Origin of the sequence: Streptantibioticus parmotrematis (assembly GCF_019890615.1) — a bacterium.
GTDB classification, from domain to species: domain Bacteria; phylum Actinomycetota; class Actinomycetes; order Streptomycetales; family Streptomycetaceae; genus Streptantibioticus_D; species Streptantibioticus_D parmotrematis.
The window spans coordinates 228,505-281,535 of record NZ_JAINVZ010000001.1; the positions used below are offsets into that span (position 1 = coordinate 228,505).

Here is a 53,031-nt window from a genome sequence, read left to right on the forward strand (position 1 = left end):
CCTGCGCGAGGGCTGAGAGCCTTCGCCAGCCGGGCCGCGTGCCCTCCACGAAGACCCGCACGCTCTCCAGCCCCTCCACCCGCTCCCGCACCGACCCGCCAGTCGGATCGCCGCGCCCGGCAGTTCGCGGCCCTGCTCGACCGTCTGCCGCCGCCAGCCGGCCATCGGTACGGGAGCTTGCGAGTTCGTCGTGTCCAACGGGCGCCGCCTGCATGCCCGTTGACGGCCGGGGTAGGCGCAGCCGCGTGACCGAAGCACCAACCAGCTACGGAGGCGAGCACGATGGGCATCGGAGGATGCATCGGCCTGATCGGTCTGGGGGCGATACTGACGTTCGCCGTCGACCTGCACGTCAAGGGCGTCAACGTGGCGCTGGTGGGTCTGATCATGATGGCGGTCGGCATCATCGGCCTCGCCGTCTACGTCAGCATCTTCAAGCGGCGCAGGATGCAGCCGCCCAGCCCGGCGGCCCCGATCGTGGACGTCGAGGAGCACCGCTACTGAGCCACGGACGAGCCACGAATCCGCTCGAACGGCACCCGTGAAGAACGCACGGCAGGAGAAGAACGCACGCCAGGAGGGGCACCGCTACTTCGCGGCGCGGTTGCCCCGCCCCGAGAACCGTCCGCCGAGCACGTCGGCCAGGGAGACCAGCAACGCCACCACCACGAAGGCGGTGGCCACCAGCACGCCGGTCTGGAAGGCGCCCGCCCAGTCCGTGGGATGCGCGGCCACCCGGGCGAAGAACACCGAGCCGACCGCCGCGATCCCCACCGCGGACCCGATCCGCTGCGCCGTCTGAAGCATTCCCCCCGCGCTGCCCGCTCGCCGCACCGGCACCTCGCCCAGGGTGAGCGTCTGGTTGGGGGAGATCACCAGTCCACTGCCGAGTCCGGCGAACAGCAGCGGAGCGGCCGTCTCCCAGCCCACGTTCCGCCCCGACGCCACGTGCACCGCGATCGTCGCGCCGACCAGGCCGACGACCACCATCAGCAGCCCGGCGGTCACCAGTGGCCTGCCGAACCGGTGCACCACCCGGCCGCCGACCGCCGCGGCCGCACCCGACCCCAGCGCGAACGGCGTGATCGCCAGTCCCGCGTCGAGCGCCGTGTAGCGCAGCCCGCTCTGCAGGTAGAGCGTGAAGATGAAGAAGATCGCGGTGAACCCGGCGAAGTACAGCAGCGACAGCAGCGTCCCCAGGGAGAACGAGCGGGCCCGGAACAGGCTCATGTTGACCACCGGTTCCCCGCGCCGGGCGTAGCGCAGCTCCCAGCCCACGAACGCGGCCAGCAGCACCGCCGCGACCAGCACCAGCCACCACTTGGCGGGGCTGTGCCACTGCTGCTCCTGGACGAACGGCAGCAGCAGCGACACGGTGCCGGCGCCCAGCAGGCACACACCGAGCGGGTCGAACCGGCCGCGCCGCGACCCCTTGCCGCCCTCGGTGGCCTCGCCTCGCGGCGTGTCGCCGTCCGGCGCGGTCGGCGCGGGCAGGAGCCGGTAGGCCACCGGCAGAGCGATCACACCGATCGGCAGGTTGACGTAGAAGACCCAGCGCCAGCCCTCGGTGACGCCGAACGCCTGGATCAGCAGGCCGCCGAGCAGCGGGCCGATGGCGGTCGATATGCCGATCGTCGCACCGAGCAGCCCGAAGGCCTTGCCGCGTTCGGCGCCCCGGAAGAGCTGCTGGATGAAGCCGGAGACCTGCGGGACCAGGATGCCGCCGGCCATGCCCTGCGCCAGCCGGGCCAGCACCAGCCACTCCTGGCTCTGCGCGGCGCCCGCGAGCGCGCTGGTCGCCGTGAACAGCGCGAGTCCCGCCATGAAGACCGCCCGGCGGCTGCGGGCGTCCCCGAAGCGTCCGGCCGGGACCAGTGCGAGCCCGAAGGTGAGCGCGTACCCGGACAGCACCCATTGCAGCGCGCTGTCGGAGGTGTGCAGCCCGACCTTGATGGTGGGCAGGGCGACGTTGACGATGCTGACGTCCAGGAGCGTCATGAACCCGGCGACCAGGCAGACCGCCAGCGCCGACCAGCGGTGGTCGCGTCCCGGCGTCTCGCGGCCGGTGGCGGATGCCGTGGTGCCGGATGCGGTGTCGCGTGCTGTCACGTTGCGGGCCCTTCGGCGTCGTGCGTGCCGCCCGCCTGCGCGGCGGCCCACGCCATTCTCGCGCGGTCACCTCACGGGTGCCCCACGGGACGATGGTGATTCACCGGGCCGGACACCCGAGGTCAGGCGACGCCGCGTGGCCGGAACTGGATGCTGACGCGCGGGCCCACCGACTGCGCGGTCTTGGGCACCGCGTGGTCCCACGTGCGCTGGCAGGAGCCGCCCATCACGATCAGGTCCCCGTGGCCCAGCCGCTGCCTGACACCGGTGCCGCCGTCCCTGGGCCGCAGCGCCAGGACGCGCGGTTCGCCCACCGAGACGATGGCGACCATGGTGTCGTGCCGGGCGCCCCGCCCGATGCGGTCGCCGTGCCAGGCGACGCTGTCGCGGCCGTCCCGGTAGTAGCACAGACCCGCCGTGCGGAAGGGTTCGCCCAGCTCGTCCGCGTAGTGCTCGCCGAGCGCCCGGCGGGCCCGGTCGAGCACGGGGTGCGGCAGCGGGTCGTCCTCGCCGTAGTGCGCCAGAAGGCGGGGCACGGCGACCCGCCGCTCGTACATCTGCCGCCGCTCCGCCTGCCAGGGCACGTCCGAGGCCAGCACGTCGAAGAGCTGGTCGGCGCCGGTCAGCCAGCCCGGCAGCACGTCGATCCAGGCGCCGTGCGCGAGCGGTGTACGGGACAGGCCGTCCAGCGGACGCAGGCCGATCTCCTCGGTGACACCGAAGAGCGAGCCTTGGAACGGGACGGACATGCGGCCAGTCTAGGCCGAACCGAACATACGAGCGAACATATCCGGGTGGGGCGCGTCGCCGCCCCCGTGCGCCGCCCGGCCGGGTTCCCCACCGCCCCCTGACCGGACGCTCAGTCCTCGCCGAGGATGATGTGCGACTCGCGGTCGTCGTCCGCCTCGGACAGCCGGGACCAGTCGACGGCCGGGATCCCGGCGACCTTCGTGCGCGAGCGGTGCGCCTGGTCCGCCTCGGCGTCCTCCACGTCCCGGTGTCCCGCCGGCTTCGTCTGCATCGCGTTCTCCTTCGTCGTCCGTCGTCCGTCGCCCGCTGCTCCGTCTGGGGAGAGGGCACCCTTCACGATGGCACTGAGCAGGCACGGCCGCGCGCGAAACGTAGCCACTCGGGCGAAATGACACTCGATGCCTCAACAGGGCACTCAATGCCCCAAGAAGGCGCGCCGGATGCCCCGCGGAGCGCGCCGGGGTTGAAGCCCGTGGCACGGGTACCCGGGGAGCGGCAGCACGCCGGGCGGCCCCGGAGCGTACGGGCCGCAGGACGTCAGGAGGCCGTTGATGACATCGTTCGGACCGCACGGGGACGGCTCGCCGCTGCGCGGGCACACCGCGCTGGTCACCGGTTCCTCGCGGGGACTCGGCCTGCTGATCGCCCGCGAACTGGCCGACCGGGGCTGCCGGGTGATGCTCTGCGCCCGGGGCGAGCGGCAGCTCGTCGCCGCGGAGGCGGCCCTGCGGGCCCGGGGCGCCGACGTCGCCTCGCTGGCCTGCGACGTGAACGCCCCCGAGACGCCGCAGCGGCTGCTGGACGCGGTGACGGAGCGTCTCGGCAGCCTCGACGTGCTGGTCAACAACGCGGGCGTGATCCAGGTCGGCGCGCTGGAGGCGATGGGGGAGCAGCAGTACCGGGACGCCATGGAAACCATGTTCTTCGCGCCGCTGCGGCTGACCCTGGCCGCGCTGCCGGGACTGCGTGAGCGGCCCGGCGCCCGCGTCGTGAACATCGGCTCCATCGGCGGCCGGGTCGCCCCGCCGCACCTGCTGCCGTACGCCGCCGCCAAGTTCGCCGTCACCGGTTGGTCGGAGGGGCTGCGCACGGAGCTGGCGGCGCAGGGGATCAGCGTGACCACCGTCCTGCCGGGGCTGATGCGCACCGGTTCGCACACCGCCGCGCTCTTCCACGGTGACGCCGCGCACGAGTACGCGTGGTTCGCGCCGGGCGCGTCGCTGCCGCTGGTGTCGATGAACGCCGAGCGCGCCGCCCGCGCCATCGTCCGTGCCGCCGAGCGCCGGCGGCCCGAGCTGGTGTTGACCCCGCTGGCCAAGACGGCCGTACGGGCGCACGGGATCGCCCCGGCGACGACGACCCGGCTGATGTCGGTCGCGGCGCGGATGCTGCCGGGGGCCGGGACGGACGCGGAACGCGAAGGCGTGACCGGCGCCGGAGCGCGCGAACGGCTCGGCTCCAGGGTCGTCGACCGGCTGACCACCCTGGGCGACCGGGCGGCGGACCACTTCAACCAGCGCACCCACCCGGGCTGACACCCGCTCCCTCGGGCCCGCCGCGCGAACCCGATGACGCCTCAGCCTCGGCCCCGCCGCCCCCGGCGCCGCACGAGCCCGGTGACAAGTCTGGCCACGCCCGCCGCGGCCGCCGTGCACGGGCTGGAGATCTCCGGCCACTGCGCCCCGCACGCGCACGCCCACGTCGCCGCGAGCGTGCCGAACGTCCGCCACCTGGAGTGGTTCCACGACCACGTCCGCATCGAGTCGCTGCTGTTCGAGGGGGTGCTCGACCCGGCGGGCGGTGCGATACGGCCCGGTGCGAACGGCGCCGCGGGCCATGGGCTCACCCTGCGTCCCGACGTGACGCGCGCGTTTCCCTGAGCCCGGCGCGGGCACGCGAACCGTCCGGGGCCGGGGCACGAGGTGCCCCGGACGACCGACACGAGGAGGCAACCGATGACCGGCATTCCCGCCCTCGAAATGGACGCCCTGTGGGAAGAGTTCCACACGGTGGTGAACATGACCTCCGCCGAACTGAGCGCCTGGCTGCGCACCGACGCCTCCGGGGAACGGACCGAGCCGCCCCCCGAGGACCTGAGGCCCGAGCTGGGCGAGCGCGTCGTGGAGATCCTCGCCAAGCGCCGCACCGACCTGACCGACGCCGACGTGGCCACCATGTACGAGGTGGTGGACACCGTACGGCGCGAGCGGGGCGACGACGCCGAGCTGGAACCGCGCGCGGGCGACCCCGCCTGGCGGCACCGGCTGATGAGCGTCGGCCACGACCCGCTGGTCTCGGAGCGGAAGGTGACCTGACCATGGTCGCGACGACACGGAACGACCGGGAGACAGCCAGGACGCTGCTGTCCACCGAGGGCCGCACCTACGCGCAGGACGCCGGCATACGGCTGCGCGACACCCCGCAGCCGCTCTACCAGGTCCTCGTCATGGCCTGCCTGCTCAGCGCCCGCATCAAGGCCTCGGTCGCGACCGACTCGGCCCGCGCGCTGTTCGAGCACGGCATGCGCAGCCCGCGCGGGATGCGCGACGCGACCTGGCAGCAGCGGGTGGACGCCCTCGGCGAGGGCCACTACCGCCGCTACGACGAGCGCACCGCCACCCAGCTGGGCGAAGGCGCGCAGCTCGTGCTGGACGTCTGGGGCGGCGACCTGCGGCGGGTACGCGAGGAGGCGGACGGCGACCCGGACCACCTGCGCGGGGAACTGCGCCGGGTCCCCGGGCTCGGGCCGGTCGGCGCCGACATCTTCCTGCGCGAGGTGCAGTCGCTGTGGCCCGAGGTCGGACCGCTCTTCGACGGCAAGGCGGTCCAGGGCGCGAAGCGGCTCGGGCTGCCGGAAACGCCGGAGAAGCTGGCCGGACTCGTCAGCCGCGGGGAGCGGGCGGTGTTCGCGGCGGCGCTGGTGCGTGCCGCGCTGGACAAGGGGGTCGTGGACGAGGTGCGCGAGGCGGCGGCGTAGTCGGCCGAGCCGTACCCGTTAGGCCGAATGGGCGAATCCGGGGCCGCCCGGCGGACGCCGTCCGGGCCGTGCCGGAAGCGTCCGCACGCAGGAGTCCGGGTCCGGTTCCACGGTGAAGACCGACCGCAGCCGGGTGAACCTCAGGACCTTCTCCACCGACGGCGACAGCCCGCGCAGCCGCAGGCCCACGCCCGCGAGCGCCGCCCTGCGCCGCGCCGCCATCAGCACGCGCAGCCCCGAGCAGTCGAAGAAGGTCACGCCGGACAGGTCCACCACGAGGTCGCGCCGGTGCGCCAGCACCTGGGCCAGGCGGCGGTGGAGCAGCTCGCCGGTCGCCACGTCGACCTCGCCGGAGACCGCGAGGACCGTCTCGCCGCCGGCATCGCACACCGAGGTGATGTCGAACTCGTCGTCCATCGCGCGTGCCTCCTTCCCGCCCGGCCCCGCCGACCGGCCCGATGGGCCCGTCCGCCGGGAGCGGTGTGGGAAGAACAGCAAAACCCCGCGCCGACCGTCCTGTCCACCGGGTTCGGTGAACGAGTTGCAACCGGCCGGTAACCAGCGCTTCGGCAGCCGGAGTTGTCGCGCCCCGGAGGCAAATCGGCACCGGGTGCCAAAAGGACCGGTCGACCGGTTGCGTCCGGCTCTCCGGGCCGTCAACTCACGGCCGCAGCAGGAACTTGATCGCGCCGTCCTCCTTGCGCTGGTAGGTCCGGTAGGCCTCCGCCGCGTTCTCCAGCGGCACCCGGTGCGTCGCGAAGTCGTCCACGCCCAGCGGGTCCACCTCCGTCGGCAGCGGCAGGACGTCGTCCAACCAGCGCCGCACGTTCGCCTGCCCCATGCGGAACCGGATCTGCGCCAGCACCTCGTACAGATGCAGGTCGGAACCGCACAGCCCGGAGGACGTCATCCGCACGACGGCGTCGGTCGGTTCCTTGATCACCGGATCGGGCACGTCCTCGACCCGCACGTCCCGCTTTCCGTGCCACACGACCGCTCGCATCGCCAGCCTCCTCCTGCCGGTACCGGGTGTCAGCCGTTGCCCCGAGTACCCCGCGTGGAACCCCTGAACGGCCCACGCATAGGTGCCCGGGGGAGGGGAAGACGCAGCGCGTACCTCCCAGAACCGGAAGAGGTGAACGCCATGCCGGCCGGATCGAACCGCAAGCGGGAACGGCAGTACGAGCACATCAAGGCCAGTGCGAGGGACCGCGGGGAGAGCGAGGGCAGGGCCGAGGAGATCGCGGCCCGCACCGTCAACAAGGAACGGGCCCGCTCCGGCGAGTCGCGCACGGCCAGCCGTCAGTCGCTTCAGGACAAGTCGCCGGGCGAGCGCGGCGGTCAGCGCTCGGGACACGGCCCGGGGGGTCAGACCAGGGACCAGCTCTACGCGGAGGCGCAGCGGCGCAACGTGGACGGCCGCTCCTCGATGAACAAGGACGAGCTGAAGAAGGCGCTCGGCTACTAGCGGCCGCCGGCGGAGGCCTTCGTACTGATTGCGCTGTCCGAATGACGGTCGGGCGGCGTGGGGGAGTGCACCGGCGTGCGCCCGGGCGCACGGCACCGGGTCGGCGGTAGACGTAGCTCCCGGGGGTTGCCGGGCCATGCCGGGTCGCGTGGGCGGGACCACACCGTTGAGGAGGGGCGATGGCACGTGCCGGGGCGGCGGCGGTCCGCGAGGTGCTGGCGTGGTGGGCGGCACTGGTCGTGCTGTACCTGATGTTCATCAGCACGATCTCGGTGCTGGAATGCGTGGTGGGAGTGGCCGGAGCCGCGCTGGTCGCGCTCGTCGCCCGGCAGGTCAGGCTCGCCGCCGGAGGCCGCCCGGGCGCGAAGGGGCGGCTCGGACCCGCCCTGCTCGCGTTCCCCGCCGCCGTGTGCACCGACACCGGGCAACTGGCCTCGGCGATCGCGCGGTCCCTCCTGCGCCGCCCCGACGAGGGCGCCTTCCACACCCTGCGCCTGCGCGACGACGCGGGCCCGGCCTGGGCCTGCGCCCTGCTGTCGGCGACGCCCGGCGCGTACGTGGTCGACGTGCGCCACGACTCGGGGGAACAGCTGATCCAGGTCCACACCCTGGGCGACCCCAACCGCCTGGAACGCGCGCTGACCCACGGGGGCCGCCGGTGAACGCCTGGCTGGTGGCGACGGCGGTCCTGCTGACGTTCGCGCTGCCGCCGTGCGTGTGGGTGGCCTGCCGCGACTCGCCGCAGGAACGGCTCGCCGGGCTCAACCTCGCCACCACGGTGGCCGCGGTCGCCTTCCTGCTCATCGCCCAGGGCTTCCAACGGTCCTCCTACGGCGACCTGGGCCTGGTGCTCGCCGTGCTCGGCCCGGCGGGCACCCTCGTCTTCGCGCGCCTGCTCGGCGGTTCCGCGTACGACGTGCCCGCGCGCCGGGCGGGGGACGAGCAACGATGACGCCCCGTCATGTCTGCGCGCTGGCACTGCTGGTGGCCGGGATCGCCGTCCTGCTGCTGTCGGCGTTGGGCCTGGTCGTGCTGAGCCGTCCGTACGGAAGGCTGCACGCGCTGACCCCCGCGACCACCCTGGGCGCGCCACTGGTCTGCCTGGCGCTCGCCGTGGAGACCGGTGCCGGGCGCGCGGCGGTGAAACTGCTGATCATCGGCGTGCTGATCGCCGCGGGCGGCTCCGTGACCACGATGGCGGTCGGACGGGCCACCGCGCAGGCCGACGACCTGGTCGAGAGGGACTCCCCGGAATGAACGGCATCGCCCAGTACCTCGTCGTGGTGGCCCTGCTGCTGGTCGCCGCGAGCGCCACGGCCGCCGCCCTCGCCCGCGACCCGGTCACCCAGTCGACCCTGCTGGCGATGCTCGGGATCGCGCTGGCCGTGCTGTTCACCGTGTTGCAGGCGCCGGACGTCGCTCTGTCGCAGCTGGCCGTCGGCACCGCCGTCACCCCGCTGCTCATCCTGCTGACGGTGCGCAAGGTGCGCCGCGGCACCGGCGACGGCGCAGACGGGAAGCGCGGCGAGAGCACGGACCCGGACACCCCCAGCCGGGACGCGCGCGGGCGGCGCCGATGAGCCGACGCCTTCGCACCTGCCTCTTCCTCGCCGCCGCCGTCGTCCTCGCCGCCTTCTACGCCGCCGCCTGCACCGGCCTGCCGCACTTCGCCGGACTCGTCCACCCCTACGGCACCCGGGCGGTCGCGGCGGCCTTCCGGCAGCGCACCGCCAACGTCATCTCCTCCATCAACTTCGACCAGCGGGCCTTCGACACCCTCGGCGAGGAGTCCATCCTGTTCGCCGCGGTGCTGGGCGCCATCGTGCTGCTGCGGCGGGCCCGCGACGAACGCGAGGCGGCGCCCGCGCCCGGCCGCGTGATGCCCTCCACCCGGCTGTTCGGCACCGTGATGCTGCCCATCACCCTGCTCACCGGCTTCTACATCGTCGCCCACGGGCAACTCTCGCCCGGCGGCGGCTTCCAGGGCGGCGTCATCCTCGCCACCGGACTCCACCTCGCGTACATCGCCGCCGACTACCGGGCGCTGGAACGCATCCGGCCGCTGGCCTCGCTGGACGTCGCCGACGCGCTCGCCGCCGGGGCCTTCGCCGCGCTGGGCTTCGTGGGAATCGCCAAGGGCGCCGCGTACCTCCAGAACGTCCTGCCGCTCGGCACCTTCGGGCAGTTGTCCTCGGGCGGCCTGGTGCCCGTCATCAACGCCGCCGTGGGCGTCGAGGTCGGCTCCGGCATCGTCGTGCTGATCGCCCACTTCATCGACCAGGCCGTCGAGATCGAGTCGCCCTCGACCCAGGACGGCCAACGGCCGGACGACGCGTCCGGCGCGGACGGAGGGAACCGGTGAGCGTCTTCCCCTACCTGGTGGCCGGCTGGATCCTCTTGATCGGCCTGTACGGCATGGTGCGCAGCCGCGACGCCATCCACACCATCGGCTGCCTGGCCGTCGCGCAGTCGTCCACCTACGTGCTGCTGCTCGCGGTGGGATACCGGCGCGGCGGCACCTCGCCGTACTTCTCCGACACCCCGAAGTCCACCACCGTGGTCGACCCCGTGGTGCAGGCGCTCGCGCTGACCGACGTGGTGGTCGGCGCGACCGTCACCGCCCTGCTGCTGGCGCTCGCCATCCAGTTGCGCAAACGCCACGGCACCATCGACCCCGACTCGCTCACCGGGCTGAAGGGCTGACCGCGCACGTGCCCACCCAGGACCTGCTGCCCCTCGCCGTCGCCGTGCCCCTGCTGGGCGCGGTGCTGCTCGTCGTCGCCGGACGCCGGCTGCCGCGTGTCGCCATCGACGGCCTGGTGACCGCCCTGGCCGCGGCCGACGTCGCCGACCTGGCCCTGCTGTGGGCCCGTACCGGCGACGGCCGCAGCGTCGCCTGGCTGGGCGGCTGGCGCCCGGTGCACGGCGAGGGCGTGGGCATCGTGATGGTCGGCGACCGCATCGGCATCGGACTCGCCCTGCTCACCGCCGTCCTGATCCTGGCCGTCGTCGGCTACTCCTGGCGCTACTTCGAGCAGCCGCCCACCGAGCACCCGGGGACGTTCCCCGCGCTCATCCTCGTCTTCGAGGCCGGGATGTGCGGATTCGCGCTCACCGGCGACCTGTTCAACGCCTTCGTCTTCTTCGAGCTGATGGGCGCCGTCGCCTACGCGCTCACCGGCTTCCGCATCGAGGACCCGCGCCCGCTCCAGGGCGCGTTGACCTTCGGCATCGTCAACTCCCTCGCCGCGTACGCCTCGTTGCTGGGCATCGGGCTGCTGTACGCGCGCACCGGCGAACTCGGCTTCGCCCAGATCGGGCAGCACCTCGCCCACCACCGCGTGGACGCCCTGCTGGTCGCCGCCTTCGTGCTGGTGCTCACCGGGCCGCTGGTCAAGGCGGCGGTGGCGCCCTTCCACTTCTGGCTGCCGGACGCGCACGCGGTCGCGCCCACCCCGGTGTGCATGCTGCTGTCCGGCGTCATGGTCGAACTCGGGATCTACGGCATCGCGCGGATCTACTGGACGGTCTTCTCCGGCCCGCACGGCATTCCCATGGCGTGCTTCCGTGACACCTTCGTGGCGTTCGGCGCGCTGACCGCCGTGGTGGGCGCGGTGATGTGCTGGCAGCAACGCCACCTCAAGCGCATGCTCGCCTTCTCCACCGTCGGACACGTGGGACTGTTCCTGATCGGCGTGGCCCTGGTGACCCCGGAGGGTGTCGCCGGGACCGCGCTGTACGTCGCGGGACACGCGGGTGTGAAGGCGGCGTTGTTCGCCGTCACCGGCGTGCTGCTCGACCGGCACGGCTCGGTGGACGAGTACGGACTGTACGGCCGGGGCCGCGAACTGCGGCTGGGCGGCGTGCTGTTCACCGTGGGCGGCCTCGCGCTCGCCGGGCTGCCGCCGTTCGGCACCGGCCTGGGCAAGGCGGTCCTGGAGCACGCGGCGCTCTCCCGCTTCCCCTGGCTGCTCGTGGTCTTCGTCGGCGTCTCGGCACTCACCGCCGGCGCGGTGCTGCGCGCGGCGGCGCGGGTGTTCGCCGGGGCGGGACCGCGACCGCGGGAGCGCTACGCGGGCCCCGAGACGACCGGCGGCGGCGAGGAACCGGAGATCCGCGACCCCTCGCGAGCGGTTCCGCCGCCGATGCTGGCGGTGCCCGCCGTCCTGCTGCTCGGCGCCCTCGCGGTCGGCGTACTGCCCGGCATCGGACGGCAACTCGCGCTGGCGGCACGCCTGTTCACCGACCGCGCGGGCTACGTGGCGGCGCTGTACGGGCCCGCCCCCGCGCCCTCCGGTGCGTCACCGGCCACCGGCTGGACCGCCGAGGGCGTCAGCCTCGGACTGCTGTCCACCCTGCTGGCGTTGGTCGTCGCCGCGCTGGCGGTGTGGGGCCCCGCGGTGCCCTCGGGCGCCGTACACCGGGCACGCGAGACGCTCAGCGCGACCGGGCGGCGCGTGGTGCTGCCGCTGCGGCGCCTGCACTCCGGCCACATCGGCGACTACGTGAGCTGGCTGGCCGTCGGGCTGGCCGTGCTGCTGGTGGTGACGGCGGCCCAGGTGTGAGCGTCTCGCGTCGGGTTTGTCCTACGTGAGCCGGGGGATCCGGAGAGAACGGCGAGGAGGACCATGGCCACCACGACGAAGGACCGGGTACGCGTCGGCGGGCGCACCGTCGAGCTGACCCACCCGGACAAGGAACTCTTCCCCGACGACGGCATCACCAAGGCGGAGCTGGCCGACCACTACCGCCGGGTCGCCCGCCGCATGCTGCCCCACCTGCGGGACCGCGCGCTGGTGATGGAGCGCTACCCGGACGGCTACCGGGGCAGGTCCTTCTACCACAAGGACGTTCCCGACTACTTCCCCGACTGGATCCGCACCTGCGAGGTCCCCAAGGAGGGCGGCACGGTCACCATGGTGGTCTGCGACGCCGCCGCCACCCTGGTCTACCTCGCCAACCAGGCGTGCCTGACACCGCATCCCTGGCTGAGCAGGACCGAGAAACTCGACTGCCCGGACCGTCTGGTCTTCGACCTCGACCCGCCCGGCGAGGGCGACTTCGCCACGGTGCGCTGGGCCGCGCGGCAGCTGGGCGACCTGCTCACCGGGCTCGGGCTGCGGCCCGCCCTGATGACCACCGGCTCACGTGGCCTGCACGTCGTCGTGCCGCTGGTGCGCGGGACCGACTTCGACACGGCCCGCGGCTTCGCCCGCGCCGCCGCCGACACCCTCGCCTCCCGCCACCCCGACCGGCTCACCACGCAGGTGCGCAAGGACAAGCGCGAGGGCCGTCTCTATCTCGACATCCAGCGCAACGCCTACGCCCAGACCTCCGTCGCCCCCTACGCGGTGCGCGCCAGGCCGCACGCCCCGGTCGCCACGCCGATCGGCTGGGACGAGCTGGACGATCCCGGACTCGGGCCGCAGCGGTGGACGTTGCGCACGATCGGCGACCGGCTGGAGAAGCACGGCGACCCGTGGCGCGGCCTGAACCGCTGCGCCCGCTCCCTGGGCCCGGCGATGCGACGGCTGGAGCAGTAGGCCCTGGCCCTCGCGGCAGCAGGCCCCGGCCCTCGCGCTCGGTGGGCTCGTCTCACAACTCGCGCAGCGCGGGCAGCAGTTCCTTCTCCGCCCAGTCGAAGAAGGGCAGTTGGTGGTCGCCGCCGATCTGCACCAGGGCCACCTCGGTGAACCCGGCCTCCGCGTAGGGGCGCACCGCGTCCACGAACGCGTTCACGTCGTTGCCGCACGGGATGGACGCGGCGACGTCCTCCTTGCGTACGAACTGCGTGGCGGAGGCGAAGCCACTGGTCCCCGGCAGCTCGGAGTTGACCTTCCAGCCGCCGCCGAACCAGCGGAACTGGTCGTGGGCGCGGTCGATCGCCGCGTCGCGGTCGGTGTCGTAGCAGACCGGCAGCTGTCCCACCCGGGGCTTTCCCCTGCCGCCGTGCCGGTCGAAGGAGGTCAGCAGCTCAGCCTTCGGTTCGACGGCGATGACCAGATCGCCCAGCCGGCCCGCGAGTTCGCAGGACTGCTCGCCGGAGACCGCGATGCCGATGGGCGGCGGCTGGTCCGGCCGGTCCCACACCTTGGCCGACTCCACGTCGTAGTGCGTGCCGTGGTGGTCGACGTACCCGCCCGCGAAGAGCGAGCGGATGATCTCGACGGCTTCGGCCAGCATCTCGTGCCGCACGTCCACGGCGGGCCAACCACCGCCGATCACATGCTCGTTGAGGTTCTCACCCGCCCCGAGACCCAGCCGGAACCGCCCCTGCGACAGCAGTTGAACGGTCGCCGCCTTCTGGGCGACCACGGCCGGGTGGTAGCGCATCGTCGGACAGGTCACGTAGGTCATCAGCGGAATGCGGGAGGTGGCCTGAGCGGCGGCGCCCAGCACGCTCCAGGCGTAGGGGGCGTGCCCCTGCGAGTCGAGCCACGGCGAGTAGTGGTCGGATATGACGGAGAAGTCGAAACCGGTCTCCTCCGCCCGCACCACGTGCTCGACCAGCTCCCGGGGGCCGGCCTGCTCGGTCATCATCGTGTATCCGATTCGCACCATATTGAGGCGGATTCCCGGTGGTGTGCTCGGGAAAACGTGCGACGGCCCCGCGCCCGCGTACGACGACGGCCGCCACGCGACTCGGCGCGGCGGCCGTGGGCGGCCCGGTGGGGAAGCGGCTCAGTACGGCAGCTGTCGGCCGGACGGGGTGCGCAGGTCGAGGGGCGGGGGCTGCTTGGGGCGCTGGGCCCTCGGGACGAGGATGCGTGTCATGGCCGATCGCCTCCTGGTGCGGACTGCCGGTTCTTCCCGTTGTCGCGCTCCCAGTCTGCTCCGGGGCGCTCGCGCGTCGCCGGAGGCTCCGGAACCGCCGGGACGGCGACCCGTGGTGGCGTCGTTCCCGTGAAAGGTGTCTGCTCACCGGCCGTCCTTCTCAACCGCACTCGTGGGCGTCAATTGATCTCGCCCGTCGATCTCGCCCGAAAAGTCGTGAATGACGTTTGAAGACGTGAGACAGGGACAGGCGTGATCTCGTGCTACGGGTGGCGGCAGCCGCCGGCAGGGCGTGGAACCGCCTGTCGCGTGCGCACGGGGTGGGGGTCGCGGCGCCGGAGGACCCATCGTGGATATTCCTGTCCCTGGAGACGCCATGCGTGAATTCGCGCGTCCCGCCCGTGCGGGTCGTTCCCTACGACACCACGACACCCCGGACACCGACGAGGCGTTCGAACGACTCACCCGAATGGCCGAAGGTCCGGAGCGCGAGGCGTTGCGGCAGGAGGTCATCACCGCCTGGATGCCGATGGCCGAACGGCTGGCGACCCGGTTTCGCAACCGTGGCGAGGACGACGACGACCTGCGTCAGGTCGCCGCGCTGGGGCTGGTGAAGGCGGTCGACCGCTACGACCCGGGACGCGGCACGGCGTTCGCCAGTTTCGCCGTGCCCACGGTGGTCGGCGAGATCAAGCGGCACTTCAGGGACCACCTGTGGAGCCTGCACGTGCCGCGCAGGGTGCAGGAACTGCGCAACCGGGTGCGGCGGGCCCGCGTGGAGCTCTCGCAGGGGGTGGACGCCCGCTCGCCCAGCGTGCGGGAGGTGGCCGCGCACACCGGGCTGACCGAGGAGGAGGTCCTGCTGGGTCTCGAGGCCATCGACAGCTTCTCCACCCTCTCCCTCGACGCCGAACTGCCCGGCTCCGACGGCTACGCGCTGAAGGACACCATCGGCGCGGGCGACGGTGCGATGGACCTGGTGGTCGACCGAGAGTCGGCCAAGCCGTGCCTGCGTCAACTCCCGGACCGCGAAAGGGACATCCTCTACCTCCGGTTCTTCCGGGGCATGACGCAGAGCCAGATCGCCAGGAACATGGGGATATCCCAGATGCACGTCTCCCGGCTGCTGAGCCGCACCTGTACGCGGCTGAGGACGCAGATCCTGGCCGACGCCTGACCTCACCCCGTCCTGCCGAGGCCTGACCTCTCCACGTCCTCCGGCAGGCCACGCGGAGTGGCGCGGGCGGGTTGCGGGTAAAGTTACCGACGCCCTGTCGGCAACTCGCTAGTTAGGCTAGCCTAACTCGTGTCGGTGCGAGCGCGCCGCCCGTTGTCCCTCCTGGAGGACCGCCCCATGACCGAGACGGTGTCCACCGGCTCCACCGGATTCGCCGCCCTGCTGCGCGACGCGAGCGCGCAGGAGCACCAGCGGGCGGAGCAGTCCCGCTTCATGGGCAACCTGCTCGGCGGCCGCCTCGGCGTCGACGCGTACGCCGAACTGGCCGGGCAACTGTGGTTCGTCTACCGGGAGCTGGAACAGGCGGGCGAACGGCTCGCCGCCGACCCGGTGGTCGGCCCCTTCGTCGACCCGGCGCTCGAGCGCACCGGCGCCCTGGAGCGGGACCTGCTCCACCTGCGCGGCGAGGACTGGCGCGATTCGCTGTCCGCGCTGCCGGCGACCGAGGCGTACACGGCCCGGCTGCGCGAGGTGGCCCGGGGCTGGGCCCCCGGCTATCTCGCGCACCACTACACCCGCTACCTGGGCGACCTGTCCGGTGGCCAGATCATCCGCGGCATCGCGGAGAAGACCTGGGGTTTCGAGCGCAAGGGCGACGGCGTGCGGTTCTACGTCTTCGAGGGCGTCGCCAACCCGGCCGCCTTCAAGCGCGAGTACCGCGCCAAGCTGGACGCCGCCGCGGTGGACGAGGTCGAGCGGCACCGGATCGCGGAGGAGTGCAAGCGCGCCTTCCGGCTCAACACCGCCCTCTTCCAGGACCTCGACGGGCGCTTCCCGCTGAGCGCCTGAACGGCCCGCCGCGCGCGCCTCGCCCCGCCCACCCGGCGCCCTGCCCGGTCCGCCGGGCGAACCGGCGGCCGCCCCAAAGGGTTTGACCACCTCGCTCGCGGGTTACCCGCGCAGCGAGGACAGACCCGTGGAGGGCGCCGATGGACTACCGCTTCTATCACTACACGACCGGAGTCCTGCGGCTGCCCGCCTCGGGAGGCCCGGTCCACGTGCCCACCGAACTCCGCTACAGCGACGCGGACTGTCTCGCGGTGCACATGACGTTCCACGTGCCCGGCAACCCGGCTGTCACCTGGGTGTTCGGCTGGGAACTGCTGGGTGAGGGAACGATTCACCCCGCGGGGGAGGGTGACGTACGGGTGGCACCCGCCGTGGACGCGCCGCGCGACGTCGAGTTGCTGCTGCGGGCGCCGGAGGGCGAGGTGCGCGTGCGGTACTCGGCGCGGGACCTGCGGGACTTCGTCGGCCGGGTCCGGGTGATGTCGGCCCGGAGCCTGACGCGGATGTCGCAGGATGCGGACCGCGAGTTGCTGGACATCCTGGAAGGCGCGTGAGGCCGGAAGGCACCTTCGCCTGAGGCCGGAAGGCACCTTCGTGCGGGCCGACGGTCCGGCGGGCGGGAGAGCCGCCGCCGGACCGTCGGCCCGCACGCGTGTTGCCTACCCCTCTTCCACGCCCGCCTCCGGGTCGTCCACCGTGTGCACCGCCGCCTCCTCCGCCGAGGCCGCGCCGCCCGCGATCCCGGCGTCGGACGCGGCGGTGTCGTCCACCTCGTCGGAGTGCCCGGGCACGCCCTCGTCGTCGGCGACCAGGCGCCCGGAGCGGTCCTCGCCCGCCTCCGGGTCCACCGGCTCACCCGTGGCCCCGGGCGCGTCGCCGATGCCGTTGCCCGGCGGGGCCTCGACGTCCGGTTCCTCCTCCGACAGCCGCTGGTCCAGGCTCTCGCCGGAGCGCTGCTCGTTCGCCGTGGTGCCGTAGTGCTCGGCCTCGCGCGGCCGCTCCGGCGGCGAGTACCCCTCGTCCAGCGCCGGGTCGACACCCCGGTCGTCCAGGGTGTCGAGCGGATCCATCAATCCCGCGTCGTCCTGCACCTCGGCGTCGTCCGGCTGGTAGACCTCGTCACCGCGTGCCTCGTCGTCCGACATGGTTCGCCCCTCCTCGATCGAGCTCGTGCTTCGCCGTGCGTGCCGCTCACGGGCGCAGGACGACCTTCGTCCAGCCGTCGTCGCGGTCGTCGAAGTGCCGGTACGCCTCGGGCGCGTCGTCCAGGTCGACGTGGTGCGAGACCAGGAACGACGGCTTGGCGCGATCCGCCGCGATCAGGTCGCGCAGCTGCCGGTTGTAGCGCTTGACGTGTGCCTGGCCGGAGCCCATCCGCAGGCCCTTCTGGAAGAAGACGCCCAGGTCGAACGCGACCTGTCCCTCGCGGCCGAGTGCGTCGGGCGAGCCGGGGTCCTCGGGGACGAAGACGCCGACCACGCCGATGCCGCCGGTGGCCCGGACAGAGGCGACCAGGTTGTTCATGGTCGCGTTGGGGTGCTCGGTGCCGGACGGGTCGTGCGCCTGCCAGCCCACGCACTCGCAGCCCCTGTCGGCGCCCTCTCCGCCGGTCAGGTCCAGGACCTGCTCCACCGCGTCACCCGCGCTGTCGTCCACCGGGATCGCGCCGATCTTGTCGACCAGCCTCAGCCGGTCCGGCTGCCGGTCGACCACCATGACCTTGCTCGCGCCGAACAGTGTCGCCGAGTACGCGGCCATCAGCCCTACCGGCCCGGCGCCGTAGATCACCACGGAGTCGCCGGGTTCCATCCCGGCCAGCTGGGTGGCGTGGTGCCCGGTGGGCCAGATGTCGGCCAGCATCACGTAGTCGTCCTCGCGCTCCCGCGCGTCCGGCGGCAGCCGCAGGCAGTTGAAGTCGCCGAACGGCACCCGCAGCAGTTCCGCCTGCCCACCGCTGTACGGCCCCATGTCGGCGAACCCGTAGGCGCCCCCGGCGAACCCGGGGTTGACGGTCAGGCAGGCGCCCGTGAAGCCGCGTTCGCAGTTCTTGCAGAAGCCGCACGCGACGTTGAACGGCACGCACACCCGGTCGCCGACCCGCACCCGGGTCACCGCGGGGCCGACCTCGATGACCTCGCCGAGGTTCTCGTGGCCCAGCACCCGGCCTTCCTCCAGGTCGGTGCGGCCTTCGTACATGTGCAGGTCGGATCCGCAGATGTTGGTCGAGGTGATCTTCACCAGGACGTCGGTCGGCTCCTCGACGCGGGCGTCCGGCACGTCCTTGACGGCCACCTGCCGGGGGCCCTCGTAGACCAGTGCCTTCATGACGGCCTCCTCTCGGTGAATGCGGTGAATGCGGTGTATTCGACGATTCGGGGATCTGGAGGATCCGGGGACGCGGAATCGGTGCGTCCGTGCACGGGCCGGGTTCCCCGAGGCGGCTGCCTCAATCGCCCGTCGCGCCCGGAAACGACCCATTGACGCGTGTGCCTCGTGTGCCTCGTGTGATCGAGGAGAGCGTGGGGGCGACCCATGGCCTGGTTGTCCTTCTGTGGCTGTGGTTACCCATGAGGCGAAAACGCTGCCGCTCGTGTCCGGGGCCCGGCAGCCGACGCCGCCAACGCGAGGGAAGTGGCCGATGGTGTTCGGGAAGCGCAAGCGCCGGACGGCACAGCGGGCCGAGCGGGCCGGGCGGGCCGCCGAGACCGGCTTCGCCGTGCTGGACCGGCGGCTTCCGATGGCGGAGGGCGCCCGCGCGCTGCTGCGCAAGGCCTTTCCCGACCACTGGTCGTTCCTGCTGGGCGAACTCGCCCTGTACAGCTTCGTGGTGCTGGTGCTGACCGGCGTCTACCTGACGCTCTTCTTCGACCCGAGCATGACGCTGTCGACCTACCACGGCACGTACACGCCGCTGCGCGGCCTGCCGATGACCCAGGCGTACTCCTCGACCCTCCACATCAGCTTCGACGTGCGCGGCGGGCTGCTGATCCGGCAGGTCCACCACTGGGCCGCGCTGCTGTTCATCTCCGCCATCGGCGTGCACATGCTGCGGATCTTCTTCACCGGCGCGTTCCGCCGACCGCGTGAGGGCAACTGGATCATCGGGGTGATCCTGCTGATCCTCGCCATGCTGGAGGGCTTCTGCGGCTACTCGCTCCCCGACGACCTGCTCTCCGGCACCGGTCTGCGCACCGCGGGGACCATCGCCGGCTCGATCCCGGTCGTCGGCACCTACCTGGAGTTCTTCGCCTTCGGCGGGCCCTACCCGGGGCACGACATCATCCCCAGGCTCTACGCCGTGCACATCCTGCTGGTGCCGGGACTGCTGGTCGCGCTCATCACCGTCCACCTGATCCTGGTGGTCTACCTCAAACACACCCAGTTCAGCGGCCTGGGCAGGACCAACCGCAACGTCGTCGGCCAGCCGATGGTCCCGCAGTTCGCCGCCAAGTCGACCGGGCTGTCGCTCATGGTCTTCGGCAGCCTGTCCGCGCTCGCCGCCTCGGCGCAGATCAACCCCATCTGGATCTACGGTCCCTACCGCCCCGACATCGTCATCACCGACGCGCAGCCGGACTGGTACGTGGGGTTCCTGGAGGGCGCGCTGCGCCTGATGCCCCCGGCCGAGACCACCGTCGCCGGCCACACCCTGATGTGGAACGTGCTGGTGCCCGCGCTGCTGATGCCCGGGGTGCTGTTCACGCTGCTGATCCTCTACCCGTTCTGCGAGCGCTGGGTGACCGGCGACGCGGGCGAGCACCATCTGCTGGACCGCCCGCGCGACCACCCGGCCCGCACCGCCTTCGGCGTCGCCGGGGTGGTCTTCTACGGCGTCCTGCTGCTGGCGGGCGGCAACGACGTGGTCGCGTACGCGATGCGCTGGTCGGTGAACGCGTTGACCTGGATCTTCCGTGTCGCCGTCATCGTCGGCCCGCCGCTGGCCTTCATGCTGACCAAGCGACTGTGCCTGGCGTTGCAGGACCACGAACGCGAGACGCTGACCGAGGGCACCGAGACCGGCCGGGTCAGCCAGGCGGTGCACGGCGAGATCTCCGAGGCCCACCGCCCGGTCCCGGCCGAGGCCCGCTACCGGGCGCTGGTCCGCGCGACCCCGCGCCCCCTGAGCGTCGACGAGGGCGCCGAGGAGGGGGAGGGGGCGCGCGTCCGCCGGGTGCGGCGCCTGCGGGTCGCGCTGGGCTCCTGGTACTACGGCGACCGTGTCGAGATGCCCGCGACGCCCCGTCAGCGTGCCGAGATCGAGGCCCGCACGGCGCCGCCCGCGCACCCCGGCGACTCCGACGACGCCCCCGAGCGCCAGGCGACCGCGCCGAGCGAGTGACGACCACGCCGAGCGATGACCGAGCCGCTCACTCCCCGCGGTGCGCGTACTGGAAGGCGAACCCGCCCACCCCGGCCCCCAGCACGCCGAAGCCGATCAGGAACAGCCACAGCCCGTAGACGACGCCCAGCGCGCACAGCACGGACCCCAGCGCCGTCATCGGTGGCCAGGCGCTGCGCGCCGGGAAGAAGTCCACCGGCCCGGAGCGCTCCAGGATCTCGGCGTCGCCGCGGTCCTCCGGACGGGTGCCCTTGCGGCGGTACTGCGTGTAGAGGAAGAACGAGATCAACGAGGCCATCAGGAACGACACCGCGAGCGCGGCCTTGCCGGCCGGGTCCGTGGCGTACACCGCGTAGACGACGAAGGCCGCCAGGAAGAACAGCGCCACTCCGGCGAACAGCCGGGCCTCGGTCCTCACCGGGTCACTCTCCCTTGGTGTCGGGCGTGGGTTGGCCGCTCCCGTCGGACTCCGGCAGCTCCCGGGTCACCGGAGCCTGCGGATGCCGCAGGTCGAAGGCGGGGGAGTCGGAGCGGATGCGCGGCAGCGCCGTGAAGTTGTGCCGCGGCGGCGGGCAGGAGGTCGCCCACTCCAGCGAACGCCCGAAACCCCACGGGTCGTCCACCTCGACCCTGGGCGCGTACCGGGCCGTGTGCCACACGTTGTACAGGAACGGCAGCGTGGACGCGCCCAGCAGGAACGCGCCGACCGAGGAGATGGTGTTCAGCGTGGTGAAGCCGTCGGACGGCAGGTAGTCCGCGTACCGCCGGGGCATGCCTTCCTCGCCCAGCCAGTGCTGCACCAGGAACGTGGTCTGGAATCCCACGAACAACGTCCAGAAGTGCACCCGGCCCCACCGCTCGTCCAGCATCCGGCCGGTCCACTTCGGCCACCAGAAGTAGAACCCGCCGAACATCGCGAACACCACCGTCCCGAACAGCACGTAGTGCAGGTGCGCCACGATGAAGTACGAGTCGCTGACGTGGAAGTCCAGCGGCGGCGAGGCGATCAGCACCCCGCTCAGTCCGCCCAGCAGGAAGGTCACCAGGAAGCCGGTCGCCCACAGCATCGGCGTCTCGAACGACACCGAACCGTGCCACATCGTGCCGATCCAGTTGAAGAACTTCACCCCGGTCGGCACGGCGATCAGGAACGACATCAGCGAGAAGAACGGCAGCAGCACCTCGCCCGTGACGAACATGTGGTGTGCCCACACCGTCGCCGACAGCATCGTGATGGCGATCGTCGCGCCCACCATGCCCATGTAGCCGAAGACCGGCTTGCGGCTGAAGACCGGGATGATCTCGGTGATCACCCCGAAGAACGGCAACGCCACGATGTAGACCTCGGGATGGCCGAAGAACCAGAACAGGTGCTGCCACAGGATCGCCCCGCCGTTGGCCGGGTCGTAGACGTGCGCGCCGAACTTGCGGTCCGCCTCCAGCGCCAGCAGCGCGGCGGTCAGCACCGGGAACGCCAGCAACGCCAGGATCGAGGTGAACAGGATGTTCCAGGTGAAGATCGGCATCCGGAACATCGTCATCCCCGGCGCCCGCAGGCACACGATGGTGGTGACGAAGTTGACCGAGCCCAGTACGGTGCTCAGCCCCGCCACCACCAGGCCCATGCACCACAGGTCGCCGCCGTGTCCGGGTGAGAAGACCGCGCTGTTGAGCGGCGCGTACGCGAACCACCCGAACGCCGCGGCGCCACCGGGGATCAGGAAGCCGGAGACGACCATCAGCGCGCCGAACAGGTACAGCCAGTAGGTGAGGGCGTTGAGCCGGGGGAACGCCACGTCCGGGGCGCCGATCTGAAGGGGCATCACGGCGTTGGCGAAACCCGCGAACAGCGGGGTGGCGAACAGCAGCATCATGATGGTGCCGTGCACGGTGAACAGCTGGTTGTACTGCTCGTTGCTGACGAACTGGAGCCCCGGGCGGGCCAGTTCGGCCCGCATCAGCATCGCCAGCACACCGCCGAGCAGGAAGAAGCAGAAGGACGTGACCAGATAGAGGTTGCCGATCACCTTGTGGTCGGTGGTGGTGAACCAGCGCAGCATCGCGCGGCCATCGCGCAGCCGCCGCTGAGCCGCCGCGTCGTCCTGTCGCGCCGCCTGCTCCAGCCGCACCATCGGCCCCTCCGCTTGTTCGCCGGGTGTCACAGTCCAGGTGCCTGCTCCCTAGCCGGTGCCGCCCCACCCGAACCCCGCGGGCACCGGGTTCCACCGTTCGGCGCAGCGCGTAGCCGGTGCTTCCTGCCCTCGTGCTGTCCTCGCGCGCCGGGTGCGAGGGGCGGTGCGCGCCCGGGTGGGGGAGAATGGCGCCATGCCCCAGGTGAGTTTCGCCGTCCGACGAGGCGGCGGGGGAGCGGGACCCGTCGTCCTCGTGCTGACCGGCGACATCGACCGCGACGAGTCGGTGGTGCTCGCCGAGGCCGCGGCGAGCGTCGAGGCGTGCGGGGCGGACCTGCGGGTGGACCTCAGCGGCGTGCGCTTCATGGACTCCAGCGGCCTGCACTTCCTCGTCGCGCTGCGCAACGAGGCCGAGGCGCGCGGTGCCCGTTTCGTCCTCAGCGGGGTACGGCCGCAGGCAGCCCGGCTGGTGCGGCTCGTGGGCCTGGAGGATTTCCTCGGCCTGCCGCCCGAGACCCGGTCAGCCTGAGGCCCCCGCCGGGCCCACCCGCAGCGCCGCCCGCACCACCTTGCCGCCGGGCGCGGGGCGCACCTCGACGCCCTCCGACAGCCGCGACACGATGCGCAGCCCGTACCCGGCCGGTCCCGGCGCGGCCTGGGGGAACGCGCCGGGCGGATCGCTGTCCGCCACCGCCACGTCCACGTACGGCGGCTCGACCGTCACCCTCAGCGTGCACGGACCCGGGGCGTGGCGGCAGGCGTTGGAGGTCAGCTCGGTCACGATCAGGACGACGTCCTCGGCCACCCGCTCGTCCATCTCCCCCTCGTACGCCGCCGGGAGCGCGTCGAGGAAGGCCCGGGCGGCCCGCCCGGCGCGGTGGACCGAGCCGGCTCGTCCGTCCATCCGGACGACGAGGACCGGCGGGTCGTCCACGGCCACCACCTCGCGCCTGTTGCCCAATCGCTGCCCACAGGTCTGCCCCCGGGGGCGGGCGGTATGCGCGGACGGACGCAGGCATCGGGCGGGGGACTCAGCCCGCGCGGCCCGGGTCGTCCTCCTCCTGCCAGCGGGCCCGCAGCTCCCGCAGGGTGCCCGACAGCAGCCGGGAGACGTGCATCTGCGAGACGCCGATCCGCTCGGCGATCTCGACCTGCGTCAGGTTCCCCCAGAAGCGCAGCAGCACGATGGTCCGCTCCCGCGGCGGCAGGTCGTTCAGCAGCACCCCGAGCGTCTCGCGGACCTCGGTGAGCTCCAGCTCGTTGTCGTCCTGGCCCAGGCGCTCCGACAGCGGAGTGCCGGGCTGGTCGTCGCCCGGATCGCTCAGGGCGTCGAGGCGGTCGATCCGGTACGCGCGCGCCGCCCGGATCCCGTCGTCCACGTCGCAGGCCCGCACGTGCAGGTACGCGGCGATCTCGTCGGTACTGGGGGCGCGGCCGAGGTCTTGCTCCAGCCGGTCGGAGCCGCGGGCCACGGCCAGATAGAGCTCCTGCACCCGCCGGGGCACGTGCACCGGCCATGAGGTGTCCCGGAAGTAGCGCTTGATCTCGCCGGAGATGGTGGGGATCGCGAACGTGGAGAACTCCACGCCGCGGTCGACGTCGTAGGCGTCGACCGCCTTGATCAGGCCGACGACGCCCACCTGCACGATGTCGTCCATCGACTCGTGCCGGTGGCGGTAGGAGGCGGCGACGTAGCGCACCAGCGGGAGGCTGAGTTCGATGAGGGTGCCGCGCACGTAGCCGTAGGCGGGGTCCGCGGGGTCCAGCGCGGCCAGCCGGCGCAGCAGCACGTCGGTCAGCGCACGTGCCTCCGTCTTGCCCATGGCACGCATCTGCTCGGGTTCAAGTCGCGGCAGACGGTCCCCGCCGGGGGCGGGGCGCGTCCCGGCCGCGCGGGTCGTCCGGGTCGACGTGGGCATGAGAGGTCATCCCCTAGCGCCGGAGCTGGTGCTCCCGGCGGTCTCTCGTCGGTTCACGCCAGGCGAACGGGACGCGGCCCGCTCGCCGTGGTCCCGGCCCTGACGTCCGGACCGGGCCAGAGACCCGGACCCGACGCGGAGCCGGGACGACCTTCACCCCTCCACCCTGCCCCGCCCGGCCGGTGAGCGCCAACGCACGGCCGTCCGGGTGACGCGTGCCCGCCCTATCCGGCCCGGGTCAGCCCCTCCGTGAGGCGGTCCGCCAGGGTCCTCAGGTCGTCGGCGACGAGCGACGGCCGGGTCAGGACGCGGGGGAACTCCGCGCCGTCACGGTGCAGCCATGCGGCGTGCAGCCCCGCCCGCCGGGCCCCGTCGACGTCCCAGGGGTGGACGGCCACCATGAGGGCCTCGCCGGGCGCGACCCCCAGGTGTTCGACGGCGTCCAGGTAGGCGCGGGGTGCGGGTTTCCACTGCCGGGTCGACTCGACGCTGAGCATCGCCTCGAAGCGGTCCGCCAGTCCGGCCCGCCCGAGCAGCCGTTCCGCGACGGCGGCCGGGCCGTTGGAGAGCGTCGCCAGCCGGAATCCGGCGGAGTGCAGCGCCAGGACGCCCTCGGGCACGTCGGCGTGCGGCTCCAGGGCCGCGAAGCCCGCGAGGACGTGGTCGACCGCACCGTCCAGGTCCGCCGGGGGGCGTGGCAGGCCGGACAGCACGGTACGCGCCTCGTCGTGGGCGAGGGCGAGGAAGTCGGCGTAGCCGCCCGCGGCGGTCGCCGCGATGCCGTCGCGCAGCAGTGCGGACAACCACGCCTCGGCCAGGTGGGCGGGCGCGCCGACCGCACGGAAGCGGCCGGCCAGCGGCGCCGGATCGCTCAGCGTGCCGTTGACGTCGAAGAGGATCACGTGCGGCCCGGGGAGTGCCATGTCGGCTCCCGGCCCGCTCAGCGCTTCCCCTGCCCGCCGGACGTCCGCTCGGGTCCGGAGGTCAGGCACAGCACCTGTTCCATCTCCTGGTCGCCCAGGCTGCTGCCGCGGTCCTCGGCCGCGAAGTCGCCCATCAGCGCGCCGCGGGCCTCGCGCACGGCCGTCGGCTGCCCGGACAGGTAGGCGCTGACCTCACCGGAGATCCGCTTCGGGCCCTGGGAGGGACGGCACTCGCTGGTGTCGTAGTGCGCGTAGCGGATCACCGGGCGCTCGCCCTCATGGGCCTCGGTGACCTCGCCCGGCCCCTGCTCGGTGGTGAAGTGTTCCGCGAGCGCGCCGAACACGACCCTCGCGTCCTTGGCGGAGCACCCGGCGAGCTTGACGTCGACGTGGTGCACGTTGGTGTCGGTGGCCATCGGACTTCGTCCCTTCCTGACCGGATCCGGCCGCCGGGTGCCCGGCACGGGATGACGAACGGGACGTCGCGGGAGCCCGCGCGTCACGTCAGCTCCCGCGCCGCCACCTTCAGGTCGGAGACCAGCCCCTGGTAGACCTTCTCGCGTTCGTCGTCGTCGGCACGCAGTACGGCCGACGGATGGATGGTCGCCACCAGGCCGCACGCCGGGTCGTCCGGCGCCTCGCCACGGTGGCCGTCGCCGCCCCCGCCGCCGCGACCGAGGTCCGGCATCGGCATGAGCACCCCGCGCTGCTTCGTCACCCGGAAGGACGACCCGAGCAGCGCCTTGCCCGCGGTCGCGCCCAGCGCCACGACCACCTGAGGGTCCAGCAGGTCCAGCTCGGCCGCGAGCCACGGGCGGCACGCGGCCATCTCGCGCAGGTTCGGCGGCTTGTGGATGCGCCGCTTGCCGCGCGGGGCGACGGAGAACTTGAAGTGCTTGACGGCGTTGGTGACGTAGCCGACCGCGGGGTCGATGCCCGCGTCGTCCAGCGCCCGCCCCAGCAGCTTCCCCGCCGGGCCGACGAACGGCCTGCCCTGCCGGTCCTCCTGGTCGCCCGGCTGCTCCCCGAGCAGCACGATCCGCGCCGACGCGTCGCCCTCGCCGAAGACGGTCCGCGTGGCGTCCCGGTACAGCGGGCAGCCGTGACATCCGGCCGCCGCCTTCCGCAGGGCCGCCAGATCCGCGTGCGCGGGCACGAAGGAGGACGCGTCATACACCTGACCGGCTCGTTCGCCGTCGCTGGATGCCATCGCGCCCTCCGTTCGCTCTGGCGGGGCGGGTACCCAGCTGCTCGCGGCTTATGTGGACATATGCCCGGCGGGCGGATTCCGGTTAGGGTGACGGCATGCCGGAGTTGCCGGACGTCGAGGGCTTCCGCGAGGTGCTGGCGCGGCACGGCGAGGGCCATCGCGTGGAGCGGGTGGAGGTCGCCGACGCGGGCGTGCTGCGTGGGGTGTCGGCCGCCCGGCTGCGGCGCGAACTGAAAGGCCGCCGCCTGGGTACGCCCACCCGGCACGGCAAGTGGCTGATCGCGCCCACTGGAGGACCGACGCTGCTGCTGCACTTCGGCATGACCGGCCGACTCGTGCACTGCGCGGCGAAGGACGAACCGCACCCCCACGACCGCGTCGTCGTCGCCCTGCGCGGCGACGGTCAGCTGCGCTTCCGCGACCAGCGCAAGTTGCAGGGCATCCGGCTGGAGGACGACGCCGGGGTGCGGCGGGTGCTGGACTCCCAGGGACCGGACGCGGCGGAGGTCGATCGCGCCGGCTTCGAGGAGCTGATGACGGGCCGGCGAGCCCGCGTGAAGTCCGTGCTGATCGACCAGTGCGCGCTGGCCGGGCTCGGCAACCTGCTCGCCGACGAGATCCTCTGGCGGGCCCGCCTGCACCCCGCCCGGCGCGCCGACAGCCTCGACCGGGACGAACTGCGCAGGCTCCACGGCCGCATGCGCGGCGTGCTGCGCTCCGCCGTGCCCACCGGCCGCGTGCCGCCCAGGCGTTCCTGGCTGACCGGCCACCGCGACGACCCGGACCCGCACTGCCCGCGCTGCGGCCATCCGCTGCGCCGCGGCCGGGTCTCGGGGCGCGGCACGGTGTGGTGCCCGCACTGCCAGCCCGAGGACGGCTGACCCTCCGCGAGCGGGGGCGCATGCGTCCACCGATCCTGGCGCCGGGTGCGTGTTGCCCCGGAAGCGGGGCAGACGCATCCACGGAGGTGGATGTCCTATGGGTCCCTTGCTTGTGGTGCTGCTTCTGGCGCTGCTGTTGTTCGGCGTGGGCTTCGCGCTGCACGTCCTGTGGTGGATCGCGATCGTCGTGCTGGTGCTGTGGTTGCTGGGCTTCCTGGTACGCCCGGGTTCGGGCGCCGGGCGCGGCCGCTGGTACCGATGGTGACGCGTTCCTGAGCGCCGGGCGAACCCCGGCGCTCAGCCGCGGCGGCCCGGCAGTTTGACCACCGTGACGAAGAAGTGGTCGATCTGCCGGATCGCCGCCATGAACTGGTCGAGGTCGACCGGCTTGGTGACGTACGCGTTGGCGTGCAGCCGGTAGCTGCGCAGGATGTCCTCCTCGGCGGCCGAGGTGGTCAGCACCACGACCGGGATGTGCTCCAGGTCCGGGTCGGACTTGATGCGCTCCAGCACCTGACGCCCGTCGTACTTGGGCAGGTTCAGGTCGAGCAGGATCAGGTCGGGGGACGGCGCGTCGGTGTGGTCCCCGCGCCGGTAGAGGAAGTCGAGGGCTTCGAGCCCGTCCCGTACGACGTGCAGGTTGTTGCCGATCTTGTTGTCCTCGAACGCCTCCCGGGTCATCATCTCGTCACCCGGGTCGTCCTCGACGAGCAGGACCTCTACGGGGTGGGCGCTGGCGTTCATGCCGGACTTCCTTCCATGGTGCGCGCGGCGTCGTGCCGCGCCGGGGCGCCCTGGGCGGGCAGGGTGAAGCACACCCGGGTGCCCTGGTCGCGGGTGGTGTCGAGCCAGATGCGGCCGCCGTGGTGCTCGACGATCTTCTTGCACATCGCCAGGCCGATCCCGGTGCCCTCGTAGGCGTCCCGGGTGTGCAGCCGCTGGAAGATGACGAAGACCTTCTCGGCGAACTCCGGCGGGATGCCGATGCCGTCGTCGGTCACCGTCAGGCGCCACATCCCGTCCTCGTCCCGCTCGCACTCGATCCGCACGTGCGGGGCGGAGTCCGGGACGCGGAACTTGATCGCGTTGCCGACGAGGTTCTGCCACAGCATCGTCAGCAGTGTCGGGTCGCCGGTGAGCACCGGAAGATCGCCTGGGCGCTCGATGTCCGCGCGCGTCTCCTCGGCGACCGCCTCCAGGTTCGCCAGCGCCTTGCCCAGCGTGGCTCCCAGGTCGACCGGCTCACGGGCGTCGTAGTGGCGGCCGACGCGGGAGAACGTGAGCAGGTCGTTGATGAGCACCTGCATCCGCTTGGCGCCGTCCACCGCGAACGCGATGTACTGCGTGCCGCGTTCGTCCAGCTGGTCGCCGTAACGCTTCTCGATCAGCTGGCAGAACGACGCCACCTTGCGCAGCGGCTCCTGCAGGTCGTGCGAGGCGACGTAGGCGAACTGCTCCAACTCGGCGTTCGAGCGCTGGAGTTCGATCGCCTGGCTGCTGAGCACCGCCTGCTGCTCGCGCGCGGCGGTGAGCGCGGCGACGATCGTCTCGCGCATCGAGTCCACGTCCTCACCCAGATCGCGGATGTCGCGCGGCCCGTCCGCCGGGATGGGCCGGGAGAAGTCGCCGCCGGCCACCTGTCGCACGGACAGGCGCAGCGATTCCAGCGGCCTGCCGACGTTGCGCCGGGCCAGGAGCATCAGGGCGATGCCGGTCAGCAAGAAGAGGACCAGCAGCGCGGCGAACGTCGCGTTGCGCACGGTCTGGTCGGTGTTCAGCCGGTCACGCAACTGACCGGTGTCGCTGTCGAAGTGCGCGTTCTGGGCGTTCATCAGGGTGCGCAGGTGGTCGAACGCGTTCTTGCTGCCGTCGACGGCCGACGGGCTCACCGTGCGACCCGCCCGCGTCGCGGCGACGATCGGCTCGGCGTACTGGCGCCGCCAGGTCGCGGCGGCGCCCTCCAGCGCCTTCAGGTCGTGGACGAGGACCGGACGGTTTCCGACGAGCCGGGTGATCGTGGCGGACGTCTGTCGTTCCGTGGCCAGGCCCTGGGTGTAGGGTTGGAGGAACTCGGTGTTGCGCGAGATCACGTAGCCGCGTACGCCGGTCTCCTGGTCGACAAGGGCGGCCTGCAAGGTGGCGGTGGACACCCGGGCCGGCGCCAGGTGATCGGTCAACTGGTCCGAAGCGTCCTGGGTGGCCCGGAACAACACCACCCCCACCGCCCCGGCGATGACGACGAGGACGGTCATCACCCCGGCCATCAGCTGGCACCAGCCCTGCACGGTCAGCCCCCCGCGCTCCGTGCTCCGTGGGGTCCGTGCCGCCTGCGTCACTCCGCTCTCCTCCGTCGTCTGCGTCATACCGTTCGTACGGGCCGTCCGGGTCGTCCCGTCCGTCGAGGCCGTCACGGCGCCTCCCAGCGCAGCTCGACCACCGCGACGTCGTCGGCGAAACCGTCGCCGGTCGTCGTGGCCTCCTCCGCGTCGGCGATGAGCGCGTCCACGAAGGCGGCGCCCTTCAGCCCGGCGCGGCGCGCGGCCAGTTCCGCCAGGCCGTCCTCGCCCAGCCGGGCCACGCCTGCGCCACCGAGCCTGCCCTCGAAGAGCCCGTCGGTGTAGAGCGCGACCGCACCGCCCGGCGGCAGCTTCAGCGGCACCGGCTGCCAGTGGTCGCCGGACGACGACAGCAGCCCGAGCGCCGGGCCGAACGGCGGATCGAGCAGCTCCACCTCGCCGGCCGAGTGCAGCAGCAGTCCCGGGTGCCCGGCCCGCAGCAGCGACAGGCTGCCGTTCGTGCAGTCCAGCGCGATGGAGGAGACGGTGGCGAAGATCTCGGGACCCGAGCGTTCGGCGATCAGGATGCGCTCCAGCTGCCGCATCAGGGCCTGTCCGCTGATGCCGCTGAGGACCAGGGTCCGCCAGGCTATCCGCAGGCAGACGCCGAGCGCCGCCTCGTCGGGCCCGTGCCCCGACACGTCGCCGATGACGGCGTGCACGATGCCGTCGTCGGCCTCCACCACGTCGTAGAAGTCGCCGCCGAGCAGCGCGGTGGCCCGGCCCGGGCGGTAGCGGGCGACCACGGAGACCGCCGGGTCGGCGCGCAGCAACGGGACCGGGAGCAGACCCCGTTCCAGCCGTGCGTTCTCCTGCGCGCGCATCCGCTCCGCCTGGAGGGCCGCGGCGGCCTGCTCGGTCTGCTTGCGCTGCACGGCGTACTGGACGGTGCGGCGGAACAGCTCGGCGTCCACCCGCCCCTTGACCAGGTAGTCCTGAGCGCCCGCGGCGACCGCGGCGAGGCCGCTCTGCTCACCGGCCAGCCCGGTGAGCACCACCACGGCCGCCACCGCCGCCTGGCTCAGCACGCTGTCGAGTGCCGCCGTGCCGTGCGCGTCGGGCAGGTGCAGATCGAGCAGGACGCAGTGCGGCACGCCCTCGCGCAGGGCCGCGCGGGCGTCCTCCAGGGAGCGCACCCAGCGCAGCCTCGCCGGCAGCCCGCTGTCGGCGAGCAGCTCCTCGACGAGGAGCGCGTCACCCGCGTCGTCCTCCACGAGCAGCACGCTCAGCTCCGTACGGAGCGTCGGCGCCGTGACACCGGCACCGCGCGGTTGCGTCGGAACCACCCATGACCCCCAGCAGCATCTGGCCTCACCTCGAGTGAAGCGGTCCACTCTCCCACGCCGATCGCGAAGGCGTGCCCCGCCCACCCTTCCCTGGCCGGACTAAACAGTTGTTGGATGACAAACGATCCCTCGATCGATGCCGAGAAGCAAGCCGCCCCTGGTGATACACCGTTGCGGACACCCGTACCCTCGCGTGCCCGGTGTCGTACCCCGGTGGGATCCTGGGGCCAGATCACCACGGGGGGAAGGACGAAGGGATGCTGACGGTCGACTCGACGCGGGCCGGGATAGCCGAGGCCCGTGACGCCGCGGAGGCGTACCTCGGCGAGGCGTGCCCGTGGGCGGATCACGGCGCCGTGGTGCTGGTGGCGTCGGAGCTGATCACCAACGCGGTGCGGCACGCCGGCGGCTGGTGGCGCATGCGGCTGCACGCGGGGGACGGGCTGCTGACGATGGAGGTCGAGGACGCGAGCCCGCTGCCGCCCCGGCCGCGCACCCCCCAGCTGGACGGCGGGGGCGGTCTGGGCTGGCACCTGGTCCGGCGGCTGGCCGGCCGGGTCGAGGTACGGACCGGCGGCGCGGGGAAGGTGGTGCGGGTGAGCTGGACGGCGCCCGCGCCCGCCGCACTGTGAACGGTCACGCGCCCGGGTGAACGCCAGGGCCGACGGGCGTCGGTTTGTGGTGAACATCTCAAATGTGGAGGCGTCGGGCTGTGGCGAACGTCTCAGGCCGTGCGGGCGTCGGCGTCCGCCGCGCCGTCGGTCACCCGGCCCGCGGCGGTCGTGCAGAACGCCTCCAGGCCGTCCAGCAGCGCGGACCGCTTGGCGGGCGCCATGCGCTCGACGACCGTGCGCAGCTCCCGCTCGCGCCGGGAGCGCAGGTCGCGCAGGAACTCGCGGCCACGGGCGCTGACCCGCAGCCGCACCTCGCGCCGGCTGGTGTCGCTGGTGGCCCGCTCCACGAAGCCCACGGCCTCCAGCCGGTCGCACAGCCGGCTCATCGACGGCGGGGTGGAGCCCAGCGTCTCGGCCAGGGTCCGCAGATTGATGCCCTCGTTGTGCTCCAGGATGAACAGCACCCGCAGCTGGGAGGTCGACACCGGCGCGGTCGAGGCGCGGCCCCACAGCACTTCCAGCAGCTCTGCGGCCACGGAGGCGACGCGGGCCACCTCATCGGGCTGACGGCGCTGGGCGGAAGGGCTCACGGCTCCACTCTCGCAGGCCGCGGCGTCCACTGTCAGCGCGGCACAGGCAGCCGCCCCCGCGAATCACCGCAAACACGGCGCAAACGGGCGGAGGGGTAGTGTGCGCATGACGGGGTAGCCGCCTCACCATGTGGAACGCACCTGCCCGCCCGGACTGCCGGGCCGTACGCCCGCCGCACGCCGGGAGCCGCCGTGGCCGCCGTTGACGGCCTGACGGGAGCCTGTGGTGCCGGCCTGCGCTCCGCCCCTCCCCACGCGCTGGCCTCGGCCGCCGCCGCACTCCTGGCCGAACACGCCGGGGCGCGGGGGGCTGACGTGCTGCTCGTCGACTACGGGCTCACGGTGCTGCAGCCCGTCGCGGAGGAACCCCGTCCCGAGGACGCCGTCCCGGTCGACCAGGGGCCCGTCGCGCGCGCCTTCGCGGCGCAGGAGGCCGTCGTGGACAGCGGTGAACACGGTGTCACCGTCCACCTGCCGATGTCGGTGCGCGGCGACCGGATCGGCGTGCTGCGGGTGCGGCTGCCCGCCGGAACGCCGTACGAACACGACACCGCTCCGCTGCTGGACTTCGCCGACCTGCTGGCCCACGAGATCGTCGCCGCGGGCCGCCACACCGACCTGTACCTGCGCTCCCGGCGCCGCCGCAGGCTCACCCTGGCGGCCGAGATGCAGTGGCAGCTGCTGCCCGGCCTCGGCTGCTCCCGCGACGCGTACACCATCGGCGGCCACCTGGAGCCCAGCTACGCGATCGGCGGCGACAACTTCGACTGGAGCACCAGCGAACACCGCCTCCTGGTGGCTGTCACCGACGGCGAGGGCCAGGGCATCGACGCCACACTGCTCACCTCGCTGACAGTAGGAGCGCTGCGCAACGCCCGCCGTGCCGGACTGTCTCTCGGCGACCAGGCGCGCCTGGCCGACCAGGCCGTCCACGCCCAGTACGGGGGAAAGCGGCACGCCTCCACCATCCTGCTCGAGTTCGACGTCCCCAACGGGACCGTCCGCGCCGTCGACGCGGGCTCGCCGAGAGTCCTGCGGCAGCGCGGCGGACGGATCGATCCCGTCGCCCTGGAGCCGCAGCTGCCGCTCGGCATGTTCGAGGAGACGCCGTACGAGGAGCAGACCTTCGAAGTACTTCCCGGGGACCGCCTGATCATCGTCAGCAGCGGGGTGCACACCGCCCGCTCCCGCGCCGGCGACCCCTTCGGGGACCGGGCGCTGCAGCGGGCGGTGGCCGACAGCCGGCTCGCCCCGCCCTATGAGACCGCCCGTGCGGTGGTCCGCGGCCTGGTGGATCACCTGGGCAGTCCCGAGCTGACGGCCGACGCGGCGGTGCTGGTCATCGACTGGCACGGACCGGACGGCGAGGCGTAGGACGGGACGACGCGAGGGGCGTGGACACCACCGACGCCCGCACCGCGGATCACGTGCGTGGCGGCAGCGCCGCGTACACCTCGTGGAACGAGCGCAGACCCCGCGCGAGATCGCTGCGGCGCTCCTCGGGCATCGCGGCCAGCACCTCGTCCAGGTCCCGCTGCCGCCGTCGTGCCACCTCGGCCAGGAGCGACCGCCCGGCGGGGGTGAGGGTCAGCAGGATCTCGCGGCGGTTGTCCGGGTGGGCCAGCCGGTCCAGCAGCCCGGCCGCCTCCAGCCGGTCGCACAGCCTGCTGGCGGCGGGGGAGGTGGTGCACAGGGCCTCGGCCAGCCCGGTCATGTTGAGCGGCGGCCCCGCGTCGGTCACCTCCAGCACCCGCAATTGCAGCGGCGACAGGCGCGGGCTGACCCGGCGCGGTGCCCGGGACCACACGGACGCCAATGCCCGGACGGCGTCCGCCAGTTCGCGAACGCCGTCCGGCGATCCGGGTTCCGTACCGGGCTCAGCGGCCATCCGTCCGTGGCCCGGTCTGCGAGTCCTGCGGGGGCAGCGTGCCGAGCCCCCTGCGGTCCTGGTCGGGCAGGCGCCCCGGCGTCCCGTTCTCCGAATCGGTGCGGGCCGCCTGCACCGCCTCCTCGACGGTGTCGTGGACGGGTGTGTTGAGGTTCACTCCGGTCAGCTCCAGCAGACGGCGCACCGCGCTGGTGGGGGCGGCGATGCGCACGCTGCCGTCCACCAGCCGCACCTCGCGGTTGACCCGCAGCACGATGTTCAGGCCCGAGGAGTCCATGAAGGGCACCTCCGCCATGTCGAGCACCAGGTGCTTTCTGCCGTGGGCGATCTGGTTGGCCAGCTGGTGGTGGAGCTTCGTGGCGGTGTCCACGTCCAGCTCGCCGCCGATCCTCACCACCGCGAGCCACGACTCGGGAACGGCCACCTCGACCACGAGCGGGGCGATCTCCATTGGCACGACGTGTACCTCCACGAACTCGGATGTCTGAGCGGCGGATACCCAGGGTTGCCGTTTCCATTCGTCCCGATCGCGTTCCCCCTCTCCGGACGACCTGTCAGGCATGACTCGGCCCTGAGTGGCAAAACGTCCAGGAGTGAAGCCTGAGTGAACACGATCGATCGCGGAGGTTCCCGATGCCGAAGGTCTTCGACCGGTCCGCCGGTCTGCGGAATCGGTCGCGTGACCTTCTGCTCGGTACGGCGGGCGCGGGCGCCGCGGACGCCAGGGACCTGGTGCGCGAGCTGCTCGACCACGGACTCGACGGGCGGCGCACGGCGCGGCCCGACGGCGACGTGGTGCTGGCCGTCTCCGAGCTGGTCACCAACGCCCTGCGGCACTGCGCGGGACCGGCCCGGATGCGAGTGGTGACGCGCGAGGACGGCCTGCTGGTCGAGGTGCACGACGACTCGCAGCACCCGGCCCGCCCGCGCGACGCGCGCAATGACGGAACGGGCGGGTATGGCCTGCACATCGTCGAGGTGCTCGCCGACCGCTGGGGCAACCGCCGCACACCGCGCGGCAAGGCGGTGTGGGCGCTGTTCTCCTGGGGGTAGCGCGATCCGTCCGAAGGCAACGCGACCGGAATCCGGTGACCGTCGACGGTCACCGGATTCCGTGCCGTACAGCCGGATTCCGCGCCGTATACGTGAGCCGTGTACGTGAGCCGTATACGTGATGCGTCGGCGGGCAGGCGCACTGCATGGCACAGACGCATACGGAACGGGAAGGAAAGTTCGAAGGACTGGGCGACGGGCCCGTGCCCTCCCTGGACGGCCTGCCGGGCGTGGCCCGGGTGGCACCGGGGGAGCCGGAGGACCTGGACGCCCTCTACTACGACACCGCCGGCCTGGCACTGCTGGGCGCCGGTTCCACGCTGCGGCGCAGGACCGGCGGTCACGACGCGGGCTGGCACCTGAAGACCCCCGCGCCGGACGGCGCCCGGCACGAGACCCGGGTGGCCGCGGTCGACGGGGAGCGGGAAGGGCCGCCCGGTGAGATCACCCGGCTGGTCCGCGCCCGGGCGCGGGGGCGGCAGGTGGTGCCGGTCGCCCGGCTGCGCACCCACCGCGACCGCCTCCTGCTGCTGGACGCCCGCGACCGCCTCCTCGCGGAGGTCGCCGTCGACCGGGTCTCCGGCCAGGTGCTCGGCACGGTGCGGACGGACGGCGACCGGGAGGGCGAGCCGCCCGGGGAACGGGCCGTGCTGACCGCGTGGTCCGAGGTCGAGGTGGAACTCGATCGTGGCGACGAGGCGCTGCTCAGGGCGGTCGGCAAACGGCTGCGCAAGGGCGGACTACGCCCCGCCGCACACCCCTCCAAGCTCCAGCACGCGATGGCCGCCGCCGGAGTCGCACCTCACCCGGCCGTCCGCCCGTCCTCCGGCAGCGCGGGCGCCGTCGTCCTGGAACGGCTGCGCGCGCAGACCGAGGCCCTGTTGGCCCTGGACGCCGCGGTGCGCGCGGACGAGCCGGACTCCGTGCACCGCATGCGGGTCGCGGTGCGGCGGCTGCGCTCGGCGCTGAAGACCTACCGCGGGCTGTTCCTGCCGGGCAGCACGCGGGAACTGGAACGCGGGCTGCGGCGGCTCAGCCGGACGCTGGGGGAAGCCAGGGACCACGAGGTGCTGGGGGAGCGGCTGGGCGACGATCTCGCGGCGCTGGCCGGCGACCCGGCCACCGCGGCGCTGACCGGCCGGGGCGCGGGACGGATCACCGCCGAGGAGGCGCGGGCCTACCGCACCGCGTGGCGCGGCGTCGTCGAGGTGCTGGAGAGCGGTCGCTACTTCGCGTTGCTGGACGCGCTGTGCGGCTGGTCGGCCGATCCGCCGTTCGGCCCGAAGGCGGAACGGAAGGCTCGTGGCCGCCTGGAGAAGGCCGTGCGACGCAGCCGCGGGAAGCTGCTGGCGCGCGCCGACCACGCGTTGTCGCTGGAGCGGGGACCGGCCCGCGACGAGGCGCTGCACGGCACGCGCCGGGCGGCCAAACACCTGCGGTACGCGGCGGAGACGGCGCGGCCGGTCGTGGGCAGGCCCGCGCGGAAATTGGCGAAGCGGGCCAAGGCGGTCCAGAAGCTGCTCGGCGAGTACCAGGACTCGGTGGTCGCCCGCCAGTCCCTGCCGCTGCTCGCCGACCAGGCGCACCGCAGGGGCGAGGAGACCTTCGGGCACGGACTGCTCTACGCGTACGAGGGCGGCCGCGCGCAGGAGGCGCTCGCCGCGGTGCCGGACGCGCTGCGGAAGGCGTCGAAGCGGCGCCTGACGCGTTGGCACTGAACACGAGTGCGGGGCCCGGTGTCCCGGGCCCCGCACCGAGTGTTGGTATCAATCGTGCACGGCGGTTTCGCGTCGCACGGGCGGCGTGGGATCAGTCCTCGGTCAGCAACTGGGTCCGCAGCCGGTTCAGGGTGCGGCTCAGCAGCCGGGAGACGTGCATCTGGGAGATGCCCAGCTCGGCCCCGATCGCGGCCTGCGTCATGTCCGCGCCGAACCGCATCGACAGGATGGTCCGCTCGCGGTCGGGCAGATGCGCGATCAGCGGCTTGAGGGCGGTCAGGTTGTCGATGCCCTCCAGCGCGGGATCCTCGGCCCCGATGCGGTTGGCCCACGCGGTGCCGTCGTCCTCCTCGTCACCGGCCTGCGCGTCGATGGAACCGGCGCTGTAGGCGTTGGCGGCGATCCTGGCTTCCAGGACCTCCTCCTCGGTGATGTTCAGCCGCTCGGCCAACTCGCCGACGGTGGGGGCGCGGTCCAGCTCGGCGCTGAGCGCGTCGGTCGCCTTGGCCAGGTCGATGCGCAGCTCCTGGAGCCTGCGCGGCACCCGCACCGCCCAGCTGGTGTCGCGGAAGAAGCGCTTGATCTCGCCCACGATGGTCGGCAGCGCGAAGGTGACGAACTCGACGCCGTAGTCCGGGTCGAAGCGGTCCACCGCCTTGATCAGGCCGATCGTCCCGACCTGGAGGATGTCCTCCATCTGGTCGGCGCGGTTGCCGAACCGCTTCGCCGCGAACCTCACCAGCGCCATGTTCAGCTCGATCAGGGTGTTGCGTACGTACTGGTACTCCTCGGTCCCCTCCTCAAGGCGTCCCAGACGCGCGAACATGACCTTGGACATGTCCCGCACCTCGGCGACCGACGCCCCCGTTGTGTCGATCGGGGTGCCGACCGTCGTGGTGCTGACCTGTTCTTCGAGCTGGACCGACATCGGGTCTGCCCTCCCTGGGTTCCGTTTGACGCGAAGCCATGGAGGCGCCTACCCACACCTGAAGCATCAAACACGAATCTCGATACGTGTTTCCGGAAATTTTTTCCGGCGGGTACCGGAGTGCGGCCGGAACGTGGTCCGATCAGGCCGAACGCGCTGCCGAGGCGCCGTGGGACGCGCACAGAAGCCAGCGCGGCCGCTGCTCCGGCAGCGTCAGGCCCAGCGTGCCGAGCGCCTTGAGCAGGGCGTCGTCCCACTCGGCGGTCTCCCGCCCCGGCACGTCGGACCCGAGGTCGGCGCACTCGCCCAGCGGTACGCGCACGACGTGGGCGGTGAGCAGGTACATCGGGGCCTGCTCCCTGCCGTACGGGGTGAGCTCCACGCCGAGGGACCGCAACCGCTCGTCGCGCCGCAGGAAGTAGCCGTGCGCCTGCGGCGACCAGCGCTCGGTGAAGCCGGTCGAGGCCAGCAGCCGGTCCTGAGCCGCCTCACGGAAGCCGCCCTCGGTGTCGGGGGAGTACCAGTCGACGGCCAACTCGCCGTATTCGTCCGTCTCTTCGACCTTCCAGCCGTCCGCGCCGCCGAGGTCGTAGCCGTAGGCGAGGAGGGTGTCCGTCGGGTTGCTCACAGGCGGTGCTCCGTAACGGAAGGCCCGTGGGCCGGGTGCCGCGGGCGTGTGCCGTCGGCGCGTCCTCACGTGAACGGGCCCGGGAGGCCGCGTCGTTGCGGATCGGCGCCGACGCAGACCGCTTACCCCGGGCCGGGGAGGGTGATGCCTGGAGGTCTTCCGTGTAGATGCCTGGAGGTCTTCCGTGTAGGGGACGGCCGCCCGGGTAGCCGCAGCCCCACGCACGACCGACCATCGCGCGCCGCGGTCCACCCGGGGCGCGCCCGGCAGGAGGGAACACCATGACTGCCCGGCAGCACGCCAGCACCGCCCGGCACAGGGCACCCCGTCGCCGCACCCCCGCGCTGCGCACCGCGCTCACCGCCGCCGCGGGATCGGTCCTGGTGACCACGGTCGCCGCCAGTGCCCCGGCCCAGGCGTCGGCCACGACCGCGCCGCACCGGGCCGCCTCGGCGCCGACCGCCACCCGGCAGGCCCCCGACAGCCTGCGCCGCGACGTCAACGATCTGACCGTGCGCACTCCGGACGGCTCCGCCCTCGGCCAGGCCCGGCTCTTCGCGGTCTACCGGGACCTGCGGGCGGCGGGCGTGAACGACTGGACCGTCGTGGGCGCGGAGGACCCGGGGCGGCCGGGCGTGGTGCTGCGGCTGTGGCACACCGACCCGGCGAAGGCGGACGCCGTGCGGCGGGCGATCGCGCCCACGCTGCGGGTGACCTCCCGGGCGCACGAGGTCTACAGCGTGGGGCTGCTGGCGCCGGTTCGGCCCGGCTCGCCCGCCGCACGCGGCGACGTGGCCGAGCTGACCCGCGTGGTGCAGGAGGCGGGCGGCCCGGGCGCGCTGGTGGACCCGCAGCCCGACGTCGTCCACGTCCACCTGGAGGCCGACCGGCTGAGCGCGGCCACGCTGGACGCGGTACGGGCGCAGGCCGCCCGCACGGCCGGTTCGCCGGTCGGCGCGGTCCGCGTGATCGGGGAGCCGTAGGCCCCGCTGCGGCCCGTCCGTGACCGCCCCCTGAGGACAGCCGTCGGTCCCTCGGACATACGGATGTCATATGAACGCGATAAAGTTAGTTAGCCTCAAGCAACTAACTTCCTCGCGGTCGGCGCGTACGCGACGCGAAGGGGACGGGAATCACAGAAGTGGGCATAGCCAGGAGAACACCCCCAGCACCGGCGACGCCGGGCGGGTCCCCGGACGCGTCGGCGCTGGGCCCGCACTACAAGTGGATCGCGCTGTCGAACACCACCCTCGGTGTGCTGATGGTGATGATCAACCAGTCGATCGTGCTGATCGCGTTGCCCGACATCTTCCGGGGCGTCCACCTCGACCCCCTCGACCCCTCCAACACCAGCTACCTGCTGTGGATGCTGATGGGGTTCATGGTGGTCACCGCGGTGCTGGTGGTCACCTTCGGCAGGCTCGGCGACATGTTCGGCCGGGTCCGCATGTACAACATGGGGTTCGCGGTCTTCACCGCCTGCTCGATCATGCTCTCGCTGACCTGGATGCACGGCAGCGCGGGTGCGCTGTGGCTGATCGGCTGGCGCATCGTGCAGGGCATCGGCGGCGCGCTGCTGTTCGCCAACTCCACCGCGATCCTCACCGACGCCTTCCCCGCCAAGCAGCGCGGCACGGCCCTGGGCATCAACTCCATCGCTGCCATCGCGGGCTCGTTCCTCGGCCTGATCCTCGGCGGCGTGCTCGCCCCGGTCAACTGGAAGATGATCTTCCTGGTCTCGGTGCCGTTCGGCGTCTTCGGCACGATCTGGGCGTACGTGAAGCTGCACGACACCGGTGTGCGCCGCAAGGCGAAGATGGACTGGTGGGGCAACGTCACCTTCGCCGTCGGCCTGATCTCGGTGCTGGTCGGCATCACCTACGGCATCCAGCCGTACGGCTCCAGCAGCATGGGCTGGGGAAACCCCTGGGTGCTGACCGCGCTCATCGGCGGCGCCATCGTGCTCGTCGGCTTCGTGGTGATCGAGAACCGGGTGGCCGAACCGCTCTTCCGCCTGTCGCTCTTCCGGCTGCGGGCGTTCACCGCGGGCAACATCGCCAGCCTGCTGACCGCGCTCGGCCGCGGTGGCCTTCAGTTCATGCTGATCATCTGGCTCCAGGGCATTTGGCTGCCCCTGCACGGCTACAGCTTCGAGCAGACCCCGCTGTGGGCCGGCATCTACATGATCCCGCTGACCATCGGCTTCCTGCTGTCGGCGCCGGTCTCCGGCTGGCTGTCCGACCACTTCGGCTCGCGGGCCTTCACGGTGGGCGGCGCGCTGCTGACCGCGGCGAGCTTCGTGGCCCTGATGGAGCTGCCGACCGACTTCAGCTACTGGGTCTTCGCCCTGCTGATCCTGGTCAACGGCCTCGGCTCCGGCCTGTTCGCGTCGCCGAACCGCGCCGAGATCATGAACGCCGTCCCGGCCGACGCGCGCGGCGCGGGCGCCGGTATGACCGCCACGTTCCAGAACTCCTCGATGGTGCTGTCCATCGGCATCTTCTTCAGCCTGATGATCGCGGGCCTGTCCCACACGCTGCCGCACACCATGCACGACGGCCTGGTCGCGCAGGGCGTGCCGAACGCCGAGGCCACCCAGATCTCGCAACTGCCGCCGATCGCCGTGCTGTTCGCGGCCTTCCTCGGCTACAACCCGTTCCAGCAGCTGCTCGCCGGTCACCTGGGCGGGCTGCCGCACGGCGGCGCGACCATCACCGGCAAGCAGTTCTTCCCGCACCTGATCTCCGGTCCGTTCCACCACGGCCTGGTGATCGCCTTCTGGTTCGCGGTCGCCGCCTGCGTGGTCGCCGCGTTCTCCTCGTTGATGACCGGCCGCATCGGCCGTCGGCACGAGAAGCGCCCCGAGCCGCTCGGCGAGGAGCTGGCCGCGGTCTCCGGTGAGGCCGGTATCGCGATGAGCGAGCTGGTCGTTCCCGAGGAGAGCGGAAGCCCGGAGGACCGCAGGGCCTGACACCTGGTGAGCGAACGACGCGGCGCCCGCCCCCTCCGCCTGGGCGGAAGGGACGGGCGCCGTGCTGCGCCGTGGGGTCAGCCCGTGGTGTGGACGCGGTACATCACGGTGCCGTGCGCGGGCACCGTCGCCGACACCGACGAGGTGAACGGGGTGGTGGTCTTGCTGATCAGGTCCTTGGCGGCGAGCTTCGCACCGGCGGGGTAGCCCAGCTCCTGGCTGCCGATGGTGAAGGTCTGCTGCTTGGCGCTCTTGTTGAGGAAGACCACCGCCTTGTCGCCGCCTGCCAGCGGCTTGACCAGGACGTCGTACGTGGCGTCGCTGTAGACCTGGTGGCCCTGCACGCCCGCCGGGTCCTGGTCGACGGCGATCACGTCGGCGTTGCCCAGGATCGCCAGCGCCGAGGGGCTGAGCTTGGTCAGGTCGGTGCTGCTGATCAGCGGCGCCGCCATCTCGGCCCACAGCACCACCTGCGACTGGGTCTCGTCGGCGGTCAGGCCCGAGTCACCGGCGAGCAGGAAGTCCGGGTCGTTCCAGTGACCGGGGCCCGAGTAGGCGCCCAGCGGCACGTTGTAGCCGTAGTTGGCCATGATGCTGGACCACTTGTCGTTGTCCTGGCCCAGCGCGATGTCCCAGCCCTCGCGCCACAGGTTGCCGTACTTCGGCGTCCACTGGAGGATCTTGTACCAGTCGGGGGTGCCCTGGAAGTACGCGGGCGCCGACTCCGAGAAGACGATCTTGCGGCCGCTGTCCAGCAGCGCCTGGCTCATCTTCTGGTATTCCTCGCGGTACGTCTCCTCGTCCGACTGGCCCTGCACGCTGGGCACGTTGCAGCCGTCGAGCTTGAGGTAGTCCACGCCCCAGGAGGCGAAGCGCTTGGCGTCGGCGGTCTCGTGGCCCCAACTGCCCGGGTAGCCGCCGCAGGTCTCGGTGCCCGCGTCCTCGTAGATGCCGAACTTCAGTCCCATCTTGTGCAGTTGGCTGCCGACGTAGGCCATGCCGTCGGGGAACTTGGTGGAGTCGCCCACCAGGTTGCCGTTGCGGTCGCGGCTCTTGGCCATCCAGCAGTCGTCGATGGTGACGGTGTTGTAGCCCTTCTTCGCGAGTCCCGTGCTGACCAGTGCCTTGGCCTGGTCGAGGATGAGCTGCTCGGAGATGTTGCACTGGTAGTACGACCAGTCGTTCCAGCCCATCGGCGGGGTGAGCGCCAGGCCGTTGTAGGCGGGGGAGGTGTTGCCCGCCTTCGGCGGCGCGGTGTGGGCGGCGGGCGTGGCCGGGGCGGCCTGGGCGGGCAGCGCCGCGGTGAGCGCGAGCCCGCCGACGGCCAGGGTGGTGGTGATCGCGTGGGCGAGGCGCTTGCGGGACGGGTGTATCAACGTGTCGACCTCACTCGGCTCAGGGCCGGACCGGGAGCCGGCCGCTGGGGGATACCGGACTGTGCGGTGGTGCGGACGTGCGGTGGTGCGGTCGGGCGGTGACGCGGTGGTACGGGTGTCGCGTGTTACGTGGTGCGGTCGGGCGGTCCTGGGGCGGGCGCCCGGGCGGGGCGCTCGCGGTCGGGGGGGCGAGGGTCGGGGAGCGGGTCAGGCGGAGCGGTCGTCCGGGCCCGGGCCCGCGTCGTGGACGGGCTGGGCCAGCGCGGGGGAGTCGAGGAGCGAACGCGGCTCGCGCACCCCGGAGGCCGGGGCGGAGTGCGGGTCGGGCCAGTGGCCGTTGTTCTGCCAGTAGGCGCGGATCTCCTCCAGCTGGCGGCCCTTGGTCTCCGGCGCCATCACGGCGATGAACGAGATCGCGAGCAGCGCCAGCACCGCGAACCCGCCGAACGTCCAGGACGCGCCGACGTGCGCCAGCAGCGAGGGGAAGAACTGGGCGACCAGCAGGTTGGCCACCAGGTCGGCGGCGAGCATCACCGAGGCGCCCAGCGACCGCAGCTGCGCCGGGAACGCCTCGCTCGCGTAGACCCAGATCAGCGAGCCGAAGCCGAAGTTGAACGCGGCGGTGAACAGGGTGATGGCGGCGAAGCCGACCCAGGTGCCGCCGCCGTGCACGGCGCCGGTGCCGAACACCGCGCTGAGCACGACGAGGGTGACGAGCATCGAGCCGATGCCGCTGAGCAGCACGACGCGGCGGCCGAAGCGGTCGACGATGAACAGCGCGGAGATCGTGGCGACCAGGGAGACCAGCTCGACCAGCGAGGGCAGGAAGAAGTTCTGCCCGCTGCCGGTGAAGCCCATGGTCTGGAAGATCTCCGGGCTGTAGTAGGTGACCGCGTTGATGCCGGTGATCTGGCAGAAGAAGCCCATGCCGATGACGAAGACCGTGGCCCTGGCGAACGGCTTGCGCACCAACTGCGCCAGCGTTCCCCCGTTGCGGCGCTCGGCGCGCAGCTCGCGGTCGATCGCCGCGGTCTCGGCGACCGGGTCGACGTCCGGGTCGGTGTCCGCCATCACCCGGGCCGCCTCGTCGAGGCGGCCCTTGAGGATGTACCAGCGCGGGGTGTCGGGCAGCCGCAGCAGCGGGATCACCACCAGCGCCGCCGGGACCGCGGACAGGCCGAGCATCAGCCGCCAGTGACCGCCGCCCGACAGGCCCCAGTTGACGAAGTAGGTGATGGTGATGCCCGCGACGCAGGCCACCTGGTACGTGGCGACGGCGGCGCCGCGGATGCGGGCCGGGGTCGACTCGGCGATGAACAGCGGTGCCGCCACGATCGACACACCGATCGCCACTCCGAGCAGGAAGCGGAACGCGTAGAGCACCCCGATGCCGGGCGACAGGGCCGACAGCGCGACGAAGACCGCGTAGCAGGCGGCGACCAGCACCATGGTCATCCGGCGGCCGATCGCGTCGGCGAGCCGTCCCGCGGCGAGCGCGCCGAGGATCGAGCCCAACACCAGGATGCTGTTGACCAGGCCCTTCTGCCCGGAGTTGAGGTGGAAGTCGCGGGCGAGGAAGACCAGCGCACCGGAGATGCTCCCGGTGTCGTACCCGTAGATCACCCCGACCACGGCACCGGTGAACGCGATCCGGTGGCCTGTGCCGAAGCGGCGCCGCGCGGGGGGTGCGGCGGTCTGTGACGCCATGGTGCGGTCCTTAGAACAAGGCAAGCGGCTGATTGATTGTGCGAGTGTCGCGACCGTTTCGCTCAACTGTCAACAGTCACGGGCGCCTCTGTGGTGCCGAATAAAATACATGAACCACGAAAAATAGGGCGTATTGACGACGCGGTGCTGTCGTACCGGCCGAAACAAGGTGCACAATGCTGATGCGAGTACCGCACTTCACGTCATGAGGCGTCATCCACGCGTCCGTGACAGCCGACGACAGGGGAGCCCGTGAGCCAGCTCGAATTCATGGCCCAGGAGATCGAGTCCCAGCCGGAGACCTGGCGCGCCGCCGCCCGCCTCGCCACCGCCGCCGACTGCCCGCTGCCCGCGCCCGGCCTCAAGGTCGCGGTCGTCGGCTGCGGGACCTCCTGGTTCATGGCGCAGTCCTACGCCGCCCTGCGCGAGGCCGCGGGACTGGGCGTCACCGACGCGTTCGCCGCCTCCGAGGCACCGCTGGCCGACCGGGGCTACGACGCGGTGGTCGCCATCACCCGCTCGGGCACCACCACCGAGGTGCTGCGGCTGCTGACCGAGGTACGCGGCCGGGTCCGCACCGTCGCCGTGGTCGGCGACCCGGACACCCCGGTCCGGGAGAGCGCCGACGAGGTGATCGCGCTGCCGTTCGCCGACGAGCGCTCCGTCGTCCAGACCCGCTTCGCCACCACCGCCCTCACCCTGCTCCGTGCCCACCTCGGCCAGGACGTCGAGTCCGCGGTGGCCGACGCGCGGGCCGCGCTGGGGCAGCCGGTCGCCCAGGAGTGGATCGACGCCGAGCAGTTCACGTTCCTCGGCCGCGGCTGGACCTACGGGCTCGCCAACGAGGCCGCGCTGAAGATGCGCGAGGCGTCGCAGAGCTGGACCGAGTCCTACCCGGCCATGGAGTACCGGCACGGGCCGATCGCCATCGCCGCGCCGGGCCGGGTCACCTGGATGTTCGGCGACGCGCCGGAGGGGCTGGCCGAGCAGGTCACCGCCACCGGGGCGGCCTTCGTCGACCACCCGCTGGAGCCGCTGGCCGACCTCGTCCTGCTCCAGCGCGTCGCCCTGGAACGGGCCAGGGCCCGGGGTCTCGACCCGGACGCCCCGCGCAACCTCACCCGTTCCGTCATCCTCGCCCCGCGGTGACCAGGGGTCCCGAGGACGCCGAGCACCCCGAGTACACGGAGGGCTCCGATGGCCTCGATGACGTCGTCGTCGCCTGCGACATCGGCGGCACCGCCATCAAGGCCGGTCTGGTCGACACGCGCGGATTCGTCCGCCACGACCACGGCGTGCCCACGCCGTTCGTGGCGGGCGACGGCGCGGCCACGGCGGACGCGGTGCTGGCCGAGGTGGTCCGCACCACCGCGCGGCTGCGCGAGGCGGCCGCCGAGCGGGGCGGCCGGGTCGTCGCGCTCGGCGTGATCGTGCCGGGCCTGGTGGACGCGGAAGCGGGCCTCGCCAGGTACTCGGAGAACCTCGGCTGGCGCGACGTGCCGTTCGTGCGCAGGCTGACCAAGGCGACAGGGCTCCCGGTCGGCTTCGACCACGACGTACGGGCGGCGGGCGCCGCGGAACAGCGGCTCGGCGCGGCCCGCGGCAGGCGCGACGTGGCCTTCGTGCCGATCGGCACCGGCATCTCCGCCTCCCTCGTGCTCGACGGCCGCCCCTACGCGGGCGGCGGCTGGGCCGGGGAGATCGGCCACCTGGACGCCGGCAGCGGACTGCCCTGCCCCTGCGGCGGCACCGGCTGCCTGGAGACCGTCGCCTCCGCCTCGGCCATCCGCCGCCGCTACGAGGAGCGCACCGGGCGCGCGGTCTCCGGTGCGGTCGACGTGGCGGCCCGGCTGGAGCGGGGCGACCCCGACGCACGAGTCGTCTGGGACGCGGCGATCGACGCGCTGGCCGTCTCCCTGACCGGGCTCGCCGCGGTCGTCGCACCCGAACTGGTGCTGATCGGCGGCGGGTTGTCGGGCGCGGGCGACGCGTTGCTCGCACCGCTGCGCCGGGCACTGGACGCCCGCCTGACCCTGCAACGCCGCCCCGAACTGCGCCTGGCCGGGCTCGGCGACCGGGCCGGGCTGCTGGGCGCCGCGCTGCTGGCGTGGGAACGCGTCGGCGTACGGGTCGCGGAGCCGGGACCGCCCGCCTCCCGGCCCGCCGTCCACCGGTCGCACGCCGCGGACCCGGCCACGTAATCGCCGGTCCCGCACGTGCGGGACCGCCGACCGCGCGGTCCCGCACCAAGCTCGCCCCCTCCGAGGCCCCCGCCGTCCGCCCCCCCGCCTTCGTTCCCGACCGGAGACCGCCATGACCCTCGTCCCCACCTCGTCCATCGTCGAGTCCGCGCGGCGCCGGGGCGCCGGCGCCGCCGCGTTCAACGTCATCCACCTGGAGACCGCCGAGGCGCTGGTCACCGCGGCGGAACGCACCGGGCTGCCGGTGATCCTCCAGATCAGCGAGAACTGCGTGCGCTACCACGGCTCGCTCGCCCCGATCACCCGTGCCACCCTCGCGCTCGCCGAGGCGTCGCCCGCGCGACTGTCCGTCCACCTCGACCACATCACCGACCCGGACCTGATCTGTGAGGGGGTGGCCGCCGGAGTCCGCTCGGTCATGGTCGACGCCTCCGGGCTGCCGTACCAGGAGAACGTGGCGCTGACCGCCGAGTTGACCGCCTGGTGCCACGAGCGCGACGTCTTCGTCGAGGCCGAACTCGGCGAGGTGGGCGGCAAGGACGGGGTGCACGCCCCCGGCGCGCGCACCGACCCGGCCGAGGCCGCCGCGTTCGTGGCGGCCACCGGCGTGGACGCGCTGGCGGTGGCGGTCGGCTCCTCGCACGCGATGGTGGAGCGCACCGCCGAGCTGGACAAGACGCTCATCGCCGAACTGCGCGCCAAGGTGCCCGTACCGCTGGTGCTGCACGGTTCCTCCGGGGTGCCGGACGAGGAACTGCTGCGCGCGGTCGCCGCGGGCCTGACGAAGATCAACATCTCCACGCATCTGGTCTCGGTCTTCACCGCCCGGGTACGCGAGAAGCTCGGCGCGGACGCGGGCCTGGTGGACTCGCGCAAGTACCTGCGGCCGGCCCGGGACGCGGTGGCCGAGGAGGCGGGCCGGCTGCTGCGGCTGCTCGGCCGACCGGGTGGCGACGCCGACTGCTACGGTTCACGCGACCCGGGAGATGGACGATGACGCGACACGAGCGGCTCAACGCCCTGCTCGAACTGCTGGCCGAGCGCGGCCAGGTGCAGGTGGACGAGGCCGCCGAGGCACTGGAGGTCTCCGCCGCCACCGTGCGGCGCGACATGGACGCGCTCGCCGAGCAGCGCCTGCTGACCCGCACCCGGGGCGGCGCCGTCCTCAGCTCCGTCGCGTACGACCTGCCGGTGCGCTACCGCGCCGCGCACCGCCCGGAGGAGAAGCGGCACATCGCCGAGGCGGCCAGCGCGCTGGTCAGCCGGGGCAGCGTGATCGGCCTGACCGGCGGCACCACCACCACCGAGATCGCCCGCACCCTCGCCGCCCGCCCCGACCTGGACGAGACGGGACCCCGGCCCAACCTCACGGTGGTCACCAACGCCCTGAACATCGCCTACGAGTTGTCGGTGCGGCCGACCGTCAAGATCGTGCTGACCGGCGGTGTCGCGCACAGCCGCAGCTTCGAACTGGTCGGCCCCTACAGCGACCTGGTGCTGAGCCGGATCACCATGGACGTCGCGTTCATCGGCGTCAACGGCGTCGACCCGGTGGTCGGCGCGACGGTGCACGACGAGGCCGAGGCGCGGGTCAACCGGCTGATGGCGGAGCGGGCGGGCCGCGCGATCCTGGTCGCCGACTCCTCCAAGATCGGCACGCGCGCGTTCGCCACGATAGGCGGGCCCGAACTGTTCGACACCCTCATCACGGACCCGGCGCTGCCCTCCGACTCCCGCAAGGCGTTCGAGGAGGCGGGCTGGCGGGTGGCCACGGCACCGCAGGAGTGAGGCGGGCGACGAGGGCCGGGAGCGGTCGCGTACCCCGCGGGTGAGGCGCGAGGAAGCGGGCTCATAATGGGCGCCCGATCCTCCGCCGCGATCCCGGGAGGATCCTCCGCCGCGACCCCCGGGAGCACCGATGACCGCGCCCGCATTCCCCGCCGAGTACGACGAACGGCCCGCCGAGGCGCCGCGCGGCCGGGTCGTCCTCCTCAACGGCACGTCCAGCTCCGGCAAGTCGAGCATCGCCGCGGAACTGCTGCGGGTGCTGGACGGCCCCTGGTTCCACGTCCCCCTCGACGCCTTCCACCGCATGCGCAGCGATCGCGACATCGCCCCGGAGGACCTCCAGGCCGAGATCGACCGCACCGCCCGGGGCTTCCACCGCGCCGCGGCCGGCATGGCCGCGGCGGGCAACAACATCGTGGTGGACCACGTGCTCACCCGGCGCTGGCGGCTGCTGGAATGCCTGGAGCTGTTCACCGCCCGGGACGTGACGCTGGTCGGCGTGCGCTGTCCGCTGCCCGAGCTGGAGCGCCGTGAACGCGAGCGCGGTGACCGGGGGAGCGTGGCGGCCCGTCAGTTCCCGCTGGTCCACGCGCACGGTGTCTACGACATCGAGTGCGACACCAGCATCGCCGACCCGGCCGCGTGCGCCCGCGCGATCGCGGAGTTCCTGCCGGTCCGGCCGCTGCCCACCGCGTTCCAGCGGCTCAGGCGGGAGTACGCAGTGGGGGCATCCGCCATCCCCCGGCCAGCCGCGACGGGCGGACGTTGACGCCCGCGCCGAAGAACTCGCAGAACTTCATGATCAGCGGGTCCCAGGCGACCGGGTCCACGTGGTGGGTGCCCGGCACGATCAGCTCCTCCTCGACGTGGGTGCGCACCACCTCGACCTGGAAGGCGGTCGCGTTCACCTCCGGCCCCGCGACCTCGTGGGACGCGACCAGGCGGCCCTCCATCTGGATCGGGCACTCCAGCGCGCGCGGCGGGGCGACCAGCTCCGACGGCTGCTCGGTGAGGCCCGCCGTACCGAACTTGTCCGGCTCGAACCGGTAGCCCTGCGCCCGCTTGCGGTCGGAGAACTCCGGCTCGCCGGTGGTCAGCGCGATGCGGTCGACGGCGTCGGCCATCGCGGCGGACGGCAGGTTGAGCACGCACTCGCCCTCGCGCAGCAGGTTGCGGGTGGTGCGGCTGGCGCTGCCCATGCCGAGCATCGCGTACGGGCCGAGCCACCAGGCGGACGACATCGGGGCGAGGTTGGCGGTGCCGTCCTCGTTGCGGGTGCTGATCAGGACGACGGGGGTGCCGAAGTAGAGGACCTTGACTCCGGGAACCTGGTGCATGCTGCCGCCTTTCGCGGAACGTGAGGAAGGGCCGGGACCGGCACGCCGTGAGCGGCGTACTGGTCCCGACCCTTTCCGATCACGCTCCCGCGCGCTGGCGGCCATCGGACGTCGCGTCCGTGACGGCCCCGCGCCCGGTCAGACCGCGGCGCCCGTCTCGCTCACCGGCTGCGCGGTCTGCTCGGCGACCGGCTCGGTGCGCGGCCCGTGGATCCGGCGCAGGCCCAGCCCGGCGACCGCGGAGACCAGCAGCAGGGCCACGCCCGCGATGACGAACGTGAGGGTGAACTGGCTCTCCGCGGGCAGCGCGGGCGCGCCCGGCGGCAGGTGCGCGATGGTCTTGGACGCCAGCACCGTGGTGATGGTCGCGCTGCCGATGGCGCTGCCGGTCGAGCGGGAGATCGAGTTGATGCCGTTGGCGATGCCGGTCTGGTGGTGCGGGACGCTGGCCACGATGACGGCGGGCATCGCCGCGTAACCGAAGCTGATCGCCGCGCCCACCAGCATCGCGCCGACGACGACCGACGCGCTGTGCTTGTGGTCCAGCGCGATCCAGCCGAAGCCCGCGGTCCCGGTGACCGAGGCGAGCGCCAGCACCAGGCGCGGACCGTGGTGGCGCACCAGCTGGCCGCCGATGGGCGCGGCGAGCAGCGAGACGATGGTGCCCGGCAGCAGGTACTCGACGGAGGCCCGCAGCACGCTGGCGTCGAACCCGTACCCGGCGATCCCCGACGGCATCTGCACCAGGTACGAGACGCCGATGAACAGGGCGAACGAGCCGAAGCCGACCAGCAGACCGGCCAGGTTGGAGAAGAGCACCGGGCGGTGGACGAACATGCCCATGTCCACCAGGGGTTCGCGCACCCGCTTCTCCACCACGACCCACACGAGCGCCATCACGACCGCGGCGGTGAAGCAGCCCAGCGTGCGCGCCGAGGACCAGCCCCAGTCGTGGCCCTGGGTGATCGGCAGCAGCAGGAGCACCAGCGCGGCGGCGAGGGTGAGCGCGCCCAGCACGTCGGTGCGACCGCCGGTGGTCTGACGGGTCGCCGGCACGAGGAAGACCACGGCCAGCAGCGCGAGCACCGCGAGACCGGTGGCCAGCCAGAACGCGCTGCGGTAGTCGGGGTGGCTGCCGGAGGTCAGCAGACCGGTGGAGACCAGGGCCAGACCGCTGCCGAAGGCGAGCGTGCCGCTGACCATGGCCATCGCGCCGGGCAGCTTGGCGGGCTTGATCTCCTCACGCAGCACGGACAGCGCGAGCGGGAAGATCGCGGTGGCCGCGCCCTGGAGCACCCGGCCGACGATCAGCCACAGCAACGAGTGGGTGACGGCGGCCAGCACCGATCCGGCCACCATCACGACGAGCACGGCGACCAGGGTGCGCTTCTTGCCGTGCTGGTCGCCGAAGCGCCCGAGCAGCGGGGTGAAGACCGCGGCGGACAGCAGGGTGGCGGTCGTCACCCAGCTGGTGTTGGCGGTCGTGGCGTGCAGGTCGGTCTGGATGAGTCCCAGGATCGGGATGACCAGCGTCTGCATCATCGACACGACCATGGCGGCCAGGCTCAGGGCGAAGACGACGGCCGTCTCGCTCCGCGGTGCCCGAAGGGAAGGGGTGTTGCTCATGGCGGTGGGTGTCCTCGATTTACTTCACAACATGGATGCTTAAAGGCATCAAGTATTTGGTCGTGACTCTAGCCCGGGATACTTGAGGTGGTCAAGTTAATGATTGAGGACCTCAAGCTCTTCAGTAGACTCGCGGGCATGACCGCCCCGACCGACCCGGCGCCCTCCGCCGTCAAGAGCCGTCTGCTCGATCTGATGGTCGCCCTCGGCACCGCGCACTGGCAGGACTACGCGGCCACAGCCGCGCAGCACGGGCTCACCTCGGTGCAGGCCAGACTGCTGGCGCAGGTGACCGCTCCGGTGCCGATGCGCGGTCTGGCCGAACAGCTCGGGTGCGACGCCTCCAACGTCACCGGTATCGTCGACCGGCTCCAGGCGCGCGGGCTCGTGGTGCGGGAGAGCGACGAGCGGGACCGCCGGGTCAAGAACGTGGTCGCCACCGACGAGGGGCTGGCCACCATCCAGCGCATCCGCGCCGAGATGCAGGCCACCCACACCGCCCTCGACGCGCTGACCGAGGACGAGCGGGTCACGTTGTACGCGCTGCTGGAACGGCTGCGTCCTGGGCTGGAGAACCGCGACTGAGGCATGGCCGTGCCCGCACCCGGGGAAGGATGCGGGCACGAAAGGAACGGGCACCGGACGCGGGGAGGGGGTGCGTCCGGTGCCCTTGCGGTTGTTCCGAACCGGTACCAAGGTCAACGACCGTCAGGTCGTCAGGTCACGGTTCGCCGTCCGTGGTTCGGACGTTCGTCGGTTCAGACGTTCGTCCGGCGACGACGGCTCGCCAGCAGCACGCCACCGGCGGCGGCGGCGATCAGGCCAGCGCCCGCCGCGGTCTCGACGGTGCTGCCGTTCACCACGGAACCGCCCAGGCCGGTGTGCGGACCACCGTGGGGACGGTGGTGGCCGTGGTGGTGCTTGTGGCAGTCGTCGCCGCCGTGCTTCCAGTTGTTGTCGCCGGAGTGGTCGCCCTGGCCGTGGTCCATGCCGCCCTGACCCTGGTCCATGCCGCCCTGGTCCATGCCCGAGTCCTCCGACTGACCCTGGTCCCAGCCGCCGTCGTGGCCACAGTCCCAGGTGACCGCGCCGGTGCGCGCCGAGTCGCCGGACAGCGAGGCGGCGGAAGCGGTGGGCAGGGCCATGAACAGGGCCGTGGTCGCGATCGAGGCGACGGCGAGGGTGTTGCGCATACCGCGCATGGTTTCTACCTCCTGTGCGGACGGCGCGACGGCGGGGAGATCGACCCCGCAAGGGGACGGCGCGCTGCCCGTAACAGGAACATAAATGTCGCATAATCAGACAAAAAGCGGGGCTAGGCCGAAGGGGGCGGTGATCGGCTCACATTCACCGGGTTGGCTCCCGCCGGCACCGGACGGGCCCTCAATTCCCTTGTCCCGTAAGCCCTCTGCACCCCGGCCCGACGCCCCCTCAGACCCCCTTCCACCGTCCCCGGCCGTTCCCCGGCCCTCCTTC

60 protein-coding genes and 3 pseudogenes (1 of these 63 only partly in view) are annotated in these 53,031 nt (G+C 72.5%); 34 read left to right on the forward strand and 29 right to left on the reverse strand.

Going from position 1 to position 53,031, the window contains the following annotated elements:
- A protein-coding gene (locus tag K7472_RS00995) for an LLM class F420-dependent oxidoreductase (RefSeq protein WP_222973012.1) crosses the window boundary here: on the forward strand, positions 1–16 show its final stretch. Its footprint begins 944 nt before the window's first position; 16 of the gene's 960 nt are visible here — the last part of the coding sequence; the start codon falls outside the window, past its left edge; its stop codon occupies positions 14–16.
- Between the two features lie 266 nt (positions 17–282).
- On the forward strand, positions 283–504 hold the full coding sequence (locus tag K7472_RS01000; RefSeq protein WP_222973014.1) for a DUF6458 family protein: 222 nt from the start codon (positions 283–285) through the stop codon (positions 502–504).
- A gap of 84 nt (positions 505–588) precedes the next feature.
- Here the strand turns inward: K7472_RS01000 and K7472_RS01005 are convergent, their stop codons facing one another.
- The 3 genes from K7472_RS01005 to K7472_RS01015 form a co-directional block, all read right to left on the reverse strand.
- Positions 589–1,998 carry an MFS transporter gene (locus tag K7472_RS01005; RefSeq protein ID WP_222973531.1) on the reverse strand — a complete coding sequence of 470 codons (1,410 nt, stop codon included), beginning with the start codon at positions 1,996–1,998 and terminating at the stop codon, positions 589–591.
- 233 nt (positions 1,999–2,231) lie between these two features.
- Positions 2,232–2,858 (reverse strand): alpha-ketoglutarate-dependent dioxygenase AlkB, encoded by a 627-nt coding sequence (locus K7472_RS01010; RefSeq protein WP_222973016.1) that lies wholly within the window; start codon positions 2,856–2,858, stop codon positions 2,232–2,234.
- Positions 2,859–2,968: 110 nt separating this feature from the next.
- Positions 2,969–3,130: a hypothetical protein gene (locus tag K7472_RS01015; protein ID WP_222973018.1), complete on the reverse strand. Its 162-nt coding sequence runs from the start codon at positions 3,128–3,130 to the stop codon at positions 2,969–2,971.
- Positions 3,131–3,410: 280 nt separating this feature from the next.
- On the opposite strand from K7472_RS01015, the gene K7472_RS01020 reads away from it, so the two are divergent.
- The 4 genes and pseudogenes from K7472_RS01020 (at position 3,411) to K7472_RS01035 (ending at position 5,836) form a co-directional block, all read left to right on the forward strand.
- On the forward strand, positions 3,411–4,394 hold the full coding sequence (locus K7472_RS01020) for an SDR family NAD(P)-dependent oxidoreductase (RefSeq protein WP_222973020.1): 984 nt from the start codon (positions 3,411–3,413) through the stop codon (positions 4,392–4,394).
- A gap of 90 nt (positions 4,395–4,484) precedes the next feature.
- Positions 4,485–4,739: pseudogene (locus K7472_RS01025) on the forward strand (enolase C-terminal domain-like protein); the annotation flags it as partial.
- Between the two features lie 75 nt (positions 4,740–4,814).
- Complete coding sequence (locus K7472_RS01030; RefSeq protein ID WP_222973023.1) at positions 4,815–5,174, forward strand: DUF3140 domain-containing protein; 360 nt, start codon at positions 4,815–4,817, stop codon at positions 5,172–5,174.
- A 2-nt stretch (positions 5,175–5,176) separates the two neighbouring features.
- Positions 5,177–5,836: an HhH-GDP family DNA glycosylase gene (locus tag K7472_RS01035; protein WP_222973025.1), complete on the forward strand. Its 660-nt coding sequence runs from the start codon at positions 5,177–5,179 to the stop codon at positions 5,834–5,836.
- An 18-nt stretch (positions 5,837–5,854) separates the two neighbouring features.
- Here K7472_RS01035 and K7472_RS01040 read toward each other — a convergent pair whose 3' ends face one another.
- The 3 genes and pseudogenes from K7472_RS01040 to K7472_RS33625 all read right to left on the reverse strand — a co-directional run.
- Complete coding sequence (locus K7472_RS01040) at positions 5,855–6,253, reverse strand: STAS domain-containing protein (RefSeq protein WP_222973027.1); 399 nt, start codon at positions 6,251–6,253, stop codon at positions 5,855–5,857.
- 244 nt (positions 6,254–6,497) lie between these two features.
- A pseudogene (locus tag K7472_RS01045) lies at positions 6,498–6,692 on the reverse strand (glutathione-dependent formaldehyde dehydrogenase); the annotation flags it as partial.
- A gap of 3 nt (positions 6,693–6,695) precedes the next feature.
- Positions 6,696–6,839 (reverse strand): annotated as a pseudogene (locus tag K7472_RS33625) (glutathione-dependent formaldehyde dehydrogenase); the annotation flags it as partial.
- A 141-nt stretch (positions 6,840–6,980) separates the two neighbouring features.
- On the opposite strand from K7472_RS33625, the gene K7472_RS01055 reads away from it, so the two are divergent.
- The 9 genes from K7472_RS01055 to ligD all read left to right on the forward strand — a co-directional run bounded on the left by K7472_RS01055 (position 6,981) and on the right by ligD (position 12,847).
- Positions 6,981–7,304, forward strand: coding sequence for a plasmid stabilization protein (locus K7472_RS01055; RefSeq protein ID WP_222973028.1), 324 nt, complete (start codon positions 6,981–6,983; stop codon positions 7,302–7,304).
- A 179-nt stretch (positions 7,305–7,483) separates the two neighbouring features.
- On the forward strand, positions 7,484–7,966 hold the full coding sequence (locus tag K7472_RS01060) for a Na+/H+ antiporter subunit E (protein WP_222973029.1): 483 nt from the start codon (positions 7,484–7,486) through the stop codon (positions 7,964–7,966).
- Positions 7,963–8,256: an MrpF/PhaF family protein gene (locus K7472_RS33150; RefSeq protein ID WP_222973030.1), complete on the forward strand. Its 294-nt coding sequence runs from the start codon at positions 7,963–7,965 to the stop codon at positions 8,254–8,256. Before K7472_RS01060 ends, K7472_RS33150 begins: the two co-directional genes overlap by 4 nt.
- Entirely contained in the window at positions 8,253–8,561 is a 309-nt protein-coding gene (locus tag K7472_RS01070; protein ID WP_222973031.1) for a cation:proton antiporter, read from the forward strand. The genes K7472_RS33150 and K7472_RS01070 overlap by 4 nt, the downstream gene beginning before the upstream one ends.
- A complete protein-coding gene (locus tag K7472_RS01075) occupies positions 8,558–8,884 on the forward strand; it encodes a Na(+)/H(+) antiporter subunit B (protein WP_252394910.1) in 327 nt (108 codons plus the stop codon). Before K7472_RS01070 ends, K7472_RS01075 begins: the two co-directional genes overlap by 4 nt.
- Complete coding sequence (gene mbhE, locus K7472_RS01080; protein ID WP_222973033.1) at positions 8,881–9,666, forward strand: hydrogen gas-evolving membrane-bound hydrogenase subunit E; 786 nt, start codon at positions 8,881–8,883, stop codon at positions 9,664–9,666. The genes K7472_RS01075 and mbhE overlap by 4 nt, the downstream gene beginning before the upstream one ends.
- The gene (locus tag K7472_RS01085) at positions 9,663–10,007 is read left to right on the forward strand and encodes a sodium:proton antiporter (RefSeq protein WP_222973035.1); all 345 of its coding nucleotides are present in this window, start codon (positions 9,663–9,665) and stop codon (positions 10,005–10,007) included. The genes mbhE and K7472_RS01085 overlap by 4 nt, the downstream gene beginning before the upstream one ends.
- An 8-nt stretch (positions 10,008–10,015) precedes the next feature.
- The gene (locus K7472_RS01090; protein WP_308013709.1) at positions 10,016–11,869 is read left to right on the forward strand and encodes a complex I subunit 5 family protein; all 1,854 of its coding nucleotides are present in this window, start codon (positions 10,016–10,018) and stop codon (positions 11,867–11,869) included.
- Positions 11,870–11,932: 63 nt separating this feature from the next.
- Positions 11,933–12,847: a non-homologous end-joining DNA ligase gene (gene ligD / locus K7472_RS01095; RefSeq protein WP_222973037.1), complete on the forward strand. Its 915-nt coding sequence runs from the start codon at positions 11,933–11,935 to the stop codon at positions 12,845–12,847.
- Positions 12,848–12,899: 52 nt separating this feature from the next.
- On the opposite strand, the gene K7472_RS01100 is transcribed toward ligD, so the two are convergent.
- On the reverse strand, positions 12,900–13,865 hold the full coding sequence (locus tag K7472_RS01100) for an LLM class F420-dependent oxidoreductase (protein ID WP_222973038.1): 966 nt from the start codon (positions 13,863–13,865) through the stop codon (positions 12,900–12,902).
- Between the two features lie 589 nt (positions 13,866–14,454).
- On the opposite strand from K7472_RS01100, the gene K7472_RS01105 reads away from it, so the two are divergent.
- The 3 genes from K7472_RS01105 (at position 14,455) to K7472_RS01115 (ending at position 16,658) form a co-directional block, all read left to right on the forward strand.
- Positions 14,455–15,255 carry a SigB/SigF/SigG family RNA polymerase sigma factor gene (locus K7472_RS01105; protein WP_222973039.1) on the forward strand — a complete coding sequence of 267 codons (801 nt, stop codon included), beginning with the start codon at positions 14,455–14,457 and terminating at the stop codon, positions 15,253–15,255.
- A 177-nt stretch (positions 15,256–15,432) separates the two neighbouring features.
- Positions 15,433–16,104: a biliverdin-producing heme oxygenase gene (locus K7472_RS01110; protein ID WP_222973040.1), complete on the forward strand. Its 672-nt coding sequence runs from the start codon at positions 15,433–15,435 to the stop codon at positions 16,102–16,104.
- Positions 16,105–16,244: 140 nt separating this feature from the next.
- Positions 16,245–16,658 carry an SsgA family sporulation/cell division regulator gene (locus K7472_RS01115; protein WP_222973041.1) on the forward strand — a complete coding sequence of 138 codons (414 nt, stop codon included), beginning with the start codon at positions 16,245–16,247 and terminating at the stop codon, positions 16,656–16,658.
- Positions 16,659–16,763: 105 nt separating this feature from the next.
- On the opposite strand, the gene K7472_RS01120 is transcribed toward K7472_RS01115, so the two are convergent.
- Together K7472_RS01120 and K7472_RS01125 are read right to left on the reverse strand one after the other, a co-directional pair.
- Positions 16,764–17,249, reverse strand: a complete 486-nt coding sequence (locus K7472_RS01120) for a DUF5709 domain-containing protein (protein ID WP_222973042.1) — start codon at positions 17,247–17,249, stop codon at positions 16,764–16,766.
- A gap of 46 nt (positions 17,250–17,295) precedes the next feature.
- Positions 17,296–18,429: a glutathione-independent formaldehyde dehydrogenase gene (locus K7472_RS01125; RefSeq protein WP_222973044.1), complete on the reverse strand. Its 1,134-nt coding sequence runs from the start codon at positions 18,427–18,429 to the stop codon at positions 17,296–17,298.
- Positions 18,430–18,742: 313 nt separating this feature from the next.
- Between K7472_RS01125 and qcrB the strand changes: the two genes are divergently transcribed.
- Positions 18,743–20,443 (forward strand): cytochrome bc1 complex cytochrome b subunit, encoded by a 1,701-nt coding sequence (gene qcrB / locus K7472_RS01130; protein WP_222973046.1) that lies wholly within the window; start codon positions 18,743–18,745, stop codon positions 20,441–20,443.
- Positions 20,444–20,471: 28 nt separating this feature from the next.
- Here the strand turns inward: qcrB and ctaF are convergent, their stop codons facing one another.
- A complete protein-coding gene (gene ctaF, locus K7472_RS01135) occupies positions 20,472–20,861 on the reverse strand; it encodes an aa3-type cytochrome oxidase subunit IV (RefSeq protein ID WP_222973048.1) in 390 nt (129 codons plus the stop codon).
- Between the two features lie 4 nt (positions 20,862–20,865).
- Positions 20,866–22,503 carry an aa3-type cytochrome oxidase subunit I gene (gene ctaD / locus K7472_RS01140; protein ID WP_252394966.1) on the reverse strand — a complete coding sequence of 546 codons (1,638 nt, stop codon included), beginning with the start codon at positions 22,501–22,503 and terminating at the stop codon, positions 20,866–20,868.
- 265 nt (positions 22,504–22,768) lie between these two features.
- Here ctaD and K7472_RS01145 point away from each other — a divergent pair, with 265 nt between their 5' ends.
- Positions 22,769–23,104, forward strand: coding sequence for an STAS domain-containing protein (locus tag K7472_RS01145; RefSeq protein WP_222973051.1), 336 nt, complete (start codon positions 22,769–22,771; stop codon positions 23,102–23,104).
- Here the strand turns inward: K7472_RS01145 and K7472_RS01150 are convergent.
- The 5 genes from K7472_RS01150 to K7472_RS01170 form a co-directional block, all read right to left on the reverse strand.
- Positions 23,096–23,509 carry an ATP-binding protein gene (locus K7472_RS01150; protein WP_222973052.1) on the reverse strand — a complete coding sequence of 138 codons (414 nt, stop codon included), beginning with the start codon at positions 23,507–23,509 and terminating at the stop codon, positions 23,096–23,098. The two genes, K7472_RS01145 and K7472_RS01150, sit on opposite strands and share 9 nt — an antisense overlap.
- Positions 23,510–23,606: 97 nt before the next feature.
- Positions 23,607–24,494, reverse strand: coding sequence for a SigB/SigF/SigG family RNA polymerase sigma factor (locus tag K7472_RS01155; RefSeq protein WP_252394911.1), 888 nt, complete (start codon positions 24,492–24,494; stop codon positions 23,607–23,609).
- A gap of 224 nt (positions 24,495–24,718) precedes the next feature.
- Positions 24,719–25,417, reverse strand: coding sequence for a haloacid dehalogenase type II (locus tag K7472_RS01160; protein WP_222973053.1), 699 nt, complete (start codon positions 25,415–25,417; stop codon positions 24,719–24,721).
- Positions 25,418–25,434: 17 nt separating this feature from the next.
- Positions 25,435–25,833, reverse strand: coding sequence for a hypothetical protein (locus K7472_RS01165; RefSeq protein WP_222973054.1), 399 nt, complete (start codon positions 25,831–25,833; stop codon positions 25,435–25,437).
- 83 nt (positions 25,834–25,916) lie between these two features.
- The gene (locus K7472_RS01170; protein ID WP_222973056.1) at positions 25,917–26,627 is read right to left on the reverse strand and encodes a UdgX family uracil-DNA binding protein; all 711 of its coding nucleotides are present in this window, start codon (positions 26,625–26,627) and stop codon (positions 25,917–25,919) included.
- 95 nt (positions 26,628–26,722) lie between these two features.
- On the opposite strand from K7472_RS01170, the gene K7472_RS01175 reads away from it, so the two are divergent.
- Entirely contained in the window at positions 26,723–27,508 is a 786-nt protein-coding gene (locus K7472_RS01175) for an Fpg/Nei family DNA glycosylase (protein WP_222973059.1), read from the forward strand.
- A 97-nt stretch (positions 27,509–27,605) separates the two neighbouring features.
- Complete coding sequence (locus K7472_RS01180) at positions 27,606–27,773, forward strand: hydrophobic protein (protein ID WP_222973061.1); 168 nt, start codon at positions 27,606–27,608, stop codon at positions 27,771–27,773.
- A 32-nt stretch (positions 27,774–27,805) separates the two neighbouring features.
- On the opposite strand, the gene K7472_RS01185 is transcribed toward K7472_RS01180, so the two are convergent.
- Genes K7472_RS01185 through K7472_RS01195 form a run of 3 tightly spaced genes read right to left on the reverse strand, consistent with a single transcriptional unit; the run spans position 27,806 to position 31,130 of the window.
- On the reverse strand, positions 27,806–28,252 hold the full coding sequence (locus K7472_RS01185; protein WP_222973062.1) for a response regulator: 447 nt from the start codon (positions 28,250–28,252) through the stop codon (positions 27,806–27,808).
- Entirely contained in the window at positions 28,249–29,871 is a 1,623-nt protein-coding gene (locus K7472_RS01190; protein ID WP_222973063.1) for a sensor histidine kinase, read from the reverse strand. The genes K7472_RS01185 and K7472_RS01190 overlap by 4 nt, the downstream gene beginning before the upstream one ends.
- Positions 29,872–29,915: 44 nt before the next feature.
- Positions 29,916–31,130 carry a PP2C family protein-serine/threonine phosphatase gene (locus K7472_RS01195; RefSeq protein WP_222973066.1) on the reverse strand — a complete coding sequence of 405 codons (1,215 nt, stop codon included), beginning with the start codon at positions 31,128–31,130 and terminating at the stop codon, positions 29,916–29,918.
- A 257-nt stretch (positions 31,131–31,387) separates the two neighbouring features.
- On the opposite strand from K7472_RS01195, the gene K7472_RS01200 reads away from it, so the two are divergent.
- Positions 31,388–31,762 carry an ATP-binding protein gene (locus tag K7472_RS01200; RefSeq protein WP_222973068.1) on the forward strand — a complete coding sequence of 125 codons (375 nt, stop codon included), beginning with the start codon at positions 31,388–31,390 and terminating at the stop codon, positions 31,760–31,762.
- 92 nt (positions 31,763–31,854) lie between these two features.
- Here the strand turns inward: K7472_RS01200 and K7472_RS01205 are convergent, their stop codons facing one another.
- Positions 31,855–32,334 (reverse strand): MarR family winged helix-turn-helix transcriptional regulator, encoded by a 480-nt coding sequence (locus tag K7472_RS01205; RefSeq protein WP_222973070.1) that lies wholly within the window; start codon positions 32,332–32,334, stop codon positions 31,855–31,857.
- Positions 32,335–32,526: 192 nt separating this feature from the next.
- Between K7472_RS01205 and K7472_RS01210 the strand changes: the two genes are divergently transcribed.
- Complete coding sequence (locus K7472_RS01210; protein WP_308013710.1) at positions 32,527–33,708, forward strand: PP2C family protein-serine/threonine phosphatase; 1,182 nt, start codon at positions 32,527–32,529, stop codon at positions 33,706–33,708.
- A gap of 49 nt (positions 33,709–33,757) precedes the next feature.
- Here K7472_RS01210 and K7472_RS01215 read toward each other — a convergent pair whose 3' ends face one another.
- On the reverse strand, positions 33,758–34,222 hold the full coding sequence (locus K7472_RS01215; protein WP_222973073.1) for a MarR family winged helix-turn-helix transcriptional regulator: 465 nt from the start codon (positions 34,220–34,222) through the stop codon (positions 33,758–33,760).
- A complete protein-coding gene (locus K7472_RS01220; RefSeq protein ID WP_308013741.1) occupies positions 34,212–34,673 on the reverse strand; it encodes an STAS domain-containing protein in 462 nt (153 codons plus the stop codon). Before K7472_RS01220 ends, K7472_RS01215 begins: the two co-directional genes overlap by 11 nt.
- Before the next feature lie 182 nt (positions 34,674–34,855).
- Between K7472_RS01220 and K7472_RS01225 the strand changes: the two genes are divergently transcribed.
- Both K7472_RS01225 and K7472_RS01230 read left to right on the forward strand, forming a co-directional pair.
- Complete coding sequence (locus K7472_RS01225; RefSeq protein WP_222973076.1) at positions 34,856–35,275, forward strand: ATP-binding protein; 420 nt, start codon at positions 34,856–34,858, stop codon at positions 35,273–35,275.
- A 146-nt stretch (positions 35,276–35,421) separates the two neighbouring features.
- Positions 35,422–36,993, forward strand: a complete 1,572-nt coding sequence (locus K7472_RS01230; RefSeq protein ID WP_222973077.1) for a CYTH and CHAD domain-containing protein — start codon at positions 35,422–35,424, stop codon at positions 36,991–36,993.
- A 91-nt stretch (positions 36,994–37,084) separates the two neighbouring features.
- Here the strand turns inward: K7472_RS01230 and K7472_RS01235 are convergent, their stop codons facing one another.
- Positions 37,085–37,921 (reverse strand): RNA polymerase sigma factor SigF, encoded by an 837-nt coding sequence (locus K7472_RS01235; RefSeq protein WP_222973078.1) that lies wholly within the window; start codon positions 37,919–37,921, stop codon positions 37,085–37,087.
- 142 nt (positions 37,922–38,063) lie between these two features.
- On the reverse strand, positions 38,064–38,549 hold the full coding sequence (locus K7472_RS01240) for a hypothetical protein (RefSeq protein ID WP_222973080.1): 486 nt from the start codon (positions 38,547–38,549) through the stop codon (positions 38,064–38,066).
- A 281-nt stretch (positions 38,550–38,830) separates the two neighbouring features.
- Here K7472_RS01240 and K7472_RS01245 point away from each other — a divergent pair, with 281 nt between their 5' ends.
- Together K7472_RS01245 and K7472_RS01250 are read left to right on the forward strand one after the other, a co-directional pair.
- Positions 38,831–39,532: a hypothetical protein gene (locus K7472_RS01245; RefSeq protein WP_222973082.1), complete on the forward strand. Its 702-nt coding sequence runs from the start codon at positions 38,831–38,833 to the stop codon at positions 39,530–39,532.
- 158 nt (positions 39,533–39,690) lie between these two features.
- The gene (locus K7472_RS01250) at positions 39,691–41,520 is read left to right on the forward strand and encodes an MFS transporter (RefSeq protein WP_372457877.1); all 1,830 of its coding nucleotides are present in this window, start codon (positions 39,691–39,693) and stop codon (positions 41,518–41,520) included.
- Positions 41,521–41,597: 77 nt separating this feature from the next.
- Here K7472_RS01250 and K7472_RS01255 read toward each other — a convergent pair whose 3' ends face one another.
- A complete protein-coding gene (locus K7472_RS01255) occupies positions 41,598–42,896 on the reverse strand; it encodes a glycoside hydrolase family 27 protein (protein WP_222973084.1) in 1,299 nt (432 codons plus the stop codon).
- Between the two features lie 207 nt (positions 42,897–43,103).
- Positions 43,104–44,603 carry a sugar porter family MFS transporter gene (locus tag K7472_RS01260; protein ID WP_222973085.1) on the reverse strand — a complete coding sequence of 500 codons (1,500 nt, stop codon included), beginning with the start codon at positions 44,601–44,603 and terminating at the stop codon, positions 43,104–43,106.
- A 270-nt stretch (positions 44,604–44,873) separates the two neighbouring features.
- Here K7472_RS01260 and K7472_RS01265 point away from each other — a divergent pair, with 270 nt between their 5' ends.
- The 5 genes from K7472_RS01265 (at position 44,874) to K7472_RS01285 (ending at position 49,361) form a co-directional block, all read left to right on the forward strand.
- A complete protein-coding gene (locus K7472_RS01265; RefSeq protein WP_222973537.1) occupies positions 44,874–45,752 on the forward strand; it encodes an SIS domain-containing protein in 879 nt (292 codons plus the stop codon).
- Positions 45,749–46,804 carry an ROK family protein gene (locus K7472_RS01270; protein ID WP_222973086.1) on the forward strand — a complete coding sequence of 352 codons (1,056 nt, stop codon included), beginning with the start codon at positions 45,749–45,751 and terminating at the stop codon, positions 46,802–46,804. The genes K7472_RS01265 and K7472_RS01270 overlap by 4 nt, the downstream gene beginning before the upstream one ends.
- A 112-nt stretch (positions 46,805–46,916) precedes the next feature.
- On the forward strand, positions 46,917–47,801 hold the full coding sequence (locus K7472_RS01275) for a class II fructose-bisphosphate aldolase (protein ID WP_222973088.1): 885 nt from the start codon (positions 46,917–46,919) through the stop codon (positions 47,799–47,801).
- A complete protein-coding gene (locus tag K7472_RS01280; protein WP_222973089.1) occupies positions 47,798–48,592 on the forward strand; it encodes a DeoR/GlpR family DNA-binding transcription regulator in 795 nt (264 codons plus the stop codon). Before K7472_RS01275 ends, K7472_RS01280 begins: the two co-directional genes overlap by 4 nt.
- Positions 48,593–48,722: 130 nt before the next feature.
- Complete coding sequence (locus K7472_RS01285; protein ID WP_222973090.1) at positions 48,723–49,361, forward strand: phosphotransferase-like protein; 639 nt, start codon at positions 48,723–48,725, stop codon at positions 49,359–49,361.
- On the opposite strand, the gene K7472_RS01290 is transcribed toward K7472_RS01285, so the two are convergent.
- Positions 49,297–49,929, reverse strand: a complete 633-nt coding sequence (locus K7472_RS01290) for a flavin reductase family protein (protein ID WP_222973091.1) — start codon at positions 49,927–49,929, stop codon at positions 49,297–49,299. The genes K7472_RS01285 and K7472_RS01290 overlap by 65 nt on opposite strands.
- Positions 49,930–50,067: 138 nt before the next feature.
- Entirely contained in the window at positions 50,068–51,555 is a 1,488-nt protein-coding gene (locus tag K7472_RS01295; protein ID WP_222973093.1) for an MFS transporter, read from the reverse strand.
- Positions 51,556–51,693: 138 nt separating this feature from the next.
- On the opposite strand from K7472_RS01295, the gene K7472_RS01300 reads away from it, so the two are divergent.
- Complete coding sequence (locus K7472_RS01300) at positions 51,694–52,140, forward strand: MarR family winged helix-turn-helix transcriptional regulator (RefSeq protein WP_222973095.1); 447 nt, start codon at positions 51,694–51,696, stop codon at positions 52,138–52,140.
- Between the two features lie 173 nt (positions 52,141–52,313).
- Here K7472_RS01300 and K7472_RS01305 read toward each other — a convergent pair whose 3' ends face one another.
- Entirely contained in the window at positions 52,314–52,757 is a 444-nt protein-coding gene (locus K7472_RS01305) for a hypothetical protein (RefSeq protein WP_222973098.1), read from the reverse strand.
- Between the last annotated feature and the right edge of the window lie 274 nt (positions 52,758–53,031).

What these genes read in the sequence shown, in the direction of transcription:
- K7472_RS01075 (WP_252394910.1), top strand. Translation starts at nt 8,558, where the DNA reads ATGAACGGCATCGCCCAGTACCTCGTCGTGGTGGCCCTGCTGCTGGTC.
- K7472_RS01305 (WP_222973098.1), bottom strand. Translation starts at nt 52,757, where the DNA reads ATGCGCGGTATGCGCAACACCCTCGCCGTCGCCTCGATCGCGACCACG.
- K7472_RS01015 (WP_222973018.1), bottom strand. Translation starts at nt 3,130, where the DNA reads ATGCAGACGAAGCCGGCGGGACACCGGGACGTGGAGGACGCCGAGGCG.
- K7472_RS01200 (WP_222973068.1), top strand. Translation starts at nt 31,388, where the DNA reads ATGCTGACGGTCGACTCGACGCGGGCCGGGATAGCCGAGGCCCGTGAC.
- K7472_RS01190 (WP_222973063.1), bottom strand. Translation starts at nt 29,871, where the DNA reads ATGACGCAGACGACGGAGGAGAGCGGAGTGACGCAGGCGGCACGGACC.
- K7472_RS01230 (WP_222973077.1), top strand. Translation starts at nt 35,422, where the DNA reads ATGGCACAGACGCATACGGAACGGGAAGGAAAGTTCGAAGGACTGGGC.
- K7472_RS01175 (WP_222973059.1), top strand. Translation starts at nt 26,723, where the DNA reads ATGCCGGAGTTGCCGGACGTCGAGGGCTTCCGCGAGGTGCTGGCGCGG.
- K7472_RS01300 (WP_222973095.1), top strand. Translation starts at nt 51,694, where the DNA reads ATGACCGCCCCGACCGACCCGGCGCCCTCCGCCGTCAAGAGCCGTCTG.
- K7472_RS01280 (WP_222973089.1), top strand. Translation starts at nt 47,798, where the DNA reads ATGACGCGACACGAGCGGCTCAACGCCCTGCTCGAACTGCTGGCCGAG.
- K7472_RS01010 (WP_222973016.1), bottom strand. Translation starts at nt 2,858, where the DNA reads ATGTCCGTCCCGTTCCAAGGCTCGCTCTTCGGTGTCACCGAGGAGATC.
- K7472_RS01120 (WP_222973042.1), bottom strand. Translation starts at nt 17,249, where the DNA reads ATGTCGGACGACGAGGCACGCGGTGACGAGGTCTACCAGCCGGACGAC.
- K7472_RS01110 (WP_222973040.1), top strand. Translation starts at nt 15,433, where the DNA reads ATGACCGAGACGGTGTCCACCGGCTCCACCGGATTCGCCGCCCTGCTG.
- K7472_RS01225 (WP_222973076.1), top strand. Translation starts at nt 34,856, where the DNA reads ATGCCGAAGGTCTTCGACCGGTCCGCCGGTCTGCGGAATCGGTCGCGT.
- K7472_RS01070 (WP_222973031.1), top strand. Translation starts at nt 8,253, where the DNA reads ATGACGCCCCGTCATGTCTGCGCGCTGGCACTGCTGGTGGCCGGGATC.
- ctaD (WP_252394966.1), bottom strand. Translation starts at nt 22,503, where the DNA reads ATGCTGCGCTGGTTCACCACCACCGACCACAAGGTGATCGGCAACCTC.
- ligD (WP_222973037.1), top strand. Translation starts at nt 11,933, where the DNA reads ATGGCCACCACGACGAAGGACCGGGTACGCGTCGGCGGGCGCACCGTC.
- K7472_RS01165 (WP_222973054.1), bottom strand. Translation starts at nt 25,833, where the DNA reads ATGGCCACCGACACCAACGTGCACCACGTCGACGTCAAGCTCGCCGGG.
- K7472_RS01215 (WP_222973073.1), bottom strand. Translation starts at nt 34,222, where the DNA reads ATGGCCGCTGAGCCCGGTACGGAACCCGGATCGCCGGACGGCGTTCGC.
- K7472_RS01125 (WP_222973044.1), bottom strand. Translation starts at nt 18,429, where the DNA reads ATGAAGGCACTGGTCTACGAGGGCCCCCGGCAGGTGGCCGTCAAGGAC.
- K7472_RS01060 (WP_222973029.1), top strand. Translation starts at nt 7,484, where the DNA reads ATGGCACGTGCCGGGGCGGCGGCGGTCCGCGAGGTGCTGGCGTGGTGG.
- K7472_RS01115 (WP_222973041.1), top strand. Translation starts at nt 16,245, where the DNA reads ATGGACTACCGCTTCTATCACTACACGACCGGAGTCCTGCGGCTGCCC.
- K7472_RS01055 (WP_222973028.1), top strand. Translation starts at nt 6,981, where the DNA reads ATGCCGGCCGGATCGAACCGCAAGCGGGAACGGCAGTACGAGCACATC.
- K7472_RS01020 (WP_222973020.1), top strand. Translation starts at nt 3,411, where the DNA reads ATGACATCGTTCGGACCGCACGGGGACGGCTCGCCGCTGCGCGGGCAC.
- mbhE (WP_222973033.1), top strand. Translation starts at nt 8,881, where the DNA reads ATGAGCCGACGCCTTCGCACCTGCCTCTTCCTCGCCGCCGCCGTCGTC.
- K7472_RS01260 (WP_222973085.1), bottom strand. Translation starts at nt 44,603, where the DNA reads ATGGCGTCACAGACCGCCGCACCCCCCGCGCGGCGCCGCTTCGGCACA.
- K7472_RS01185 (WP_222973062.1), bottom strand. Translation starts at nt 28,252, where the DNA reads ATGAACGCCAGCGCCCACCCCGTAGAGGTCCTGCTCGTCGAGGACGAC.
- K7472_RS01100 (WP_222973038.1), bottom strand. Translation starts at nt 13,865, where the DNA reads ATGGTGCGAATCGGATACACGATGATGACCGAGCAGGCCGGCCCCCGG.
- K7472_RS01245 (WP_222973082.1), top strand. Translation starts at nt 38,831, where the DNA reads ATGACTGCCCGGCAGCACGCCAGCACCGCCCGGCACAGGGCACCCCGT.
- K7472_RS01235 (WP_222973078.1), bottom strand. Translation starts at nt 37,921, where the DNA reads ATGTCGGTCCAGCTCGAAGAACAGGTCAGCACCACGACGGTCGGCACC.
- K7472_RS01275 (WP_222973088.1), top strand. Translation starts at nt 46,917, where the DNA reads ATGACCCTCGTCCCCACCTCGTCCATCGTCGAGTCCGCGCGGCGCCGG.
- K7472_RS01145 (WP_222973051.1), top strand. Translation starts at nt 22,769, where the DNA reads ATGCCCCAGGTGAGTTTCGCCGTCCGACGAGGCGGCGGGGGAGCGGGA.
- K7472_RS01265 (WP_222973537.1), top strand. Translation starts at nt 44,874, where the DNA reads ATGGCCCAGGAGATCGAGTCCCAGCCGGAGACCTGGCGCGCCGCCGCC.
- K7472_RS01220 (WP_308013741.1), bottom strand. Translation starts at nt 34,673, where the DNA reads ATGGAGATCGCCCCGCTCGTGGTCGAGGTGGCCGTTCCCGAGTCGTGG.
- K7472_RS01005 (WP_222973531.1), bottom strand. Translation starts at nt 1,998, where the DNA reads ATGACGCTCCTGGACGTCAGCATCGTCAACGTCGCCCTGCCCACCATC.
- K7472_RS01000 (WP_222973014.1), top strand. Translation starts at nt 283, where the DNA reads ATGGGCATCGGAGGATGCATCGGCCTGATCGGTCTGGGGGCGATACTG.
- K7472_RS01040 (WP_222973027.1), bottom strand. Translation starts at nt 6,253, where the DNA reads ATGGACGACGAGTTCGACATCACCTCGGTGTGCGATGCCGGCGGCGAG.
- K7472_RS01105 (WP_222973039.1), top strand. Translation starts at nt 14,455, where the DNA reads ATGCGTGAATTCGCGCGTCCCGCCCGTGCGGGTCGTTCCCTACGACAC.
- K7472_RS01155 (WP_252394911.1), bottom strand. Translation starts at nt 24,494, where the DNA reads ATGCCCACGTCGACCCGGACGACCCGCGCGGCCGGGACGCGCCCCGCC.
- K7472_RS01170 (WP_222973056.1), bottom strand. Translation starts at nt 26,627, where the DNA reads ATGGCATCCAGCGACGGCGAACGAGCCGGTCAGGTGTATGACGCGTCC.
- qcrB (WP_222973046.1), top strand. Translation starts at nt 18,743, where the DNA reads ATGGTGTTCGGGAAGCGCAAGCGCCGGACGGCACAGCGGGCCGAGCGG.
- K7472_RS01295 (WP_222973093.1), bottom strand. Translation starts at nt 51,555, where the DNA reads ATGAGCAACACCCCTTCCCTTCGGGCACCGCGGAGCGAGACGGCCGTC.
- K7472_RS01035 (WP_222973025.1), top strand. Translation starts at nt 5,177, where the DNA reads ATGGTCGCGACGACACGGAACGACCGGGAGACAGCCAGGACGCTGCTG.
- K7472_RS01290 (WP_222973091.1), bottom strand. Translation starts at nt 49,929, where the DNA reads ATGCACCAGGTTCCCGGAGTCAAGGTCCTCTACTTCGGCACCCCCGTC.
- K7472_RS01285 (WP_222973090.1), top strand. Translation starts at nt 48,723, where the DNA reads ATGACCGCGCCCGCATTCCCCGCCGAGTACGACGAACGGCCCGCCGAG.
- K7472_RS01180 (WP_222973061.1), top strand. Translation starts at nt 27,606, where the DNA reads ATGGGTCCCTTGCTTGTGGTGCTGCTTCTGGCGCTGCTGTTGTTCGGC.
- K7472_RS01030 (WP_222973023.1), top strand. Translation starts at nt 4,815, where the DNA reads ATGACCGGCATTCCCGCCCTCGAAATGGACGCCCTGTGGGAAGAGTTC.
- K7472_RS01160 (WP_222973053.1), bottom strand. Translation starts at nt 25,417, where the DNA reads ATGGCACTCCCCGGGCCGCACGTGATCCTCTTCGACGTCAACGGCACG.